Annotated in this window: 52 protein-coding genes and 3 pseudogenes (1 of these 55 running past the window's edge); 26 read left to right on the top strand and 29 right to left on the bottom strand. The window is 71.2% G+C overall.

What is annotated here, in order from left to right:
* A partial coding sequence (locus tag ABZ923_RS14945) for an NAD(P)/FAD-dependent oxidoreductase (protein ID WP_361470988.1) occupies positions 1-1131 on the top strand: 1131 nt, incomplete at its 5' end.
* Positions 1132-1203: 72 nt separating this feature from the next.
* Here ABZ923_RS14945 and ABZ923_RS14950 read toward each other — a convergent pair.
* Positions 1204-1827, bottom strand: a complete 624-nt coding sequence (locus ABZ923_RS14950; protein WP_361470990.1) for a TetR/AcrR family transcriptional regulator — start codon at positions 1825-1827, stop codon at positions 1204-1206.
* A gap of 68 nt (positions 1828-1895) precedes the next feature.
* Here ABZ923_RS14950 and ABZ923_RS14955 point away from each other — a divergent pair, with 68 nt between their 5' ends.
* The 3 genes from ABZ923_RS14955 (at position 1896) to ABZ923_RS14965 (ending at position 3176) form a co-directional block, all read left to right on the top strand.
* Positions 1896-2318, top strand: coding sequence for a hypothetical protein (locus ABZ923_RS14955; RefSeq protein WP_361470991.1), 423 nt, complete (start codon positions 1896-1898; stop codon positions 2316-2318).
* A gap of 145 nt (positions 2319-2463) precedes the next feature.
* A complete protein-coding gene (locus ABZ923_RS14960) occupies positions 2464-2955 on the top strand; it encodes a DUF2975 domain-containing protein (protein WP_127832935.1) in 492 nt (163 codons plus the stop codon).
* Positions 2955-3176, top strand: a complete 222-nt coding sequence (locus tag ABZ923_RS14965) for a helix-turn-helix transcriptional regulator (RefSeq protein WP_361470993.1) — start codon at positions 2955-2957, stop codon at positions 3174-3176. The genes ABZ923_RS14960 and ABZ923_RS14965 overlap by 1 nt, the downstream gene beginning before the upstream one ends.
* A 180-nt stretch (positions 3177-3356) precedes the next feature.
* On the opposite strand, the gene ABZ923_RS14970 is transcribed toward ABZ923_RS14965, so the two are convergent.
* Positions 3357-4214 carry a helix-turn-helix domain-containing protein gene (locus ABZ923_RS14970; protein ID WP_361470995.1) on the bottom strand — a complete coding sequence of 286 codons (858 nt, stop codon included), beginning with the start codon at positions 4212-4214 and terminating at the stop codon, positions 3357-3359.
* Between the two features lie 118 nt (positions 4215-4332).
* Here ABZ923_RS14970 and ABZ923_RS14975 point away from each other — a divergent pair, with 118 nt between their 5' ends.
* Both ABZ923_RS14975 and ABZ923_RS14980 read left to right on the top strand, forming a co-directional pair.
* Positions 4333-5145, top strand: coding sequence for an alpha/beta fold hydrolase (locus ABZ923_RS14975; RefSeq protein WP_361471115.1), 813 nt, complete (start codon positions 4333-4335; stop codon positions 5143-5145).
* Between the two features lie 18 nt (positions 5146-5163).
* Complete coding sequence (locus ABZ923_RS14980; protein WP_361470997.1) at positions 5164-6405, top strand: FAD-dependent monooxygenase; 1242 nt, start codon at positions 5164-5166, stop codon at positions 6403-6405.
* A gap of 629 nt (positions 6406-7034) precedes the next feature.
* Here ABZ923_RS14980 and ABZ923_RS14985 read toward each other — a convergent pair.
* The 3 genes from ABZ923_RS14985 to ABZ923_RS14995 form a co-directional block, all read right to left on the bottom strand.
* Positions 7035-7721: a triacylglycerol lipase gene (locus ABZ923_RS14985; RefSeq protein WP_361470999.1), complete on the bottom strand. Its 687-nt coding sequence runs from the start codon at positions 7719-7721 to the stop codon at positions 7035-7037.
* A gap of 326 nt (positions 7722-8047) precedes the next feature.
* Positions 8048-8794 (bottom strand): response regulator transcription factor, encoded by a 747-nt coding sequence (locus ABZ923_RS14990; RefSeq protein ID WP_361471001.1) that lies wholly within the window; start codon positions 8792-8794, stop codon positions 8048-8050.
* Positions 8791-10095: a histidine kinase gene (locus ABZ923_RS14995; RefSeq protein ID WP_361471003.1), complete on the bottom strand. Its 1305-nt coding sequence runs from the start codon at positions 10093-10095 to the stop codon at positions 8791-8793. Before ABZ923_RS14995 ends, ABZ923_RS14990 begins: the two co-directional genes overlap by 4 nt.
* 215 nt (positions 10096-10310) lie before the next feature.
* On the opposite strand from ABZ923_RS14995, the gene ABZ923_RS15000 reads away from it, so the two are divergent.
* Positions 10311-11030 (top strand): ABC transporter ATP-binding protein, encoded by a 720-nt coding sequence (locus ABZ923_RS15000; RefSeq protein ID WP_361471005.1) that lies wholly within the window; start codon positions 10311-10313, stop codon positions 11028-11030.
* Positions 11027-13375: an FtsX-like permease family protein gene (locus tag ABZ923_RS15005; protein WP_361471006.1), complete on the top strand. Its 2349-nt coding sequence runs from the start codon at positions 11027-11029 to the stop codon at positions 13373-13375. Before ABZ923_RS15000 ends, ABZ923_RS15005 begins: the two co-directional genes overlap by 4 nt.
* A gap of 151 nt (positions 13376-13526) precedes the next feature.
* Here the strand turns inward: ABZ923_RS15005 and ABZ923_RS15010 are convergent, their stop codons facing one another.
* Positions 13527-13835, bottom strand: a complete 309-nt coding sequence (locus ABZ923_RS15010) for a hypothetical protein (RefSeq protein ID WP_361471008.1) — start codon at positions 13833-13835, stop codon at positions 13527-13529.
* Positions 13830-14039: pseudogene (locus ABZ923_RS15015) on the bottom strand (hypothetical protein); the annotation flags it as partial. The gene ABZ923_RS15010 and the pseudogene ABZ923_RS15015, both read right to left, overlap by 6 nt.
* Before the next feature lie 36 nt (positions 14040-14075).
* On the opposite strand from ABZ923_RS15015, the gene ABZ923_RS15020 reads away from it, so the two are divergent.
* Positions 14076-14609, top strand: a complete 534-nt coding sequence (locus ABZ923_RS15020; protein ID WP_361471117.1) for an AAA family ATPase — start codon at positions 14076-14078, stop codon at positions 14607-14609.
* Between the two features lie 143 nt (positions 14610-14752).
* Positions 14753-14926 (top strand): annotated as a pseudogene (locus ABZ923_RS15025) (transposase); the annotation flags it as partial.
* A gap of 16 nt (positions 14927-14942) precedes the next feature.
* Here the strand turns inward: ABZ923_RS15025 and ABZ923_RS15030 are convergent.
* Positions 14943-15470, bottom strand: a complete 528-nt coding sequence (locus ABZ923_RS15030) for a DinB family protein (RefSeq protein ID WP_361471010.1) — start codon at positions 15468-15470, stop codon at positions 14943-14945.
* Positions 15471-15559: 89 nt separating this feature from the next.
* Positions 15560-16285, bottom strand: a complete 726-nt coding sequence (locus ABZ923_RS15035) for a dienelactone hydrolase family protein (RefSeq protein ID WP_361471012.1) — start codon at positions 16283-16285, stop codon at positions 15560-15562.
* A gap of 339 nt (positions 16286-16624) precedes the next feature.
* On the opposite strand from ABZ923_RS15035, the gene ABZ923_RS15040 reads away from it, so the two are divergent.
* A complete protein-coding gene (locus ABZ923_RS15040) occupies positions 16625-17368 on the top strand; it encodes a beta-phosphoglucomutase family hydrolase (protein WP_361471014.1) in 744 nt (247 codons plus the stop codon).
* On the top strand, positions 17365-19761 hold the full coding sequence (locus tag ABZ923_RS15045) for a glycosyl hydrolase family 65 protein (protein ID WP_361471016.1): 2397 nt from the start codon (positions 17365-17367) through the stop codon (positions 19759-19761). The genes ABZ923_RS15040 and ABZ923_RS15045 overlap by 4 nt, the downstream gene beginning before the upstream one ends.
* A 64-nt stretch (positions 19762-19825) precedes the next feature.
* Here ABZ923_RS15045 and ABZ923_RS15050 read toward each other — a convergent pair whose 3' ends face one another.
* On the bottom strand, positions 19826-20842 hold the full coding sequence (locus ABZ923_RS15050) for an AraC family transcriptional regulator (protein ID WP_361471018.1): 1017 nt from the start codon (positions 20840-20842) through the stop codon (positions 19826-19828).
* 128 nt (positions 20843-20970) lie between these two features.
* Here ABZ923_RS15050 and ABZ923_RS15055 point away from each other — a divergent pair, with 128 nt between their 5' ends.
* Together ABZ923_RS15055 and ABZ923_RS15060 are read left to right on the top strand one after the other, a co-directional pair.
* Positions 20971-21222: a DUF4242 domain-containing protein gene (locus ABZ923_RS15055; RefSeq protein ID WP_361471020.1), complete on the top strand. Its 252-nt coding sequence runs from the start codon at positions 20971-20973 to the stop codon at positions 21220-21222.
* A gap of 133 nt (positions 21223-21355) precedes the next feature.
* Entirely contained in the window at positions 21356-21808 is a 453-nt protein-coding gene (locus ABZ923_RS15060) for an HIT family protein (RefSeq protein ID WP_361471022.1), read from the top strand.
* Between the two features lie 105 nt (positions 21809-21913).
* Here ABZ923_RS15060 and ABZ923_RS15065 read toward each other — a convergent pair whose 3' ends face one another.
* A complete protein-coding gene (locus ABZ923_RS15065; protein ID WP_361471023.1) occupies positions 21914-23065 on the bottom strand; it encodes a glutathione-independent formaldehyde dehydrogenase in 1152 nt (383 codons plus the stop codon).
* Positions 23066-23489: 424 nt separating this feature from the next.
* On the opposite strand from ABZ923_RS15065, the gene ABZ923_RS15070 reads away from it, so the two are divergent.
* On the top strand, positions 23490-24026 hold the full coding sequence (locus ABZ923_RS15070) for a GNAT family N-acetyltransferase (protein ID WP_361471025.1): 537 nt from the start codon (positions 23490-23492) through the stop codon (positions 24024-24026).
* 66 nt (positions 24027-24092) lie between these two features.
* On the opposite strand, the pseudogene ABZ923_RS15075 reads toward ABZ923_RS15070, so the two are convergent.
* Both ABZ923_RS15075 and ABZ923_RS15080 read right to left on the bottom strand, forming a co-directional pair.
* A pseudogene (locus tag ABZ923_RS15075) lies at positions 24093-24359 on the bottom strand (M4 family metallopeptidase); the annotation flags it as partial.
* 109 nt (positions 24360-24468) lie between these two features.
* Positions 24469-25422, bottom strand: a complete 954-nt coding sequence (locus ABZ923_RS15080; protein ID WP_361471027.1) for an endonuclease/exonuclease/phosphatase family protein — start codon at positions 25420-25422, stop codon at positions 24469-24471.
* Between the two features lie 647 nt (positions 25423-26069).
* On the opposite strand from ABZ923_RS15080, the gene ABZ923_RS15085 reads away from it, so the two are divergent.
* A complete protein-coding gene (locus tag ABZ923_RS15085; protein ID WP_361471028.1) occupies positions 26070-26300 on the top strand; it encodes a hypothetical protein in 231 nt (76 codons plus the stop codon).
* 46 nt (positions 26301-26346) lie between these two features.
* On the opposite strand, the gene ABZ923_RS15090 is transcribed toward ABZ923_RS15085, so the two are convergent.
* Both ABZ923_RS15090 and ABZ923_RS15095 read right to left on the bottom strand, forming a co-directional pair.
* Complete coding sequence (locus ABZ923_RS15090) at positions 26347-28041, bottom strand: hypothetical protein (RefSeq protein WP_361471119.1); 1695 nt, start codon at positions 28039-28041, stop codon at positions 26347-26349.
* A 272-nt stretch (positions 28042-28313) separates the two neighbouring features.
* On the bottom strand, positions 28314-28793 hold the full coding sequence (locus ABZ923_RS15095) for a carboxymuconolactone decarboxylase family protein (RefSeq protein WP_361471030.1): 480 nt from the start codon (positions 28791-28793) through the stop codon (positions 28314-28316).
* A 194-nt stretch (positions 28794-28987) separates the two neighbouring features.
* Between ABZ923_RS15095 and ABZ923_RS15100 the strand changes: the two genes are divergently transcribed.
* The 4 genes from ABZ923_RS15100 (at position 28988) to ABZ923_RS15115 (ending at position 34579) form a co-directional block, all read left to right on the top strand.
* Positions 28988-29932, top strand: coding sequence for an RNA polymerase sigma-70 factor (locus tag ABZ923_RS15100; protein WP_361471032.1), 945 nt, complete (start codon positions 28988-28990; stop codon positions 29930-29932).
* A 535-nt stretch (positions 29933-30467) separates the two neighbouring features.
* A complete protein-coding gene (locus ABZ923_RS15105; RefSeq protein WP_361471034.1) occupies positions 30468-31046 on the top strand; it encodes a hypothetical protein in 579 nt (192 codons plus the stop codon).
* Between the two features lie 5 nt (positions 31047-31051).
* Positions 31052-33478 (top strand): WD40 repeat domain-containing protein, encoded by a 2427-nt coding sequence (locus ABZ923_RS15110; protein ID WP_361471036.1) that lies wholly within the window; start codon positions 31052-31054, stop codon positions 33476-33478.
* A 102-nt stretch (positions 33479-33580) separates the two neighbouring features.
* Positions 33581-34579: a RimK family alpha-L-glutamate ligase gene (locus ABZ923_RS15115; RefSeq protein ID WP_361471037.1), complete on the top strand. Its 999-nt coding sequence runs from the start codon at positions 33581-33583 to the stop codon at positions 34577-34579.
* Positions 34580-34586: 7 nt separating this feature from the next.
* Here ABZ923_RS15115 and ABZ923_RS15120 read toward each other — a convergent pair whose 3' ends face one another.
* The 6 genes from ABZ923_RS15120 to ABZ923_RS15145 all read right to left on the bottom strand — a co-directional run bounded on the left by ABZ923_RS15120 (position 34587) and on the right by ABZ923_RS15145 (position 41690).
* Positions 34587-35942: a beta-1,3-glucanase family protein gene (locus ABZ923_RS15120; protein ID WP_361471039.1), complete on the bottom strand. Its 1356-nt coding sequence runs from the start codon at positions 35940-35942 to the stop codon at positions 34587-34589.
* A 271-nt stretch (positions 35943-36213) separates the two neighbouring features.
* Positions 36214-37254 carry a LacI family DNA-binding transcriptional regulator gene (locus tag ABZ923_RS15125; RefSeq protein ID WP_361471041.1) on the bottom strand — a complete coding sequence of 347 codons (1041 nt, stop codon included), beginning with the start codon at positions 37252-37254 and terminating at the stop codon, positions 36214-36216.
* A gap of 63 nt (positions 37255-37317) precedes the next feature.
* Entirely contained in the window at positions 37318-39072 is a 1755-nt protein-coding gene (locus ABZ923_RS15130) for a discoidin domain-containing protein (RefSeq protein WP_361471043.1), read from the bottom strand.
* A gap of 12 nt (positions 39073-39084) precedes the next feature.
* The gene (locus ABZ923_RS15135) at positions 39085-40179 is read right to left on the bottom strand and encodes a DUF1996 domain-containing protein (RefSeq protein ID WP_361471045.1); all 1095 of its coding nucleotides are present in this window, start codon (positions 40177-40179) and stop codon (positions 39085-39087) included.
* A gap of 471 nt (positions 40180-40650) precedes the next feature.
* The gene (locus tag ABZ923_RS15140; protein WP_361471047.1) at positions 40651-41067 is read right to left on the bottom strand and encodes a nitroreductase/quinone reductase family protein; all 417 of its coding nucleotides are present in this window, start codon (positions 41065-41067) and stop codon (positions 40651-40653) included.
* Positions 41067-41690, bottom strand: a complete 624-nt coding sequence (locus ABZ923_RS15145; protein WP_361471049.1) for an NAD(P)H-binding protein — start codon at positions 41688-41690, stop codon at positions 41067-41069. The genes ABZ923_RS15140 and ABZ923_RS15145 overlap by 1 nt, the downstream gene beginning before the upstream one ends.
* 103 nt (positions 41691-41793) lie before the next feature.
* Between ABZ923_RS15145 and ABZ923_RS15150 the strand changes: the two genes are divergently transcribed.
* Complete coding sequence (locus ABZ923_RS15150; RefSeq protein ID WP_361471051.1) at positions 41794-42180, top strand: helix-turn-helix domain-containing protein; 387 nt, start codon at positions 41794-41796, stop codon at positions 42178-42180.
* A gap of 135 nt (positions 42181-42315) precedes the next feature.
* Here ABZ923_RS15150 and ABZ923_RS15155 read toward each other — a convergent pair whose 3' ends face one another.
* On the bottom strand, positions 42316-43116 hold the full coding sequence (locus ABZ923_RS15155) for a hypothetical protein (RefSeq protein ID WP_361471053.1): 801 nt from the start codon (positions 43114-43116) through the stop codon (positions 42316-42318).
* 278 nt (positions 43117-43394) lie between these two features.
* Here ABZ923_RS15155 and ABZ923_RS15160 point away from each other — a divergent pair, with 278 nt between their 5' ends.
* Positions 43395-44405 (top strand): aldo/keto reductase, encoded by a 1011-nt coding sequence (locus tag ABZ923_RS15160; protein ID WP_361471054.1) that lies wholly within the window; start codon positions 43395-43397, stop codon positions 44403-44405.
* 47 nt (positions 44406-44452) lie between these two features.
* A complete protein-coding gene (locus ABZ923_RS15165) occupies positions 44453-44872 on the top strand; it encodes an SRPBCC family protein (protein ID WP_361471056.1) in 420 nt (139 codons plus the stop codon).
* A gap of 180 nt (positions 44873-45052) precedes the next feature.
* Here ABZ923_RS15165 and ABZ923_RS15170 read toward each other — a convergent pair whose 3' ends face one another.
* Entirely contained in the window at positions 45053-45625 is a 573-nt protein-coding gene (locus ABZ923_RS15170; RefSeq protein WP_361471058.1) for a hypothetical protein, read from the bottom strand.
* A gap of 329 nt (positions 45626-45954) precedes the next feature.
* On the opposite strand from ABZ923_RS15170, the gene ABZ923_RS15175 reads away from it, so the two are divergent.
* Positions 45955-46200 carry a DUF5133 domain-containing protein gene (locus tag ABZ923_RS15175; RefSeq protein ID WP_361471059.1) on the top strand — a complete coding sequence of 82 codons (246 nt, stop codon included), beginning with the start codon at positions 45955-45957 and terminating at the stop codon, positions 46198-46200.
* A gap of 120 nt (positions 46201-46320) precedes the next feature.
* Here ABZ923_RS15175 and ABZ923_RS15180 read toward each other — a convergent pair whose 3' ends face one another.
* From ABZ923_RS15180 to ABZ923_RS15190, 3 genes are all read right to left on the bottom strand, one after another.
* Complete coding sequence (locus tag ABZ923_RS15180) at positions 46321-46608, bottom strand: DUF4190 domain-containing protein (RefSeq protein WP_361471121.1); 288 nt, start codon at positions 46606-46608, stop codon at positions 46321-46323.
* 654 nt (positions 46609-47262) lie between these two features.
* Positions 47263-48084 carry a MerR family transcriptional regulator gene (locus tag ABZ923_RS15185; RefSeq protein ID WP_361471061.1) on the bottom strand — a complete coding sequence of 274 codons (822 nt, stop codon included), beginning with the start codon at positions 48082-48084 and terminating at the stop codon, positions 47263-47265.
* 100 nt (positions 48085-48184) lie between these two features.
* Positions 48185-49081 carry a LysR family transcriptional regulator gene (locus tag ABZ923_RS15190; RefSeq protein ID WP_361471063.1) on the bottom strand — a complete coding sequence of 299 codons (897 nt, stop codon included), beginning with the start codon at positions 49079-49081 and terminating at the stop codon, positions 48185-48187.
* A gap of 187 nt (positions 49082-49268) precedes the next feature.
* On the opposite strand from ABZ923_RS15190, the gene ABZ923_RS15195 reads away from it, so the two are divergent.
* Positions 49269-50570 carry an MFS transporter gene (locus ABZ923_RS15195; RefSeq protein WP_361471065.1) on the top strand — a complete coding sequence of 434 codons (1302 nt, stop codon included), beginning with the start codon at positions 49269-49271 and terminating at the stop codon, positions 50568-50570.
* Between the two features lie 642 nt (positions 50571-51212).
* On the opposite strand, the gene ABZ923_RS15200 is transcribed toward ABZ923_RS15195, so the two are convergent.
* The 3 genes from ABZ923_RS15200 to ABZ923_RS15210 all read right to left on the bottom strand — a co-directional run bounded on the left by ABZ923_RS15200 (position 51213) and on the right by ABZ923_RS15210 (position 54000).
* Complete coding sequence (locus ABZ923_RS15200; RefSeq protein ID WP_361471067.1) at positions 51213-52961, bottom strand: CATRA conflict system CASPASE/TPR repeat-associated protein; 1749 nt, start codon at positions 52959-52961, stop codon at positions 51213-51215.
* Positions 52933-53304 carry a CATRA system-associated protein gene (locus ABZ923_RS15205; RefSeq protein WP_361471069.1) on the bottom strand — a complete coding sequence of 124 codons (372 nt, stop codon included), beginning with the start codon at positions 53302-53304 and terminating at the stop codon, positions 52933-52935. Before ABZ923_RS15205 ends, ABZ923_RS15200 begins: the two co-directional genes overlap by 29 nt.
* Positions 53305-53436: 132 nt before the next feature.
* On the bottom strand, positions 53437-54000 hold the full coding sequence (locus ABZ923_RS15210; RefSeq protein WP_361471071.1) for a Pycsar system effector family protein: 564 nt from the start codon (positions 53998-54000) through the stop codon (positions 53437-53439).
* 171 nt (positions 54001-54171) lie between these two features.
* On the opposite strand from ABZ923_RS15210, the gene ABZ923_RS15215 reads away from it, so the two are divergent.
* Positions 54172-56282, top strand: the 5' portion of a protein-coding gene (locus ABZ923_RS15215) for a CHAT domain-containing protein (protein WP_361471073.1). 1093 nt of this gene lie beyond the right edge of the window; 2111 of the gene's 3204 nt are visible here — the first part of the coding sequence; it begins with the start codon at positions 54172-54174; the stop codon falls past the right edge of the window.

Genomic DNA, 56282 nt, shown 5'->3' on the forward strand with positions numbered 1-56282 from the left:
CTCGTGCGCTCCCTGGAGCGGACCGTGCAGGGCCTGGGCGTCGACGGCCCGGCCTGGGAGCGGCTGTTCGCCCCGCTGGCCGACGACTTCGACGCGCTCACCGAGGACGTGCTGCGCCCCGTGCCCCGCCTGCCCGCCCACCCGGTGACGCTGGCCCGCTTCGGACTCCGGGCGCTGCGGCCGGCCACGGCGGTGGCCCGGCGCTGGCGCACCGAGGAAGCCAGGGCGCTGTTCGCCGGGGCGGCGGCACATCTGATGTATTCGCTGACCGGGCCGGCCAGTTCCGCGGTCGGGCTGATGCTCGTCGGCGCCGCCCACCGCTTCGGCTGGCCGGTCGCCCGTGGCGGGTCGCGGACCATCACCGATGCGCTGGCCGCTCTGCTCGCCGAGCTGGGCGGGACCATCGAGACGGGGGTGCGGGTGGAGACCCTCGCCGAACTCGCCCCTGCCAGGATCGTCATGCTGGACACCACGCCCGGCGCCGCGGCGCGCATCTGCGGCGACCGGCTGCCCGGCCGGGTACGCCGGGCCTACCGCGGCTGGCGGCACGGCCCGGCGGCGTTCAAGGTGGACCTCGCCGTCCAGGGCGGCATCCCGTGGACCCATGAGGCGTGCCGCCGGGCGGGCACCGTGCACCTGGGCGGCACCCTGGAGGAGATCGTCCGCACGGAGGCGCAGACCGCCGCCGGGCGGCTGCCCGAGCGCCCGTTCGTCCTGGTCGGCCAGCAGTACCTCGCCGACCCCGGCCGCTCCCGCGGCGACATCCACCCCATCTGGGCCTACGCACACGTCCCGCACGGCCACCCGGGTGACGCAACCGAAGCGGTACTGCGCCAGATCGAGCGGTTCGCACCCGGCGTCCGGGAGCGGATCAGGGCGATCTCGGTGCGCTCGACCGCCGAACTCGCCCGCTACGACGCGAACTTCGTCGGCGGTGACATCGTCGGTGGTGCCAACTCCGCCCGGCAGGTCGTACTGCGCCCCCGGGCGGCTCCGGATCCCTACGGCACCGGCATCCCCGGCGTGTACCTGTGCTCGGCGGCCACCCCGCCTGGTGCGGGGGTGCACGGCATGTGCGGGGCGAACGCCGCCCGCTCCGCACTGCGGTACCTGGGCCGACCGATGTGTTGACCTCGCTGTGCAGCCGGCTGCCGGCCGTCGGCAACTCGACCTGGACGCCTGTCGCCTCGCCTTCACCGGCGGTCAGGAAGCTTCCGCGTCGTGATCGACGAGGGTCATGTCGGATACCAGCGCGCGGGCCGTGTCGGCGAAGAACTGCTCGTCCGCGCCCTGGGCGAGGCCGAGGGTGACGCCCTGGCTGAGACCGACGAACAGTGCCCTGAGCGCGGTGGTCAGACGCTGCGCCTGATGTTCCGTCACGACGCCCCCGCGGTGCGCCCTTCCGGTGAACAGCGCGACGAGGTGGCTCTCCTGCGCTCGGACCGACGCGGCGAGCCGAGCCCCCAGGTCCGGGTCGTGCAGGGCCATGTCCAGCAAGGTGATCTGGAGTGACAGGCCGGACCGCGCGTCGGGGGCGTCGCAACTACGCCGGTAGTACCGGGCGAAGGCGTCCACCGCTTCGAGCAGATCCAGTTCAGCCGGAACCGCCTGCTCGAACTCTTCGTAGTACGGCCGCAGGTAGTCGGCGACGAGGGCGACCACCAGCCCGTTCTTGCTCCCGAACAGTGAGTAGATGGCGCCGGTGGTCAGCTCGGCGCGTTCGGCGATCTCCTCGAGCCTGGCCCGGTACCCGTCCCGGGAAACGACCTGGAACGCGGCGTCCAGCAGGGCGCGGCGGTTGCGTTCCTTGGCTTCCGCTCTCGTCATTCTCATAGTTTGATTATTGCCGTAATCTCATTACGGAACCAGCCGGAGAGCTTCAAGGGGGAGTACTCATGGCCCAGATCGCGACACCGCGGGTGACCCGCCGAACGGTGGGCGCCATCGCCGACGGCGCCTTCAAGGTGCTGCTCGCCGCCGTCTACGTCGCCGGCGCCGCCCCGCTCGGCCGGTTGCTCGGCGTGCCCGTCTGGCTGATGGTCGTCTCGGGCGTGGCCCTGCTGATCGGCGGTGCCATCGAACTCGGGTACACCCGCAGCCGGTCGATGCGCACGTACACGCAGCTCATGGTCGGCTACGACAGCGGCTGGGTGCTGGCGGCCCTCGTCGGCCTCCTGATGGCGTGGCGGGGCAGCAGCGCCGGGGGTGAACTGTGGATCGGCTACCAGGCGGCCGCCCCCGTCATGTTCGCCGCGCTGCTGACAGCCGCCACTCCGACGCAGCCGGCATCGGACACCACAGAGGCCCCCGCCCACTGACGGCTCCTCCGATGGACCGAAGCAGTCCCGCCCCTGGACTTGTCCCACGCGGCGGGTTCACCGGCAAGCTCCATCTGAACGCGGCCCTTGCTTCACCTATCGAGATTCGATAGATTCCCATCGTAACTCGATGTAAGGATGGGCCATGGGAAAGCTGACAGTGGGTGCGCTGCGCGCCGTGCTCGTGGTGATGCTCGCCGGCACCGTGTTCGTACAGGCCGGGATGGTGTGGGCGTTGGTCACCGGGAGCGATCCGGAGGACGGGTCGCTTCCGCTGACCCCGCTGCGCGTGATCACGATCCTGGGCATGGTCTCGGTCCAGGTCGCCGTGGTCTGCGTATGGCGGCTGGTGTCGATGGTGCGACGCGGAACCGTGTTCTCCCACGCCGCCTTCCGGTACGTGGACATCGTGATCGGCGCGATCGTCGCGGCTGCCCTCGTGTGGTTCGCGGTCACGGCACTCAATGCGCCGGGCCAGCGGGACGACCCGGGCGTCACCCTCATCATGGGCGGGGTCGGCGTGGCCATCCTGGGGGTCGCGCTCATCGTGCTCGTGCTGCGGATGCTGCTCGCCCAGGCCGTCGCGCGCGACGTCGAAGCGGCGCAGATGCAGGCCGAGTTGGACGAGGTGATCTGATGCCGATCGTCGTCGACATCGACGTGATGCTGGCCAGGCGGAAGATGTCCGTGGGCGACCTCGCGAACCGCGTAGGGATCACGCCCGCCAACCTGGCGGTACTCAAGAACGGCCGCGCCAAGGCGGTGCGCTTCACCACGCTCGCCGCCCTCTGCGAGGTGCTCAACTGCCAGCCAGGCGACCTGCTGCGCTGGGAGACCGAGGACACCGCGGACGAATGAACGCCTCGCGTCCGCGCGGCGTACGGCACGCTCTGGTGGCGGCGCTTGCGTTGACCGCGTGCGCGGTTCTGGCCGGAGCGACCTCCCTGCTGGCGGTGGGTGAGTGGATCACCGATGCCCCGCCGTCCGTACCGGTCGCATGATCGGCCGGACAAGTCCTGGATGGCGACCGAGCTGGAACTATCTGGAGCGGTGAGGCATGTCGGTCGTTCCGAGGCTGGGCCATGCGATGTCGTCGACGACGAGAAACGGCTCGCCGGCCACCGTCGCGGGGGTCACCCCGGTGAACGCCATGACGTCCCGGTGCAGGTGGGACTGGTCGGCGTAGCCGGTGTCGGCCGCGACTCGGGCCGCGTGCTCACCCGCGACCAGGCGGTGGGCGGCATGGTCGAAGCGGACCAGCTTCACGGCGCGCTTGGGCGGCAGCCCGAGCTGCGACCGGAACCGGGACCACAGGCGCTTACGGCTCCACCCGACCTCGGCCGCGAGCCCGTCGACCCGGATCAGCCCACGGCTGACGACGATCCGGTGCCACGCCCAGGCCACCTCCGGGTCCACCGGCGGCCCCGCCTCGTGCCGGCGGGCGAGCAGCGCGTCCGTCAACGCGAAGCGGTCCTGCCAGGACGAGACCTCGCCGAGTCGCTCGCGGATCCGTGACGCCTCCCGGCCCCACAGGTCGCCCAGCGACACGACGGCACCGTCGAGGTCGGCGGGGGAGGCGCCCAGAACCGCGCGTGCGATCACCGGGGACAGGCGCACCTGTACGCACTCGACGTTCACTCCCCGAGCCCGGACCGCGCCACCGGACCCGAGCCCGGGCCCCGCGACGAGGCTGCCCCGCTGCTGCCGCCCGGCACAGTCGAGGACGGGCGAACCGGCGCCGAACTCGAGGACCAGCGTCACGGCCGGGTGCGGGACCATGCGGAGCGCGTCCAGCTCACGGACACGGAACCCGGCCATGCCGAGACCGGGCACCCGGCTGGGCCGCTGAGGGCATGCGACGTCCCACTCAGCCGCACCGTGCAGGAACGTGTGCACCCTCCCATGCTACGTGAGCCGGCTGACGGGAACATTCGTCCAATCCACCGGCGGTACCGGCGGTCACAGTGGGCCCATGACTGTTTCTGACGGCGATTCGTCCGTGAACGACGTTGCGATGACCGGGAGTTCGACCATGTCGCTGGACGACGGCGACATCCACGTGTGCCAGGACGGCCCCCGCGACGCCCCCGCACTCCTGCTCGTCCACGGGTCCGCGTCCTCGACCCGCTCGTGGGACCCGCTGGTTCCGCTGCTGACGGGGTCTCACCACGTCATCCGGATCGACCTGCTCGGGCACGGCCGGTCGGCCAAACCGGCCGACCGCAGCTACGCGCTCCCGTGCCAGGCACGTCGAGCCGGAGCGGTACTGGACCGCCTCGGCGTCGAACACGCCGTGGCCGTCGGTCATTCCAGCGGCGGCGCGGTCGCCACCGCCCTGGCCGAAGAGCGGCCGGAACTGGTGACCGCGCTCGTGTTCATCAACACCGGACCCAGCCTGGGCGCCCTCATCGCACCGGAGTCCGCCGCGATCGCCCCCGCGCAGTGGCCGCCGTCCGACGAACAGATCCGGCGGTTCGCGCGTACGGGTTTCAGCCGCGCGGGCTACCGGATCCCAGCGGAACTCCTGGACGACGTGCGCGGTATGACCCACCACTCGCTCACCGCGTCGATGGGGGCCACGCGTTCCTACCTGGAGCAGCGGGCGCTGCCGGATCGGCTGGCGGTCCTGGGCAAGCCGCTCCTGGTGGTCTTCGGCGAGGACGACCGCAGATGGCGATCCTCATCCGCCTTCGACTACCGCGCCGTTCCGGGCGTGGAGATCGAGTTGCTGCCCGGTCTCGGGCACTCGCCCCTGCTCGAGGACCCGCCGCGGACCGCCACCCCCCTGCTGGCCTTCACCGCGAGCCACGCCGTACGGAGGGACTGAATGGAAGGGAGGGGCGCCATGCGGATTCTCGTCTCCGGTGCCGGCATCGCCGGTCCGGTGCTGGCCTACTGGCTGACCAGGCACGGCTTCTCGGTCACCGTCGTCGAGCGCGCGCCGGCTCTGCGCAGGACCGGCGGCCACGCGGTCGACCTGTTCCGGCCCGCGGTGAACATCTCCGAGAAGATGGGCGTGCTCCCGCGTGTCGAGGAGCGGGCCACCGGCACGAACCGGATGACCGTCTACCGGGAGGGCGCCCGGCGGCCCGTCCGGGCGGACCTGTCCAAGATCTTCGGCGCCACCTCCGACCGGCACGTCGAGATCATGCGCGACGACCTGAGCGAGATCTACCACGACGCCACACGCGACGACGTCGAGTACGTCTTCGGTGACTCGATCACCGCGATCCCACCCGACGGCGAGGTGCGGTTCGAGAACGCCGCACCGCGCCGTTTCGACCTCGTCGTCGGCGCGGACGGCCTGCACTCCAACGTGCGCCGCCTCGTCTTCGACGCGGAGCCCCGCTGCAAAGCCTTCATCGGTGCCTACCTCGGGGTGCTGACCCTGCCGAACGTCTCCGACCTCGACGGCGAACTCCTCATGCACGTCGGCGTCGGCCGCACCGCCGGCATGTACGGCGCGCGGCACCTCGACGCCGCGCGAGCGCTGTTCCTGTTCCGCAGCGAGCGCGAACTCGACTACCACCACCGTGACGTGCACCGGCAGAAGGGCTTGCTGCGCGGTGCGTTCGCCGGCATGCACGCCCGCGTCGACCGCTGGCTGGACGAGCTCGACCGCACCCCGGCGTTCTACTTCGACTCGATCACCCAACTCCACATGGACACCTGGTCGCAGGGGAGGGTGACGCTCGTCGGCGACGCCGGCTACTGCCCTGGGCCGGCCGTCGGCGGCAGCACCACCCTGGCCGTCGTCGGCGCGTACGTCCTCGCCGGAGAGCTGGCCCGGGCGGGCGGTGATCACGTGCGGGCTTTCCCCGCCTACGAGCGCGTGATGGCGCCATACGTGCACGGCAGCCGCGCGGTCGCGCTGAGCGCGGCGAAGACCCTGATCCCCACCTCACCCCTCGGCGTGTGGGGACTGGCCCAGGGCGCCCGCCTCATCTCCGCCCTGCCCGCGGGTCCCAGCCGCGCCCTCGTCCGCCTCACCACCAAAAGCGCACGCCTCTACGACTCCGTGACCGTCGACGACTACCCGCCGTCGCACACCGCCTCTGGAGGCCAGGGTGGTCTCGCGGTGGAGTGAGCACGCGGGTACTGGGCGGCTGCAACGGATCCGCAGACGCGCAACGAACCTGCCCGCGGAAGGAGCGAGATAGGGTTACCCGCATGGAGAACGCACGTTCGGCAGGGCCGACAGGCTTCAGGTAGCCCGCCAGGAGATACCTGGCGGTTGCTGCGAACGGAGCCCCGTGACCCGCACCGCCCACCACCTTTCCCCTTCGCACAGTCGGAGCGCACACGAGCCCTCATCGGGGAGCCCCTGGCATTCTGTGGTTCTCCACGACCTCAGGTACAGCGCACGCAGCTTCACCGAGGCCGCACGGGAGGCCAGAAGGCCCCAGCCTCGCCTGGTCCGCCGCAGGGTGGACGTCTACTCGTTCGCCCGACACTCGCGGGACCGCTCCGTCGCCCAGTGGTCCGCAACGGAGGAACGCCGGGCGCGACAGCGGCTGCGTGCCCAAGTGGGCACGCTCCTGAAGCTGGTGAATTCCACCGCCGACGCACTCGCACTCGATGCCGCGGACACGGTGGACGTACCGCCCGCATGGCATCGGCGTGGTTCGCTCTGGCTCGCGTAGCGCCGGCCCGGCTCGGCCCGGGCCGGCCGTCGATCCCACCGGGACACAGGCCCTGCCCCCTGCCAACGACGGCTTATCGGTTGACCATGTCCCGGGTCTGGGCGTAGACCGTCGCGTCGATGAGCAGGTCCGTGTGACCGAGGCAGGTGGTCCGGGTGTTGGTCGCGCCGGACAGGGAGACGGAACTGTCGGGGTTGATCACGGTGTCGCAGGGCGACCACCAGGTCGCGTAACGGGGCGAGCCCGGCGTCTCGTCGCCGGAGTCGAGCGCGGTGAGGAAGCTCGAACCGGTGCGCATCTCGGTGCAGGACGTGTCGAAGCAGCTGTTGGCGCTGTCGGTCCCGTGGTTCGGCCCTCCCAGCGACACCCAGGCGTCGACCTTGGAGGTCCCCCCGAGGTTCTTCAGGTAGTAGCGCGAGGAGAGCCCGCCCATGGAGTGGCTGATGATGTCCACCTGTGGGGCGCCGGTAGCCGCGAGGAGACGGTCGACCTCGGAGGAAAGCTGCTGGGCGGTCGTGGCGTTCGACTGATGCCAATCGTAGGTCCACTGCGCCAGGTAGGAGGACGGCCAGCCGTCGGCCATGAAGCGGTTGGCCATGGTGTTCCAGTTGCTGCCGGTACCGCTGTAGCCGTGCACGAAGAGGATGGGATGGCTGGTGGAGCGGAAAGAGGAGGTGCTGGAAGCTCGGGCGGGACCTGTCGCCTGGACGGCGAGAAGGGCAGCGGCGGCGACGGCCGCGGACACGAGGGGTCTCTTCACGGAGGGTCCTCACGGAGTGCGGTTCGGAATGACGCTCGACGGTGCGTCTGAGGGGCACTGCGCGCGGCGTTTCCCGGAGTGCGGGATCCGTATCTGCGCGCGTGCGGGGGCGGGCCGACGGGCCGGTACGCCGTCAGCCACCGGGGGAGGTCTGGGGGATCGTTGCGGGGTGGCGTGAGCGTACTGACCGGTAGGTATCAGCCGTCAAGGGGCGTGCACCCTGTTTTTGACGGGGTGGTGTACCGGGGAAGGGCCGGAACTCCTCAGCACGTCGGCCGAGTTACTGCCGCCGCGGGGAATGGGGGCTCCCAGGTCTCGGCTCCGGTCTACGCCTGCTCGGCGAACCCCTCGGCGGCCTCGCCTGTGCCGGCGCTGACCAACCCCGTCTCGTAGGCGACGATGACGGCCTGGACACGGTCACGGAGTCCGAGCTTGGCGAGGATGCGGGCGACGTGCGTCTTGACGGTCGTCTCGGCCAGGTGCAGGCGGGCGGCGAGTTCGGCGTTGCTCAGCCCTCGGGCCAGCAGGCCGAGGACTTCCAGCTCGCGCGGGGTGAGCGGGGCGAGATCGCGGTGGAGTGAGGCGGTGTCACTGCCGCGCTGGGTGCCGTGCGGATGTCCGCCCGCGGCGCCGTACCGATGTTCGTCTCTCGCGAAACGCTGGACGAGCCGACGGGTGATGGCGGGCGCGAGGAGAGCGTCGCCGGTGCGGACCGTACGGACGGCCGCGGTCAGTTGCTCGGGGGTGACGTCCTTGAGGAGGAAGCCACTGGCGCCGGCGGACAGGGCCGCGTAGACGTATCGGTCGAGGTCGAAGGTGGTCAGAATGATGACGCGGGGTTCGCCGGGGGCACCGGTGAGGATCCGGCGGGTGGCCTCCAGGCCGTCCATCTCGGGCATCCGGACGTCCATCAGAACCACGTCCGGACGTGTACGGTCCACCGCTTCGACCGCCTCGGTTCCGTTGGTCGCCTCGGCGACGACGTCGATGCCGTCGGCGCCGAGGATCAACCGGAAACCGGTGCGGACGAGGGTCTGGTCGTCGGCGAGGAGCACCCGCAGTGGCTCGGTCACGGTGTCTCCAAGGGGATCAGGGCCTCCACACGGTAGCCGCCGGTCAGGCGCCGGCCGGTGTTCAGGACGCCGTCGTACACGGCGAGGCGCTCGCGCAGGCCGAGCAGGCCCCGGCCGCTTCCGGTGGCCGTGCCCGGATGTCCACCGGTGTCCGTGACTTCCACCCGGAGCCGTTCCGGGCCGTATTCGACGGTCACGGCGGCGGTGGCGCCACACGCGTGCTTGACGGTGTTGGTCAGGGCTTCCTGGACCACGCGGTAGGCGGCCAGTTCAAGGCCGGGCGGGAGGGGACGGGGCGGGCCGGTCACGGTCAGGTCGACCCGCAGTCCGGTGTCCCTGACCCGTCCGACCAGCGTTTCCAGCTGGTCCAGGCCGGGCTGTGGGGCCAGCTCCGCCGCCGGGTCGGCCGGGTCCGCGCCCCCGCCCGCCCCCTCGCCCTCGTCGGCCATGGTGAGCAGTCCCATGACGTGGCGCAGCTCGGTCATGGCCGCCCGCCCGCTCGCCTCGACGGCGAGCAGCGCCTCGCCGGCCTGCTCGGGGGAGGCCTTCATGATCTTGCGGGCGGCCCCCGCCTGGATGATCATCACGCTGACGCTGTGCGTGACGACGTCGTGCAGTTCGCGGGCGATCCTGGCCCGCTCGTGCTCCACGGCCCGCCGCAGCGCCTCGGCCTGTTCGCGTTCCAGGGCGGTGAGCCGGGCGCGGCCCTCGTCGGTTCGGAGCTTCCAGGTACGCAGCCCGATGGCGGCCACGGCCATCGGGACCAGGATCAGCAGGGCGATGTACTCGTTGGGGACGATCGGTGTCACCGAGTTCCCCGAGGTTCCGACCAGGACGACCGACGCCGGCAACGCCGCCAGGGTCGCCACCCGGTACGGGCTGTACACGGCGGCGCTGTACACGGCGATGACGAACGCGTAGAAGGTCAGCCGCATCACACTCTGCGGCGTCGCCAGCGTCGCGGCCGTCACGATGCACAGCACGGCGAGCGGGTAGCGGCGGCGCAGGGCCAGGGCGCCCGAGGCGACGACCGCAAGGGTCACCATGAGGGCCAGACCGCCGGGGCCGGAGGGACGCGGCACCGCGCGCTCCACGCCGGGCGCGATCTCACGCACCACGACGTTGTCGACGTTGTCGATGCCGTAGTAGACGGTGACGATGCCGAGTGCCAGCGCCATCAGCACGTCGAACCGCCAGGCGCGCCGGCTGGGCCGCAGCGTCGGGCCGCTCGGAAGCCCGGCGTCGCGGACCGTCCGGCGGGCGGCATCCCGCAGCGACTCCAGCGTCGTACGTACGTCCATCACCGGTTCATTGTCGCCGCCGCGCGCGGCCCTCGGACTCCGTCCCCGCGGTCGTTCCCACCGCACCGGATACATCACCCGCCTACATCGCAGGGATGACGCGCCCGGGGCTCGTCCCGGCGCGGTACGGCAATGGGTTCGGACGGCCGACGCGCGCGAGCCGGGTCCGCTCCTAGCGTTCACCCAGCCAACCGCCCGTACGCGAGGAGCCTTTCATGACCATGCCGCTGATCGAACTGCGCGGGGTGAGCCGCCGGTACGACGACGGCCCGCCCGCTCTGCACGAGGCGTCGCTGACCGTGCAGCCCGGCGAGGCCGTCGCGATCCTCGGTCCTTCCGGCAGCGGCAAGTCCACGCTGCTCAACCTGATCGCCGGCCTGGACCGGCCCGACACGGGGACGGTCACCGTGGACGGGGTGCGGGTGGACCAGTTGGGCGAAACCGGATCGGCGCTCTACCGGCGGTCGAAGATCGGCATGGTCTTCCAGTTCTTCAACCTCCTCGACGATCTGACCGTCGCCGACAACGTCGTCCTGCCGGCGCGCCTCGCGGGTATGGCACATGGCGAGGCAGACCGTCGTGCGGGGGAGGTCCTGGAACTGCTGGGTATCGACCGGCACGCCCGCGCCTACCCGGGGCGGCTGTCCGGCGGCGAGCGGCAGCGCGTCGCGGTGGCCCGGGCCTTGATGAACCGGCCGGCCCTGCTCCTGGCCGACGAGCCGACCGGGGCCCTGGACACGGCTGCCGGACAGGACGTCAGCAACCTGCTCACCGGCCTCAACGCCGAGGGACAGACCATCGTCGTGGTCACCCACGACCTGGCTCTGGCCCGGTCCTGCACGAACCGAACAGTCCGGATCGCCGACGGCCGGATCACCGATGACACCCGGTCGCACGTCGGGTCGCGGGTCGTCGCCTCGGAGACCGTCCGATGACCGCGCTCGGCAAAGTGGTGCGCTCCGGGGTGGGACGCCGCCGGGTGCAGACGCTGGTGATCGGGCTCGCCACGATGATGGCGGTGGCCGCCTCCGCCCTCGGCGGATCGCTGCTCGTGGTGTCCGACGCGCCCTTCGACGACGCCTTCGCCAAGCAGCACGGCGCACATCTGTCCGTGCAGTTCGACGCGGGCAAGGCGAGTGCCGGGCAGCTGTCGAGGTCCAAGGATGCCGAAGGGGTGAGCAGTGCGGCCGGGCCGTTCCGTACGGCGACGGTCACCCCGCGGTCGGACGGGGCGGGCCCCAACTGGCCGATGACCGTGGTCGGCCGGGGTGATCCCGGCCGAGACGTGGACGAGGTGGCACTGCTCGAAGGGCGGTGGCCCGCGCACCCGGGTGAGATCGTGCTCTCCGCCGACTCCTCGCTCGTACCGGCCCTGGGCATGAAGGTCGCCTTCCCCGGTCCGTCCGGCGGTCCGACACTGCAGGTGGTCGGCGTGGCCCGCTCGGTCACGCGGACCGCCGACGCCTGGGTGGTTCCGTCCCAGATGCCGGCGCTCATCGCGTCCGGCAGCGGCGGCTACCAGATGCTCTACCGCTTCACCGCAGCAGACACCGCCGCACAGATCACCGCGGGCGCCCGAGCCGTGACAAAATCCCTGCCACCGGGAACCGCCGTCGGCCGGCAGTCCTGGCTCACCGTCAAGAAGTCCGCCGAGCGCGACACCGCCCCCTACGTACCCTTCCTCATCGCGTTCGGGGCCCTGGGCCTCGTCATGTCGGTGCTCATCGTCGCCAACGTCGTCGCGTCCGCCGTCGGCACGGGAACGCGCCGCATCGGCATCCTCAAGGCCGTCGGCTTCACCCCGGCCCAGGTCGTGCGGGCCTACGTGGGCCAGGCGCTGGTCCCGGCGGCCGCCGGCACGGCCCTCGGTGTCCTCGCCGGCCACCTGCTCGCCGTCCCCGTACTGGCCGAGACCCAGGAGGCCTACGGCACCTCGTCCCTGGCCATCGCCCCCTGGGTCGATCTGGCGGTGATCGCCGGGGTACTCGCCCTGGTGGCGGTGACCGCGTGGGCGAGTGCCTGGCGGGCCGGGCGGCTGCGTACGGTCGATGCGCTCGCCGTCGGCCGTACCACGTCGGCGGGACGCGGCCGGTGGGCGGCCCGCCTGGCCGGACGGCTGCCGCTGCCGCAGCCGGTCGCCCTGGGCCTGGCCCGGCCGTTCGCACGGCCCGCCCGTACGCTGGCCATGGGCACGGCGATCCTGTTCGGCGCCATCGCTGTCACGTTCACCGTCGGGATGGGCGACTCGCTCGGCCAGGTGATGAAGGCCAAGGCCCACGATGCCGCCGATGTCGTCGTGCCCGCACCCCTGCCGGACATCGGACCCCGAGGCTCCGGCCCCGAGAAGCGACCCGAGCCCGATCCCGGCGCCGTCGCCCGGACCATCGAGGCCGCCGCCGGAACCGGGAAGTACTACAGCGCCTCGACGGTTCGGGCGACCGTGTCCGGCCTGACCGGCACCATCGACGTGATCGCCTTCACCGGCGACGCCTCCTGGGGCGGCTACACGATGGTCTCGGGCCGCTGGATCGACAAGCCCTCCGAGGCCGTGGTCCCGACGCCCTTCCTCGTGGCCACCGGCACCCGCATCGGCGACACCGTCACCCTGAACGGCCTGGCCGAGCCGGTCGCGGTCCGGATCGTCGGCGAGGTCCTCGACCCCCGCAACGACGGCATGCAGGTCTTCACCGACGTCTCGACCCTCACGGCCGCACGTCCCGACCTGACGGAGACGAGCCATCACATCGACGTCGCGTCGGGCACCGACGTGACCGGCTACGTCGATGCGCTGAACCGGGATCTGGCACCGCTGGGGGTCACCGCCCGGGCCGGCGGACTCGACGCCGGCGGTGACATGGTCGTCACGCTCAACGCGCTCTCCGCGATCCTCACGCTGATGCTCGTCGCCGTCGCCGCGCTCGGCGTGCTCAAAGGCGTGCTGCTCGACACCCGCGAGCGCGTCCGGGAGATCGGGGTCCACAAGGCGCTCGGCATGACCCCCCGGCAGACCGTCGCGATGGTCCTCACCTCGGTCGTCCTGACCGGGCTCGTCGCGGGCGCTGTGGGCGTGCCGCTCGGTGTGGCCCTGCACGGCTGGGTCATCCCCGCGATGGGCGACAGCGTGGGACTCCGCCTCCCCGGTTCCGTCCTCGCCGTCTACCACGTGGCCGAACTGCTCCCCCTGGCACTCGGCGGCCTGCTCATCGCCATCCTGGGTGCGCTCCTGCCCGCCGGCTGGGCGGCCAGGGCCCGTACCGCCACGGCCCTGCGCACCGAGTAAGAGGTCGGTCGGTGCCCTGCGACCGACGCGGGGCGCGCACCCCGTCCCGGGCGACGGAAAGGCCGGGCAGGAGAGTCCTGCCCGGCCGCGGTGGCCGCTTTCCGGACCGCCGTACCGTGAGCCACCGGCTCCGAGGTCCGGCGACGACCGCTTACACGAACCGGCAGGTGGCCGTCGACGGCGCCGAAGCGGTCACATCACTGACCACCACGCGGTGGTCCTCGTTGCGGGTGTTATGCGGGTAGCAGGCCCGCGAGTTGATGCCCTGGTGCAGCAGGTAGTCGAACTTCTTGCCCGTGCCCTCCTGGGTTCCGTTGCACCACCGGTGGTGGCTCTTGCCGCAGTACGGATCGACGTCCCGGTAGGCCGGACGCTCTGCCCACACCGGGCCGATGGCGGTGTCCCAGGGCTGGGTGTCGAAGTCACCGCCCAGCAGGGTGCGCCGGTAAGGGCCCGCCACCGCGTTCAGGGCGGCCCAGCGGTGGGCCAGGGCCGGCGCACAGATCGCGGCCGCGAAGAAGACGACCGAGCCCAGGTGGCCGAGGCCGGCGGTGGCGGTGAGATCGCCTGCGGCGGTGCCGAGGGCGAACTCGGCCAGGACGGCCGCCCAGTGGAACCCCTCGCGGCGACGGGTGCGGGCGCCATGGATGGACAGCGTCCGCTCGACCTGTCGCCGGCGGTCGATAGCGTGACCCCCGTGATGGTGGGAACCGAGGAAACCCGGCTGGTCGTGCTGCGCGGGAACAGCGCCTCAGGCAAGTCGTCCGTCGCGGTCGGCCTCCGTGAGAGGTTCGGCCGCGGACTGGCCCTGGTCGGCCAGGACAACATCCGCCGCACCGTGCTGCGCGAGCGCGACCGGCCCGGAGCGGCGAACATCGGCCTGATCGACCTGACGGCCCGCTACGCCCTGGACGCCGGCTATCACGTCGTGGTGGAAGGCATCCTGTACGCCGACCGCTACGGCGACATGCTCGCCCAACTGCGCGCCGACCACCGCGGACCGACCCACGCCTACTACCTGGACGTCCCGTTCGACGAAACCCTCGCCCGGCACGCCACCAAGCCGATCGCCGACGACGTCGACGAGACGCAGCTACGAGACTGGTACCGGCCGCTCGATCTACTGCCCGGCGGCATCGAGACCATCATCGGCGCCGACAGCGCCCTGCACGCGACCATCGACCGCATCATGCTCGACACCGGCCTGGCCCGGCTGCCCGCACTGGACCGCTGACCGGGGCACCCCTGCGACAGCACCTGGCCGGCATCGCCGAGACGGACGCCCGAAGCCCTCTCCAGCCACCGGCCACAGGACGCCGGCCACGTCGTACCGCCCCGGCAGCAGACTGTGCGGAAGGACCAGGCCTCCCGTGATCACCGCTGGCCGCCGACCTCCGGCGCCCCTGGGAGAGGCCGGCGGAACCGAACAGGCAGACACCTGCCCGCGTCCGCAGGGGGTTCAGGAAACTGCGCGCGAAGACCGGCTCCCCAGCCAGTGCACCGAAACCCATCCGGCCCGGCCCTGGCAGACCATCCGGCTCGAAGAACCGCAGTTGGAAACGCCAGCTCAGTCGCCAGTTTTTCCGTCCGTGCGCTCTCGCAGGAAGTCGGCGTGTCCGTTGTGGCGGGCGTACTCCTGGATCATCTGCACGTAAAGCCAGCGCAAACTGAGGGCGGTGCCGTTCGAGGAGGTGAACGTCTCGTCGAGATCATGTCCGGCTGCTGCCGCCTCGCACCAGGCAACCTCGGCCCGGAACCGCTCGAAGTCCCGTTCCGCGTTCACCGCGTTGACTCCCGCAATGCCCTCATCGCCGTCTCCGGGGTCAGTGAAGACATTCCCGATGGCCTCACCTGCGAAGCGCCGCCGGAACCACGACCTCTCTACCTCCGCCATGTGACGGACCAGGCCCAGCAGGGTGAGGTTCGACGGTTCCACGGTGGTTCGCGCCAGTTGAGTCGGCTCCAGCCCTGCGCATTTGGCCAGCAAGGTCTCGCGGTGCCAATTGAGCCAGCCTTCCAGCATCTGACGCTCAGGAACCGTGACCAGATCACCGATCCGTGTAGTGCGCTCAATCTGCGGCGCTATCCATGTCATGGGCCTACCCTGGCCGACCAGCTCAGCGCAGCGGCGTCCGGCACGCGACCGGCTTGGTCTGCGGTCCGGGATCGTGGTTGCCGACCAGGTCACTCCGTTATGGGCAGGCACTCGGCGAGCAGGTCGACGACGTCCCGCCAAGCTCGCTGCGCGTGCTGAGGGTGAAAACCGACCCCAGGACGCACGATGTGGTCGACCGGTGGGTGATGGAAGGCGTGCAAGGCGCCGCCGTAGACCACGAGGCGCCAGTCGACGCCCGCAGCCTGCATCTCGGCAGTGAATGCGTCCCGTTGCGCGGGCGGCATGATCGGGTCTTCCGACCCGACCCCGGCCCACACCGGGCAGTGAATGCGCGCCGTCTCGCCTGGTCGGCCCGTGATCAGTCCGTTCACTGTCGCGATCGCGCGCAGGTCGACGCCGTCGCGCCCGAGTTCGAGCGCGATTGCGCCCCCGGTGCCGTAGCCGACGGCGGCGATCCGGTCCGGGTCGGTCCGCGGCTCGGCGCGAAGCACGTCGAGCGCCGCGTGGCCGATGCCTCGCATCCGGTCGGGGTCGGCGAGCAGCGGCATGCAACGGGCCAACATCTCCTCAGGGTCGTCCAGATAGCGCCCGCCGTGGAGGTCGAAGGCCAGGGCCACGTATCCCAGCTCGGCGAGCACATCGGCCCGGCGGCGCTCGACATCGCTGAGCCCCATCCCCTCGGGCCCGACCAAGACCGCGGGCCGGCGGTCGGCACCGGCCGGGAGCGCGAGATGCCCGATCATCGTCAGGCCGTCGGCCGCGTATTCGATCGTGCGCGTGGTAACCGTCGTCATGAGCCTGGACTGTAGTGATCGTCGAGCCCGGTCGGGCCGGTGTTCTGCCGCCGGCAGAAGGCAGCACGAAATCCGGCGCTAAGCCCTTCGCGGGCCTGAGAGCGCTTTGATCCGGGGCTCTACGGGAGCGGAGCCTTCGGCAGTCGTGGTGACACACCGAGCCGCGCCGATCAACGGCGCTCACCATCATCCGGCATTACACCAAGCGGGCCGGGGCGCACCCGGCGAGCGACCCCTCCGTCGGCGGGACCTCTCGCCCTTCGACCGTGCGGGTGTCTTCCGGTGTGCCGGGCGACGGCCTGACAGGAGCGGTTGCGGGCGCGATCTAGCCTCGGCGGCATGCTGGGGCTTCCTGTTCATGTCCGTGCGTGTCTGTTCGACCTCGACGGGGTCCTCACCCAGACCGCGAAGGTGCACGCGGCCGCCTGGAAGGAGATGTTCGACGGCTATCTCCGCGAGCGCGCGGCACGCGAGGGGACCGAGTTCCGCCCCTTCGACGCGGTGGACGACTACGACGAGTACGTCGACGGGCGGCCCCGCGAGGACGGCGTACGCACCTTCCTCGCCGCACGCGGGGTGCACCTGCCCGAGGGAACACCGGACGACCCGCCGGAGGCGGAGACGGTGAACGGGCTCGGCAACCGCAAGAACGCCCTGGTGCTCCGGCGGATCCGCGAGGAAGGGGTGGAACCCTACGAGGGCTCGGTCCGCTTCCTGCACGCGGCGCGGGAGGCAGGCCTGCGCCGCGCGGTGGTGTCGTCCAGCGCGAACTGCCGGGACGTCCTGGCCGCGGCCGGCATCGAGGACCTGCTGGAGGAACGGATCGACGGAGTCGTGGCGCACGAACGCCGTCTGCGCGGCAAGCCCGCCCCGGACACCTACCTCGAGGGGGCCCGCAGCCTGGGCGTCGAACCGGGCGAGGCCGCCGTGTTCGAAGACGCCCTCGCCGGTGTCGAGGCCGGGCGGGCGGGCCGGTTCGGTGTGGTCGTGGGTGTCGACCGGGTGGGACAGGCGGACCAGCTGCGCGCGCACGGAGCGGACATCGTCGTACGGGACCTGGCCGAGCTTCTGGAGCCGCGGTGATCACCCATCCCAGCTACACGGTCGAGCCGTGGTGCCTGCGCGAGACCGAGCTGAACCTGGACGTGCTCGCCCAGAGCGAATCGGTGTTCGCGCTGTCCAACGGACACATCGGCTGGCGCGGCAACCTGGACGAGGGCGAGCCGCACGGCCTCCCCGGCGCCTACCTCAACGGCGTCTACGAGCGCCACCCGCTGCCCTATGCGGAAGCGGGCTACGGGTATCCCGAGTCCGGCCAGACGATGATCAACGTCACGGACGGCAAGGTCATCCGTCTGCTCGTGGACGACCACCCGTGCGACCTGAGGTACGGCCGGCTGAACGCGCACGAACGCGTTCTGGACTTCCGCACCGGCGTCCTCAGCCGCACGGCCCAGTGGACGACGCCCGGCGGCCGCACCGTCCGGATCACGTCACAGCGGCTCGTGTCCTTCACCCAGCGCGCGGTGGCCGCGATCGTCTACGAGGTCGAGCCGACCGACGGACCGGCCACGGTGGCCGTACAGTCCGAGCTGGTCGCCAACGCGCAACTGCCCCGTCTGCACGGGGACCCGCGGGTGGCCGCGGCGATCGAATCCCCGCTGGTCGCCGAGGAGTACTTCGCCCAGGACACCCGCCTGCGGCTCGTGCACTGCACCGCCAACAGCGCACTGCGGGTGGCGGCAGCGGCCGACCATCTCGTCGAGGGCCCCGAGAGCACACGCTGGACGGCACAGAGCGAGCCCGACGTCAGCCGTCTGACGGTGACCGCGGACCTGGTCCCCGGGCAGCCGCTGCGCCTGGTCAAGTTCGTGGCCTACGGCTGGTCGGGGCAGCGTTCGCTCCCCGCCGTGCACGACCAGGTGGACGGAGCGGTGGCAGCCGCGGTCAGCACGGGGTGGGACGGGCTGCTCGCCGCGCAACGGGCGTACCTGGACCGCTTCTGGGCCGGCGCGGACGTCGAGGTCGAGGGGGACGCGCAGATCCAGCAAGCGGTGCGGTTCGCTCTCTTCCACGTGCTCCAGGCGGCGGTCCGCAACGAGAACCGGGCCATCCCCGCGAAGGGCCTGACCGGGACCGGGTACGACGGGCACTCCTTCTGGGACACCGAGTCGTACGTGCTGCCCGTCCTGACGTTCACCGCGCCCGAAGCCGTCGCGTCGGCACTCAGATGGCGGCACCGGATGCTGCCGGCGGCCCGGGAACGCGCGAGCCAGCTGGGCCTGTCCGGAGCGGCGTTCCCCTGGCGGACGATCGACGGCGCCGAGAGCTCCGCCTACTGGCCCGCCGGCACGGCCGCCTTCCACATCAACGCCGACATCGCCATGGCCGTCGTCCGGTACGTCATGGTGACCGGCGACGAGGACTTCGAGCGCCGTGAGGGTCTCGATCTCCTCGTGGACACCGCACGGCTGTGGCGTTCCCTCGGACACCACGACGCGGAAGGCGTCTTCCACATCGACGGGGTGACCGGACCCGACGAGTACAGCGCCATCGGCCGCGACAACCTGTACACCAACCTGCTGGCCCGGCAGAACCTACTGGCCGCCGCGGACGCGGCCGCGCGCTATCCGGACCGGGCCGCGGAACTCGGTGTCGACGACGAGGAGACCGCGGTGTGGCGGGACGCCGCGACCCGCATGGCGGTGCCGTACAACGAGTCCCTCGGTGTACACGAACAGTCCGCCGGGTTCACGACCCTCCAGCGCTGGGACTTCGAGGCGACCCCACCCGAGAACTATCCGCTGCTGCTCCACTACCCCTACTTCGACCTCTACCGGAAACAGGTGGTGAAGCAGGCCGATCTGGTGCTGGCGATGATGGAGTGCCCGCACCTCTTCTCCGAGGACCAGAAAGCGCGCAACTTCGCCTACTACGAAGCGCTCACCGTCCGCGACTCCTCCCTGTCCGCGTGCTGCCAGGCAGTGCTCGCCGCCGAGACCGGCCACCTCCGTCTGGCCTACGCCTACCTCGGCGAGGCCGCGCTGATGGACCTCGACGACCTGGAGCACAACACCCGCGACGGGCTGCACATCGCCTCCCTCGCCGGCACCTGGATCGCCCTGGTCGCGGGTTTCGGCGGCCTGCGCCGGTACGTCGGCGAAGACGGCAGACCCGACCTGCTCGCGTTCGCACCGCGCCTGCCGGAAGCACTGTCCAGGGTCGCGTTCACCGTGCTGGTCCGCGGCCGCAGGCTGAAGGTGGACATCGGCCCGTCCCGAACGCGTTACCGGCTGGTGGAAGGCGAACCACTCGTCGTACGGCACCACGGGGAACCGGTGACCCTGACCACCGACGCCCCACTGGACCGGCCGATGCACCCCCCGACCGCACGCCCCGAGCCGCAGCAGCCACCGGGCCGCCACCCGGCGGGCCTGCTCACCGGGGAGGATCAGCAGGCGGGGACACAGGACTAGGGGCCACGGGGCCGGCGGCAGGCGGAATCCGGCGGCAGGTGGAATCACCGCACGTGACGAAGCACTACGGGGCGGTGCCGTACCGCTTCACGTCCCGCCGCCCCCCGCCCGTCGTCGCCGATCGCCAGACGCCGGGAGCGACGGCGTGGACGCGTTTGAACGCCCGGCTGAACGCCTCCTCCGAGTCGTACCCGACACGATGAGCGACGGCGGCTACCGAATGCCCGGTCGTCGCGAGCAGGTTCTCGGCCAGGTGCATCCGCCAGTCGGTCAGGTAGCGCATCGGTGCCCGCCCGAGCACCTGGCGGAACCGCTCGTCCAGCACGGAACGGGACACCGCCACCGTCTCGGCGAGCTGTCGAACGGTCCAGCGGTGCTCCGGTGCGGCGTGCAGGCGCGCCAGCACCGGAGCGAGGACCGGATCCGCGAGCGCCGCCAGCCACCCGGTGTCGATCGCCGGCGCGGTGGCCAGGTGCAGTCGCAGGGTTTCCAGCAACACCAGTTCCGGAAGCCGCGTCGCCGTCCGCTCGGGGCCCGGTGCCGCCGAACCGGCCGCCAGAGCGAAATCGATGCTGGAGCGGATCCACGCCGCCGTGGGTCCCTCGGGCGGCCGTACGACGAAGATCCGTGGCAGCGCCTGGAGGGCGGGGTTGAACAGCGGATGGTCGCAGTGCAGATAGCCGCACACGATGTCCGTCCGTGCCCCGCCGGCACCGTGACGAAGCACCGGCAGGGTCCGCCACGGAGGCGGATCGAGCAGCTCCAGGATGGGAACCTCCCGCGCCGCCTCGGCTCCGCCCATCGCGTGCTGCTCGCCGTAGGGCACGACGACGACGTCGCCCTCCCGGGCCCACACGCGCTCACCGTCAGGTAGCCGGACCCAGCAGGTTCCACCGGCGACGATGTGGAAAACGATCAGGCGTTTCGCGGCCGGTCGGAGGATCCGTACCAGCTGCTCGGTCGTCGGGGACCGGTAGGCCCATCCCTCCGTGAACTCGGCCCGGAAGAAGATCGCTCCGTCGAGCCGCAGCCCCTGGAGAGCCGCGTCCAGTCGGTCCCGCGCCGCTGCCGATCCCGTCACCGCCCGACCGGAACCATCCGCGGGGTCGCGGCTAGGAGCCCCGGTCCTGCGGTCATGGCTCATCCCGCCTGGCCTCACGAGTATCGATTCTGGCACCGCCAAGGGTGCCCGTCACGAAGGGAAGGACCATGGCGCTGTTCCTCGACGTCCACACGATCAGCGGGGGCGTCACCGCGGAAGACGCGGCCAAGGCTCACCAGGCGGACCTGCAGACGCAGGGCAGGTTCGGGGTCCGCTACCTGCGGTACTGGGTGAACGAACCGCAGGGAAAGGTCTTCTGCCTCATCGAGGCTCCCTCCGCGCAGGCCGCCACCGCCGTGCACCAGGAGGCGCACGGCCTGCTCGCCGACGACATCTTCCCCGTCGAGGAGGGCGCCTGAACGACACGTCGGACCACGGTCCGCGGGACCGTGTGGTGAGACCCGGCCCCGGGGCGCTCGGACGACCGGTCACGGGCGGGGCGGTCGGCCGGCGGCTGGGGCGGAAGACGAGCAGATGCCTCATGCTGGCGCTATGGGATGGTTCGCCACGGACCCGACCTGCACCTTCTGCGGCATCGTCTCCGGCCGTGTGCGCGCCAGCCGTGTGTACGAGGACCCGCAGGTCTTGGCCTTCATGGACATCCACCCGGCCGCGCCCGGCGACCTCCTGGTCATTCCCACGGCGCACGCGGCAGGCCTTGAGGACATCGACGAGACCTTGGCGGCCCACCTGTTCCGGGTCGTCCACCTTCTGGTGCGGGGGCTGCGGCGCTCGGGGCTGCCGTGTGAGGGAGTGAACGTGTTCCTCGCCGATGGCGAGGCAGCCGACCAGACGGTCTTCCACCTTCATTTCCACGTCTTTCCCCGCACCGCGGACGACCGGTTCCGTCTGGAGGTCAGGTGGCAGGAAAGGTCCCGAGCGGACCTGGACGACGATGCCGCACGGATCAGGACAGGCTTGGCGCGCAGCGGATACCGCCCCTGACAGCCAGGGCGCGACCCCGGGCGCGACCGCCCGGCAGAGGCTGCGGTCAAGGGGGCGGGTGCCGTGGGTACGATCCCCGCCCCCTGCTACCTGGTCTACCTGGTCTTACGCGGCAAGGGCATGGCCGGGGTGGAGTACGACCTTGGTGTAGCCCTCGATGCGCTTGTCGAACTTCTCATACGCCTGGGGTGCCTCCTCCAGCGGCAGTTCGTGGGAGACCACGAAACTGGGCTTGGCGCGCCCGGAGATGATCATATCGCGCAGCTGACGGTTGTACCGCTTGACGTTGCACTGGCCGGTGCCCATCTGCTGGCCCTTCTCGAACATCCTGCCGATGGAGACGAGAAGTTGGCCGTGCTTGGCGTGTTCGTCGGGGCCGCCGGGGTCGGCGGGGACGTAGAGGCCGGGGACGCCGAGCTTGCCGGTGGGCCGTACGGTTTCGACGAGGGTGTTGAGGACGACGGCGGGCTCTTCGTGGCTGGCATCGTGTGCTTGCGCCTGGTAGCCGACGGCGTCGACGCCCTTGTCGGTTCCTTCGCCGTTGGTCTGTTCCTTGATCTGCTGGGCTGGGTCGCCCTGGGTGAAGTCGATGGGGATGGCTCCGATTTCCTCTGCTTTGGCGAGTCGTTCGGGGACTCGGTCGACGGAGAAGACCTTCGCCGCGCCGCGCAGGAGTGCGGAGTAGGCGGCCATGAGGCCGACGGGGCCGGCACCGAAGACGGCGACGCTTTCACCGGGGGAGACCCCGGCGAGTTCGCATCCGTGGTAGCCGGTGGGGAAGATGTCGGCGAGGAGGACGAAGTCGGTTTCGAACTCTTCGCCGGGTGGGAGTTTCAGGCAGTTGAAGTCGGCGTAGGGAACGCGTAGGCGTTCGGCCTGGCCGCCGGTGAAGGGGCCCATGGCGACGTAGCCGTAGGCGCCGCCGGCGAAGCCGGGGTTCACCGTCAGGCAGAAGCCTGTGTTCCCGGCGAGGCAGTTCTTGCAGAATCCGCAGGCGACGTTGAAGGGCATGACGACGCGGTCGCCCTTGGACAGGGAGGTCACGCCGCTGCCGACTTCCTCGACGATGCCGAGGTTCTCGTGGCCGAAGACGATGCCGGCCTCGGCTGCGGTGCGTCCTTCGTACATGTGCAGGTCGGAGCCACAGATCGCAGTGGACGTCACCCGTACGAGCACGTCGTTGGGGTGCTGGATCTGCGGGTCGTCGACGTCCTTCACCGTGACGCTGAAGGGCCTTTCGTAGACAACGGCTTTCACCTGTGTCACCTCCGCGTCGAGTGCTGGGGGGCGGCTGCGAGGGCCGACCGCTGCGGGGGTCCGGGGTGGGGTCCCGAGGGACCGTGCCGTGGCCTGTGCGCTCGCTTCACCGCCGGTACTTCCAGCAAACGCCCGCAGGTCACAGGCTGCAACCCGCCGCGGCGAGCACTCGGCGAGGACCGGTGCGAGGGGCTGCCCGGCCGGGAGCCGTGGTGCCTGCCAGGCTGGCACGGGTACCCTTCGCGGTCGCCTGTGCACGGTCGGTCGCCGACTGGGCGTGCCGGGCTGAGATCGATCGGTCAGCCCGGCTGGGTGCGTCTCCAAGCGTCGCCCCGCCGGTTTCTACTGGCGTCAGCCCCTGCCACGCCCCGTGCGCCCGCACCCGGGCAGCTCGTGCTCGGAGCGGACAGATCATCATGGGGGAATGTCTGAGAACCAATCCTCTCCGGCACCAACTGTGGTGCGGCTGGCCCAGTACACGAAGGCGGACCAGGAGGAGATCCTGGGCAGCGGTGACGATCCCTTCGGTGTCGCCTGGGCCGGTCTGACCTGGCTGCCGAAGGAAGAGCACTTCGGCATCAAGCACGACGGCCGGCTCGTGGCACACGCCGGTCTGCTGCGACTACCCATCGCTGTCGGTGACACCGAGACAGAGGTGGTGGGCGTCGGCGGGGTGGCCGTAGCACCCGGCATGCAAGGCCAGGGGCTGGCACGGCTTGTCGTCACCACCGCGCTGGAGCACGCCCGAACGCTGGGTCCTCACCACGCACTCCTGTTCTGCCGTCCTCCCCTCGTGCCGCTCTACCAGCGCCTGGGATGGCACCCGCTCGACGATGACGTACTCGTCGAACAGCCCGAGGACCGCCTGGTGATCATGCCGCTGCGGACCATGGTGACGCCCCTGCGCGATGACGCCCGCTGGCCCTCGGGGCCGGTACGACTCTTCTCGCTCCCTATGTGACGGGTCCCATCGAGCAGGAGTGCAGGCTCCCGGACACGCGGCGGGCCTGCCCCGCCCGCGGCTCGTACTGTTGATGTGGACTCCGCCGTAGTCACCTCGTTCGGTGTTGGGCAGGTTGACGTACTTGCTCATGTGGCCGGGTTGGGGATCCTTGCCGAACTCGGCGTTGTCGTAGGCTTCCCCGGGGGCTTTGAGGGAGCGCAGGGCGTCGGCGTCGATGCCGGGGGTGAAGACCTCGGCTCCGATCAGCCAGTCCGCGGACTCGGCGCTCTGGTGGGCCGACCATTGTTTGACCAGCGTTCCGAAGACGTCCGAGATGGATTCGTTGAGCGCGGGACACCTCCCGGGTGAGGGGAACGGCCGCGAAGGGCTGGTCGCTCGGGTGCGGGTGCGGGTGCGGGTGCGGGTGCGGGTGCGGGTCGGTGTGCTGTCATGCGGTCGACTACGGCAGGTTGAGGTCGAAGACGACGGGGCAGTGGTCCGATGCCTTGGGCTTGTTCGGTCCCACGCCGGGGAAGCGGGGGCCGGTGTACTTGACGGCGCGCAGTGGCATCCCCTTGCGGAAGACCTCCGGCAGTGTGTCGGGCGCCGCGCGGGCCAGTGACGCGGAGGGCAGGAGATAGTCCAGCTGCCGGTATTCGTCACCGCCGTCCCAGTAGTGGGTCCACCGCTCGTCCTGGGGCAGGCGGGCGATCACGTTCTCGACCTGGTCCCAGGTGACGAGCTGGACGATGCCCGAGCCGCCGTCGCCGTCGGGTTCCAGATAGTCGTTCAGATCGCCCAGGACCACGAACGGGTGGTCTCCCGGCGCCTGGTGCCCGAAGCGGTCGGTGACGATGTCCAGCACCTTCTGGGCCTGCCGCTCGCGTTTGCCCCGGGTCTGGGAGCGTCCGCCGCGCATGGACTTGAAGTGATTGACGAAGAGCGTGACGGACGTCGTCCCGCCCGGCCCCGTTTCCTGGCCGACTTCGATGTCCACTTCCAGGCAGTCACGGGAGAACAGCGGCTCGGTCGGGCTCGCCGGGTCCATGAGGTGCTGGTGGGAGCGGATCCGTGTGATCGGCAGCTTGGAGAGCACGGCGACGTCGATCAGCCGCGGGTCGTTGCCGTCCACTCCGGCGACGTAGGGATACTCGGACCGTCCGCCCAACGCCTGGGCACGGAAATGCTTGAGGGTGTCGACGTTCTCCACTTCCTCGAGGCACAGTACGTCGGCTGCGATCTCGCGTACCGCGGCTCCGGTGATGGCCTTGTCGTCCATACCGAGTTCCTCGAAGCAGGTCTGGTCGACGATCCAGCCGCGTGAGTTGGCGGTCGCAGGGTCCAGGCCTTCCTTGAACCGCCAGCGGGCGAAGAGGTTCTCGACGTTGAACGTGGCCAGGCGCAACGTTGTCACGGGCCCTCCCGAAAAGACCGGGACGTCAGGTACGGCCCCGTCGCAGCAGGGGAGTGCACGGGGTGCACGGGTGGCGGCGGCAGCCGGGAGAAGCGTCGGTCCTTGCCGGCCCCGTTTTCCGGTGGCAGGACCACGCTGACATCAACAGTCTCCTGCCGCCCACCCCGCCTGGCAAACGCAGGGCACCCCGTGCCCGGACACCTCGCGGTGCCCTGCGTCCAGGGAGGGCCGGCGCCGCGCGGTCGGCACGGCAGGGGAGGGCGTACCGGTGCACGGCGGACTGGCGCACGGCCGGCGCCCCGTGGCGGGCGCAGGTGGGTGGCCGCTGCCGGTGCAGTGCTCCAGCCGGTGGCCGCGGACGGCCGACGGACCCTTGGCTCGCTGTTCGTACATGGCGTCCCTGACCCCGCAGTTGGCCGGGCGGCCTGGACCCTCTGGTCTCGCCCGCGGGCGGATCCGGAGGCGGGAAGCGGGGCGACCACTGCCGCTGCCACCGGTGTCCACAAGGCCGGTGACGTCGGGTCAGGCACCGCTCCAGGAACTGTCCCGGTGCTGCCGCCCGGGCAGAGTGTCACGCTGCGCCTGCTGACGGCCGACGGGCAGCCGCGGGGCTGAGCGCCGAGCAGCGTCTAGCGCAGGAGCTCGACGTGAGCGACAAGCGGGCCACCAGCGTCGGCACCTGGGTTTTCGAGCAGATCACCGCCGAGCTCACCGCCGCTGGGCAGAGCCCTCCGGCGAGCGTGGAGGAGGCGACGAACTTCGACATCGTCCTCGCGCCCTGCGAGGCCGCGGCTCTGGTGAACCCGGTCCCGACCAGCGAAGCACAGCGTGCGCAGAACCGGCGTGTCCAGTTCGTGATCTCCACCTTCACGCCCTGACCGGGCCGGCACGATCATTACGTCCCCGCCGGGTCGACGACCACCGTCAGTGCTCCCCGGCGCAGCACCCACCCGCCGGCCCCGAGTGCCCGGCGGTCTGCAGCCGGCAGAAGCACGACGCCTCCACCTCCACGTCCGTCACCGCCGCGGCGAACTTCAACTGATGGGCCACGAGCCGGGCCTCCATCTCCTTGCCGAGCCGCAGGAGGCATTCGTGCAGGCCGTGCAACGCCCAGACGTTGCCCGGGTGCTGCAGCGGCCGCGGCAGCGTGTCGTCCAGACCGAGGTCGGCGCGGTAGATCGCCTCGGCCTGCTCCACCAGACCCTGTTCGAGGAGCAGTGCACCGTACGCGTGCCGGGTGGGCTGCATCCACCCCCACGGCTCGTCGTAGGGAAGGGTGTCGTCCAGCTCGATCGAACGCCGCAGCGCCGCGAACGCCGCATCGTACCTGCCCCTGCGGTACTCCAGCTCCCCGTCCAGCATCTGCCCGGCGATCGCCAGGATGTCCCGACAGGTGTTGTTGAAGAGCATCCGGGTCTGCGGCACCCGGGCGGCGGCCTCCTCGAACAGGACGCGTTCGGCCTCGGCCTCGCCGACCCGGCCCGTGGCCGCCAGCGCGATCCCCCGCGCGTAGTGCAGCATCGCCGTGCTCACGCAGTACAGCTGTGCATCGGCGGGCAGTGCGAGGCGCAGGACGTCCTCCCAGCGGCCGAAGCGGATCAGCACGTGCACCCGCATCGCCAGGAAGCCCTCCAGCCAGTCCGCCATGGGCGGGCTGGGCAGCCGCAGCAGATCCTCGGGCACCGCCTCCTCCAGCTGCCGGGCCGCCTCGATCGCGTCCTGGAAACGGCCCAGGAACATCGCACCGTAGATCTTGAAGTGGTAGTTGTGGCACCGGTAGAGGGTGTAGAAGTTCATCGCCCCGCCCCGGGCACGGACCTTCTCGTCCGCCGCGATCGCCGCGCTGTTGTCGCTGACCACCCGCCGGTAGTCACCGCACAGCACCTCCAGGTGCGAGGGCATGTGCTGCAGGTGTCCCGCATCCGGCACCAGTCCGCGCAGCCGGTCACCGGCCCACAGCGCGGCTTCCGGGGTGGGGGACATCTCCATCAGGTGGATGTACAGGTGCAGCAGACCCGGGTGCCGCCCGCCCGCCGCGGTGGCCAGCGCCTGTTCCAGCACCGCTCGGGCCTCCACCGTACGGGCCCCCGCAGCCGGGCTGCCGGTGCGGATGTCCCACAGCTGCCAGGGGGTGAGGTTCATCAGTGCGTCGGCGTACAGGGCCACGACGTCCAGGTCGTCACCGGCCAGCTGCCGCACGGCCCGCATGCTGTCGGCGTAGGCCGCGTTCCACACCGGGCAGTCGTCGGCCTCCGGGGCCTCGGCCCGTGGATAGCGGGCCGCCAGCGCGCCGATGAGGGCCTGTTCCACGGCAGTGGCGCCGGCCGCCTTCGCCTGCGCGCGCTGTACGGCGGCATGCGCCCGCTCCGCCGTCCGCCCCAGCTCCTGCTCGTCGAAGAACTCCCAGGGCTTGTTGTAGTTCGGGCCCAGTGCATAGGCGATGCCCCACTCGGCCATCGCACAGGCGGGATCCGCCACCGCGGCCGCCTCGAAACAGCGGACGGCCTCCTCGTGGTGGAAGCCGTACGTCCAGTTCAGCCCGCGGTCGAACCACGTCTGTGCCTCCGACGACGTCGTCGTCACCGGTCGGCCGTGGCTGCCGAGGTCGTAGTAGCGCACCCGGAACTCCTCACCGCTGCCCACCACCCGCCCCGGTGACCTGCCAGGGCACGGGGGCGGCGGCCTGGTACTACGACCCTAGCGAAGACACCACGGATACCGCCCACTCAGGAAGGAAACCCCCCGGGGGAGTGGCGGCCGGACAGATGCCGCCTCGCGGCCCCCGCTCCCCCTACCGCCGCGGCCCGCCCCACTGTCTCCCGTCCGCGCCGGACACGCGTGGGCCCGACCCGGAACGAACGAGTCCGGGCCGGGCCGCACGCGTCTGCCGATCAGCTCGACAGACCGGCGAACATGCCGGGCTCGTACGAACCCCCCGGGTTGTGCACGATCACGTTCATCCGGGTGGCCGCGTTGATCAGGGCGACCAGGCAGACGAGCGCACCGACCTGGTCGTCGTCGAAGTGCTTGCGCACCTCGGCCCAGGTCTGGTCGGACACGCCCTGCTCGCCGAGCCGGGTGCCCTCTTCGGCGAGCGCCAGCGCGGCCCGCTCGGCCTCGGTGAACACGGTGGAATGGCGCCAGGCGGCGACCAGGTTGAGCCGGAGCGCGGTTTCACCGGCGGCCGCGGCCTCCTTGGTGTGGATGTCGACACAGAAACCACAGCCGTTGATCTGGCCGACCCGCAGCTCCACCAGCTCCCTCAGGGTCTTCGGCAGCGTCGACTGTTCCAGGGGCAACGAGGCGTTGTAGAACCGCTTGGCGATCACCGCGGCGGTCGGGCTGTCGAACAGGTTGAAACGGGGTTCCATGATCTCGTCCTCACTCGCGGAGTTGCGGGCCGCGCGGATCGTTCGCGGCGTCCTGACGAACACGGGATGCCGGCCGCCGGTGCCTTGTGACAGCGCGGGGATGTGACGTGGGCCACCGATCGTGGGTGTCACAAGGCGGTCGGGGGCGGCGTCCTGTGCGTGACACGATCGAGAGCGAACGGTGGGAGCCGGCCATGAGCGAGCGCAGCAGGCGGTCAGGGAACACAGGGGAGCCGCCCGCTCGTGACGACCACGTGGACTCCGCTACCGAGGTGTTCGTCGCCCATCGCAACCTGCTGTTCACCGTCGCCTACGAGATGCTCGGCTCGGCCGCCGACGCCGAGGACGTCCTCCAGGAGACATGGCTGCGCTGGGCGGGCGTCGATCTCCGCACCGTGCGGGACCATCGTGCCTACCTGGTCCGGATCACCACCCGGCAGGCCCTCAGCCGACTGCGCACGCTGCGTCGGCGCAAGGAGTCCTACGTCGGCCCCTGGCTGCCCGAGCCGCTGCTGACCGCGCCCGACGTCGCCGAGGACGTCGAACTGGCCGACAGCGTCTCGATGGCGATGCTGCTGGTGCTGGAGACGCTCACCCCGACCGAGCGGGCGGTGTTCGTGCTGCGTGAGGTGTTCGATCTGGAATACGACGAGATCGCGGAAGCCGTCGGCAAGAGCCCCGCCGCGGTCCGCCAGATCGCGCACCGGGCACGCGCACATGTCGCCGCGCGCCGGCCGCGCGAGGTCGTCTCTCCCGCCGAGACCCGCGGGGTGCTGGAGGCGTTCCAACGGGCGGTCGAGACGGGCGATCTGCAGCGCCTGCTCGACATGATCGCGCCAGACGTCGTCCTGCTGACGGACGGTGGCGGAACCGTGCGGGCCGCGCTGGCGCCCGTCGTGGGCGCCGACCGGGTGGCCCTCGTGCTGGGCAGGATCGACGCCGCCGTGTCGCTGCAGACGACACAGGTCAATGGCTACCCGGCGCTCATTCTCCGGCTGGACGGCAGGATCGACACCGTCCTGGCGGTGCGCATCGACGGCGGCCTCATCACGGGCCTCTACGCCGTACGCAATCCCGAGAAGCTGTCCCGCATCGACCGCGAGACCACCGTGAGCCGCGGAGTACGAACGCCGGGTTGAGCGATACCGCCGAGCCGGGAGCCCGCGGCGATTCCGACCTGGGACGCGGACGTGGCCGGGGCCCGCGCGCAGTGGACTCGGCCGTCCGCGGACCACAGCGGCAGGGCCGCGCCGTCGGCGCATCACCCGCCGCCTGAGGACCGGCTTGACCCTGGCATGAGCCGGATCACCCGGCACGACGCCCTGCCGTCACCGGCCGGCGTGGCTGCCGAGGTCGCAGTCGCACCCGGTCTTCCCCCTGGTTGCCCCATCACCCGTCCGAGTGATCTGTCAGGACCCGGGGGGCGGCCATCCGTACGCGCTCGCCCCGCCGCAGCCTCGGCACGTTCCCGGCCTCTCCACGCACACATCCACGCCCAGGCCCCCTACACGCACGTACGACACACAGGCAGATGATCCGGCCCGCGCCCTGCCGAGGACTGTGCCCACCCCCGGGCAAGTGATCCGTGCTTGTCCGGACTTCTCCGTCCCGGAAGGAGTGTTGGCGCGGATAATGTCAGCCTGGCTCACACGTCGCGCCAGCCCCGGAGGGTATGTGAAGGTCACCGTCTCCTCGAGCGATGCCCACGGCGGTGGGGTAGCGGCCACGAGTGATCTGCACCAGTGGCTGAAGCGTGACCCACGGCTGCGGGACCGCCTGGTGCGGCAACCGGCGGCCCCGCCGCCGCCCGGCACCATGGGCGGGGCGGCGGAGTTGCTGACCTTGCTGCTGGCCCCGGGCGGGCTGACCGCCGCGCTGGCGGCGGCCGTCGTGGCCTGGCTGCAGAACCGGCGCGGCGACCAGACCGTCACGATCACGCTGCCCGACCAGACGCAGATCACGGTCGCCTCCACCAAGGTCCGCGGCCTGACCGCGCAGGCCACCGGCGATCTGGCGCAGCGCATCGCGGCGGCGATCGAGGAATCCGGCCGCACCCCGGACGACACCCCCCAGCCGGCCACCCCGGCCAGCCCTCACCAGCCCGCCCCGGGCAGTCAGGCCCAGCCCACCACCCCTCACCAGCCCGCCACCCCCGCCAGCCAGACCCAGCCCGCCACCCCGAACAGCCCCCACCACACCAGCTCACCCCACCCGGCCCCACCCCCGGCGGACACTCCCGGCGAAAGACTCTGACCCGCATGGCGGACGCACACGGAGCGGACCCCCGAGACCTCGCGGGCAGCGCCTGCCGGGCGCTCGTCGTCGGCACGGGCCACCACACCCGGGGCGCACACCTGGCCGACCTGCCCAGCGCGCTGCACACGGCCGGCGCACTGGCCGACGCCCTCACCTCGGCCTGCGGCATGCCCGCCGAGCACGTCCGACTGGTCACCGATCCCCCTTCGGCCGCCGACATCCTCGGCCCGCTGGAGGAGGCCATCGCCCAGTCCCACGGCGGAGCCCTGGTGTTCTGCTTCGTAGGCCACGGACTGCTCGGCCCGGCGGGCAAGCTGTATCTGGCCACGGCCGCCACCGTCCCCCGCAAGGCCGCCGCCCTCCAGCCCGGCTCCGCCGCCGCCATCGCCTTCCGGCCCCGCACCCGCCTGCTCGCCGCCCAGACTCCGGGCCGTCTGCTGGTGTGGGACACCACCGACCCCGACCACCCCCGCACCGTCGCCGAACACACCACGGGTGACCAGACGGCGTACTCCCTCGCCTTCAGCCCGGACGGCACCGCGCTCGCCGCCGGCACCGAGCACGGCCGGCTGCGCCTGTGGGACATGACCGATCCCCACCGGCCCCGACCCGCTTACGACGCCGCCGTCACCGCCCGCGACACTGCCGTGGCCTCGGTCGCCTTCACCCGCGACGGGCGCCACCTGCTGACCGGCAACGGCAACACGGAGAACCACACCTCCGGACACGCCGAGATCAGGCTGTTCGACGTCACCGACCCCGCCCGCCCCCGCTTGCGCGACACCGCCACCACCGACACCGTCATGGCCGTCGCCGCCCACCCCCGCAGAGACCTCGCCGTGGCCACCGGAACCGCCGGAACCATCACCTGGTGGAGGATCGAGGACGGCCGGCGGCTGCGCCCTATCCAACCGGAACAGAAAAGCTCCTACCCGTCCATCTGGGGCGTGGTCGGCTTCGACGCCGGCATTCCCTCCCTGGCGTTCCGTCCCGACGGCGCCGTGCTCGCCGGCGCCGACAGCGGCGACACCAGCCCCAGGATGCTCCTGCGCAAGGTCGGGCAGAAGGAATCCGCCCTCTACGACAGCCTGTCCGAACTCGGCGACAGACCCGCCGGCGAACCGGTCCAGGCCGTCGCCTACAGCCCCGACGGCACCACCATCGCGGCCGGTGACATGGGCGGATCGGTACGGCTGTGGCCCGAGCGTCCGCTCGCCCCGGCGGTACCCGGCGCGATCTCCGACACCGACCCCGGGACCAAGGCCGTCAGCCCCGACGGCCGCTACCTCCTGACCGAGGCCACCACCGACGAGGACACCCCACTCCACCGGGTGTGGGACCTCACCGACCCCGCCAGTCCCCGCCTGGCCTTCACCCTGCCCCAGGAGTGGGAGGCCCGCTACTTCCTGCCCGACCGGAAAACGCCCGTGCTGGTGTCCCACTGGTGGAAGAACGGGTCCAGCGAACATCTTTTCCGTTTCTGGGAGTTCACGGCCGGCCGACCCCGGCACGGGCGCGACATCCCCTTCACCGCCACCGACGCGGTCACCGCCGTCGCCGCCGACGGCCGCCTCTTCGCCGTCGGTGCCGCGGGCAGCCGCCGTCTGGAGCTGTGGGACGTCGAAGACGTGCACCACCCCGTCAGGCGCTCCGTGATCGACGCCTTCACCGACCTGCAGCACCACCAGCCCTGGTTCCTCGACGACCACACCCTTTTCACCACCGAGAGCCACGCCGACCGCCGGGACCTGCGCCTGTGGGACCTCACCGACCCCCGCCACCCCCGCAAGGCCGGCTCCATCCCCTGGGGGGCCGACGGTGGGGGAGCGGGCTACCTGGGCCCCCAGCACGTCCTCATCGTGGACAGTCCCGGGGAGACCCTCCAGCTGTGGAACGTCCGCGACCGCGACGATCCGGTCAAGGGCCGGCGGCTGCACGCCACTTCAATGGGCTACTACCCCGTCGCCCGGGGCCGCTTGGCCACCGTACTACGCGACGGCACGATCCTGTTCTGGGACATCAGCGACGTCGACCACCCCAGGCGCTCCGAAACCCTGCGCCTCGACCACGCCGTCCGGTCGATGACGGTGACCCCGGACGGACGGCACGTCGTGACGGGCATGTCCGTCGACGGCCAACTGTTTTCCGCCACCGAGGAGTTCCGGATCTGGGCCACCGAACCGGACGGGCGATGGCGCACCCCCGCCGAGACCAGCCTGACCGGCGTCTCCGACATGCAGGTCCTGCCCGGCGACAACTCCCGCATGGCCGTCGTCGGCAGAGTCGACGACGACAGATGGACGTTCCTCCTCGGCCTCGACAGCGACCGCATCTACCACGACCTGTGCCGCGCCCACCCGGTCAGCGTCCCCGCAACCCAGTGGAAGACCCTCTTCCCCCACCTGGCGTACCGCCCCTCCTGCGACTGACCCGGCCCGCACGACATCTTCCGACGACCGCAAGACACCACCCCCGACAACTGCGACACCGAGTCGGCAGCCGACGGGCGACACATCAGGTGAGGAGCCACCGTGACCGACCAGCACCCCGCGCCACCTCCCGCCGACGTGTGGATGCTGGTGCGCCACCGCCCCGCCGTCCTGCGCCGCTCCACCCAGGAACTCGCCACGGCACTGGCCGCGGCTCACGGCCCCCGCTTCGCCCTGTGGCACACCGACGAACTCCTCATCGGCATCCGCGACGGCCGGCTGACTCTCCACACCCTGGGTGGCGCCGCCCTGACGCCGCCCGAAGTCGTGTGCGTGCGCCAGGTCGCCGGTCCCATGGACAACGACCGTGAGATCACCCTGCTCCGCCACCTCGAACGCATGGGCGCCACCCTCGTCAACTCTTTGGACGCCCAGCTCAAGGCCCGCAACAAGATCTGGCAGCTGCAGGAACTCGCCCTGGCGGGCCTGCCCGTACCCGACACCCTCTCCTACGCCACCGCCCCGCTCGAAGGCGTGGTCCGCAGCCCCGACCTGACCACCCCGTGCGTGGTGAAATCCGTCAACGGGGCCAAAGGCGCACAGGTGTTCCTCGCGCCCGGCCCCCAGCTGCTGCACGACGTGGCCGGCAGCCTCACCCGGGAGACACCCTTCCTCTTCCAGCAGCACATCGCCCACTCGCACGGCCGCACCCTGCGCGTCATCGTCGTCGACGGCGAACCCGTGGGCGCCGTGGTGCACACCTCCCGCCACACCGCGCTGGCCGCGAACATCGCCAACGGCGGCACCGCCACCGCGTGCACCGGCCGGCACCCCGAGGCGGAACACCTGGCGGTGCGCGCCGCCCGCGCTCTCGGCCTGCACATCGCCGGTGTGGACCTGCTGTTCACCTCGCCCGACACCTACACCATCTGCGAGGTCAACGCCGTCCCCGGCTGGCGCCCGGACATGACACAGGTGGCCCCCGCCATCACCGCCTGCATCACCCGGCAGCTGGCCACCCACGCACGGGCGACCGGCCGCGCGCCCGCTCCGGCAGGGGCCCCGGCCACCCCTGGGCGACGCCCCGCTGGGCCGAACTGACCATCGGCTACCAGCCGACGGCGACCAGGAGCCATTGCGGGTCGGCGTGGGAGATGAAGGAGGACCGGCCCGCCACGTCGTCGTAGGGGAAGCCGTAGGCGAGGCCGTTGATGGCGTTGCCGTGCCAGAACTTGGCGTAGTAGTTCCCCGGCGCCGCCTTGTAGAACTGGGCCGGGTCGGACTGCTGGGCGGCCGGCAGCGTGGCGACGTGGCGGTTGAGGGCGGCACACATGTCGGGGTTGCCCGCCAGGGAGGCGGCGCAGCCGAAGATGTCGGAGGTGGCGGCATTCACGCCCACGGACTGGGCGTAGGCCGTGTAGTAGTTCGCGTTGACGCCGCCCGCGCGGAAGCTCGGGTCGCTGCCGGGCGCGATGATCCGGTAGGGGGCCTGGGTCCGGGCCAGCACCTTGAACTGGTCGGGGACGGCGTCGGTGAAGCGCTGGAAGGTGGTGGCGCGGTCCTCGGCGAAGGTCTGCCGGTTCTCGCCGACCTCGACGTCGTAACCGTCCCTGGTGTGCAGGCGCATGGCCAGCTTGAGGCCGAAGGCGTCGACCCGGGTGGTGTTGCCGTTGAAGACGTTGCCGCCGACGGTGAACTCGATGAAGTCGTAGTACGGGCTGTCGGGCGAACCGAGGTGGAAGTACATGCGCCCCGCGGAGTTGGCCGGCATGTCGAGGTAGGGCTGCTCGGCGATGGAGTGCACCTGCCCGTTGAAGCTCCAGTACACCTGGCTGTCGGGGTACTTGCCGTTGGTGCGGTTGAGGACCTTCACCTCGACGGCGTTGCTCGCCGGCGGGATGTCGCTGGTGCTGCCCCAGAAGTCGTCCGGCGGGGTGGTGCCGCCGGGGCCGTAGACCCGGAACTCCCACAGCGAGTAGCCGTACGGGGTGCCCCGCGCGGTGCCGTAGAGGCGGACGTAGCGTCCGCTGCCGGTGAGGGCGATGTTCTGGGTTCCGCCGGTGGCGGTGGTGGTGGAGTGGATGGTGGTCCAGGTGGTGGCGTCGGTGGAGGTCTGGATCTGGAAGGCGGTGGCGTAGGCCGCCTCCCAGTCGAGGGTGACGCGGCTGAGCTGCTGGACGGACCCGAGGTCGACCCGCAGCCATTGCGGGTCGGCGAAGGCGGAGGACCAGCGGGTGCCTGCGTTGCCGTCGACCGCCGCGCTCGCGGGGAGGGAGTCGTTCTCGGTCGAGGAGGCGGTGGTGGGCCTGCCCTGGGACAGCAACTGGTCGGCGGCATGCGCGGGTGACGGTGCCAGGACTGCGAGGCAGGCGGCGATCAGGGCGACGACCAGGCCGAGAGCCGCGCGCGAGCGGGCGACGCCGAGTGGTGGTCTGCGGGTGGATGCGCCGGCGGGGCTCTGCATGCGGGTCTCCTCAAGCCGGTCGGCATGGGTGGGGATGGAGCAACAGCAGATGTGAGAGCGCTCTCTCGGGTTGTAGTCCTACCGGTGTCCGCCGTCAACAACTGAAGCCGAAATCAGTGGGATCTGCGGTCTGCAGACGACACGGCCCTGATCCCGGCACCGGTGGCGCACGCGGCGCGTCCGGCGCATTCGGCTTCCGAGTGCCGGAGCGGCTCGATGCCGGCCTGTTCGTCCATCCCTTGACGCATCCCGGAGGGGCCCGACCGTGCCGCTACGCCGACTCGCGGACCACCAGCTCGGGTTCGAAGACGACCGACGTCGCCTCGGAGCGGGCGCCGTGGATGTGCTCGTCGAGCAGGCGGGCCATCTCCGCCGCCATCTCCTCGACCGGCTGGCGGACGGTGGTCAGTCGGGGGCGGCAGGTGAGGGCGATGCCGGAGTCGTCGAAGCCGACGACCGCGATGTCTTCGGGCACCCGCCGGCCGCGCTCGCGCAGCACCTGGCAGACGCCTTGGGCCATGAGGTCGTTGGCCGCGAACACGCCGTCCGTGTCGGGGTGGCGGTCGAGCAGATCCGACATGGCCGCGATGCCGCTGTCGAGGGTGAAGCCGCCCTCGGCGAGGGGGACGCAGGGGTGGCCGTGACGGGCGAGGGTGTCGCGGAACCCGGCCAGGCGTTCCTGGCCGGCCACCACGTTCAGGGGGCCGCTGATCGTGGCGAGTCGGCGGCAGCCGCGCGCGAGCAGGTGCTCGGCGGCGAGGCGCGCTCCGTCCCGGTGCGCCAGGTCGACGTAACTGAGCGGAACCGGTCGCGGGGGACGGGCGAAGAGCACGGCGGGCAGCCGGGCGTCGGCGAGGAGGGCGGGCAAGGGGTCGTCGGCGTGGGTGGAGACCACGAGGGCGCCGTCGGCGCGCCCCTGCCGCAGATAGGTCAGCACCTCCTCCCGGGCCTCGGCGGACTCGGCGAACATCAGCACCGGATGCATGGAGCGGGGGCGCAGGAAGCCGACGACACCGCCGACCACGCGTCCGAAGAAGGGGTCCGTGAACACCCGTGCCGCGAACGCGTTCTGACCGGCGTCCGAGGTGTCCCCCGCCCCGGACACCACCAGGGCGACGGTCTCGGCCCGCCGGGTCACCAGGGAACGGGCGGCCCGGTTGGGCGCGTAACCCGTCCGCTCGACGGCCCGGCGGACCACTTCCCGTATCTCCGGATCGACGTTGCGGATGCCGTTGACGACCCGGGACACGGTGGCCCGGGAGACACCGGCCTCCCGGGCGACGTCCTCCAGCGTCGGGGCCCGTCTGCGCATGCAGGCACATTAACGGACCTGGCGGGTCACGGAACAGAGCGCTCTCCGACGGCCGGCCGGCCGTCAGGAGTAGACGCCGAACTCGTACAGCGAGTATCCCCAACCCGTCCCCCGGGCCGTGCCGTTGATCCGCACGTACCGACCTGAAGCGGTGACGTCGAAGTCGTCGACACCGCCGTTCCCGTCGGAGACGGTGTGCACGGTCTGCCAGGTCCGGCCGTCGTCGGAGGTCTGGATGGCGTACGCCTTCGCGTACGAGGCCTCCCAGTACAGCTGGACGTGCCGGAACGTGGTGCGGGTACCGAGGTCGACCTGGAGCCACTGGGGATCGCTCCAGTCGCTGGCCCAGCGGCTGGCGGGGTTGCCGTCCACCGCGTTGGCGGCGGTGCAGGGGCAGTCGCCGTAACTCGCCTGATAGGACGAGGCGGTGGCGGGTCTGCCCCGTGCCAGGTCGGTGCCGGACGGCACGGGCGGGACGACTCTGACCGAGCGGGTCTCGACGCCGACGTTGCCCCGGCCGTCGGTCGCCTTGACGTAGATCTTCCAGGTGCCCGGGCGGTCGGGTGCGGTGACCCTCAGCCGTCCGCCGCCGAGGTCGGTGGCGGGCAGCGACGTCAGGTTCTTGCTCTGGTCGAGGTACATGCTGTTGTCGAGGACCTCGTAGGAGATCCGGTCGCCGTCGGGGTCGGTGGCCTTCACCGAGAGGACGAGATCACGTCCGGCCTGCACCTTGCCCGGGTCGCCTTCCACCGTCAGGTCGGAGATGACGGGCGGGGTGTTGTCGTGCGTGGTGTCGCCGCCGTTGGCCTTCTTCACGGCGTAGTACGACAGGCGCCTCTGGCCCGCGGGCAGCAGGTTGAACCAGATTCCGCCGAAGTCGTACTCGGTGCCGTAGTGGAACATGGTGGCGCCGAGTGCCACCCCCTGGTGGCCGGTGACGCAGCCCCAGGCGCGTGTGTAGCCGTCGGCCTTGGCCCGGTCGGAGGGTTCGAGCGGTACGCCGTTGGCATCGTCGGCGACCTCCCACTCACCGGCCGGTCCGGTCTCGGTGACGATGTAGGGCTTGCTGTAACCCCCGTGCTCCCAGGCCGACTTGAGGTCACAGACCGCGTTGTACGAGTTCACCGCGTACAGGTCCAGGTCGGGTGCGTTCTTCTTGTAGTACGGCCACGCCCCGACCCACGCGTCGGTGGACGTGACGGGGTGGTTGGGGTCGACGGCGTGGATCTTCTTGGCGATGTCGTCGACGAGAGTGGTGTAGGCGTCGCGCTGTCTCTCCAGCGCGTCGCCGCTGTAGCAGTTCTGCAGGCCGAGGACCGACTCGTTGCCGACGTCCCACATGAGCACGCCGGGGTTGTCCTTGTAGGTCTGGACCCACTTGGGGAACTCGTCGAGCATGCGGCTCTTGTAGGCGGTGTCGGTCAGGTAGTCGACGCAGCCGCCGCTGCCGGGACCGCCGCCGGGCTGCAGCCAGAAACCGGCGACGACCTTGATGCCGTGGGCGGCCGCGGAGTCGAACAGCGGCTTGCTGGTGGCGTCGGTGCCCCAGGTGCGGATCGTGTTGACGCCCATGGACTGCAGGTCAGGCATGTACCTCTCGGCGTCCGCGACACTCGGGCCCCAGGTCAGGCCCTTGACCTGGTACGGCCGCCCGTCCACCGTCAGCTGCCAGGAGCCCTGGCTGCCGGTGACCTTGACGACGCTGCCGGCGGCCTGGGCCTGAGCGGCAGGCAGGGCCGTGAGGACACCGGCGGCCAGGATGCCGGCGGCGAGGGGTGCCGCGGCGCGGCGCGTGGGGGTGCGGGGTCGTGGGGTCATCGCAGTTGCTCCTCAGGGGAGTTCATAGTGCTCGTCGAGTGCGGCGCCCGCCTGCGGGTGGGTCTCGTCGTAGCCGCGCGCGTTGCACTGGAGCCCGCCGACGACGCAGTGGTCGACCAGCGCCCTGAGCGTGGGGGCGTCCCAGGCGTTGAAGAAGTCGTAGTGGAAGCTGTGGCCCGGTCCGCTGGCGAGCCGCACCTTCGACATGTCTCCGTTGACGGGGAAGGCCATCTTGAACTCGATCATCGGCACCGCGACCGGGTGATCGGCCGGGCAGACGTTGTCGTTCGTGCCGGGCTTGACCACGGGGTAGGCCATGTGACTCTTGTGGTCGGGCGTGTCCAGGTACCTGCCGTCCCAGCAACTGGGCGCCTGGAAGCGGATGTTGAGCTGGACGTCGGCGCGGCCTGGGCAGGTTGCCGGGAACTCGGTGTTGAAGTAGCTGTCGCCGCACTCCCAGCCCTCGACGAAGCCGGGGTGGTGGCGGAACTCGTCGGCGCTCTGCATCGGACTGCCGACGACGAACCGCAGGCCCTTGGGGAAGGGCCGGACGCTGGTGTAGTCGGTGACGCCGGCCTTGTAGTAGATGACCTGCGGGCCGACCGGGAGGACCTGCCGGTCGCCGTTGTAGAGGGTGGGCATCCAGTAGCCGGACCGGTCACCGGGAGCCTTGCAGGTGGTGCCGCCGGCCTCCAGCGAGGCCGTCGTGCTGGAGGCGTCGGTCGTCGTGTTGCCCATGAACGTGTGGTCGTGGGACGTGCCGGGCTGCTGCGGGTAGACGATGGGGTCGTCCGGTCTGGTGTGGGTGACCGAGCAGTTGGCCTGGAACTCGTGGAAGTAGCGGTGGGGCGGGTTCTGCGTGGACGGTGTCACGCCGGTGACCGGCGGGTCCGCCGGGATGTAACCGTCGCCGTCCGGGTCCTCCGGGGAGGTGGCGGTGGACGCGGCCATCGCGTGACCGGAGTGGGCGGCCGCGAACGACTGCGCCGCGGCGCTGTGTGGTGCGGGCGGGCCGGCGCTGGTGGCGACGCCACCGAGACCGACCGAGGCCGGCAGGAGTGCGCTGGCGATCAGCGTGGCCGACAGGTATTTCGATCTCCGCGACATGGAGACCTCCTCCTGAACGGTGGGAGTGTGAGAGGCCGCGTCCCGAGGCGACATGGCGTCAGGTGAGCCCACGCCACGGGCGGCTGGGCGGTGCATGGGAGAGCGCTCTCCCGTCGAGGAGTGTTGAGGGCGCGCCGTCAAGGTGTCAAGGGATGCGGCACGGGCCGGCCCGGAAAGATTTCAACTGCAGGCAGCTTGCCCCGACTTGGACTTCACCAGTTAAATCAAGAGATGAACTAAGCGCCGCAGCAGCACTCTTGGCATATCGCCCTGGCCTGCCGTCGACGTCCCCTCGCGCTCCTCCCATGTCATCCGCAGGAAGCTCCCATGAGATGCAGATGCCGGCCGCCATGGCAGCGCCGTCCGCCCTGCCCGTTTCCCGACCGGCCGCCGCGGCGTGCGAGGCGCGGTGGCTCACCCTCCCGGGACGCCCCACGTCCGCGCCCGACGCCGTCAGCGGTTCCGCCGGTGTCAGACGCGTGCCAGCGGGACCACGGGAATCTCCTGGGCGGTCTGATCCTGGTAGACCCCGTACTCCGGCATGGCCGACACCAGTGAGCGCCACAGGCGTGGACGTTCCGCCGCAGTGGCGGGGTGAGCGCGTGCGGCGAAGGTCTGCGAGCCCACCTGCACGGTGACGGCCGGGTCGGCAAGCAAGTTGAGGTACCAGGCCGGGTGGCGGTCCGCTCCGCGGTCGGAGGTCGCCACGACGTAGTGCTCGCCGTCGCGTTCGTAGACGAGCGCGGTGCGGCGCAGGGTGCCGGTTCTCCGCCCGCGGGTCGTCAGCAGCAGGTCGTTCATCCCCGGTCGCGGCCGACCGCCGGTCTCCTCGAACCGGCGGATGTGCTCGGCGACCCAGGCGTGCGGGCTGTCGCGGACCTCGGCCATCACGCCTCCCGGACGCTGACGGCCGCGCTGTGGTGCCGGGGCGCCTCGGTCTCGTCGAGCAACGCGATCGCGAAGTCCGCGTACGTCATCCGGCTGGCCGGGTCGCCGTGTTCGGCGAGCCGGTACCGACCGGTGGGCGTGCCGTCGTGGTCGAAATCGCCCGCGGGGGCCACGTACACCCAGTCGAGATCGCTGGTCCGAAGCTCGGCAAGGCCCGCCGCGTGGCCGAGAGAGAAGGGACGGTATTCGTTCGGGTACCCGGGCTCGTCCATCAGCGGCCCACCAGACGCTCCGGGCATGATCGATGCGAGGCCGACCACGACCAGGCGGCGCACGCCCGCCTTCGCCAGACCGGTCGTCAACGCGCGGGACGACGCGGTGAAGAAGTCGCGCGCCGGCACGGACAGGTCCACGGCGGCACTGATGGCGGCGTCATGCCCGGTCGCCGCGTACTCGACGCTTCCCGCGTCCGTGACGTCTCCCGCCACCACTCGCACGTCGTTCAGGTCGCCGTGGCCGGCGGGGTCGCGCACCACGGCGGTGACCTGGTGTCCGCGCCGGCGTGCCTCGGCGACAGCGTGCCGCCCGGCCCGGCCACCCGCACCGAAGACCACGATGTTCATGACGAACCACCCCTCAGGAGGACCGGAGCCCGTGCGCCCCGGCCGGTTCCGCGAAGCTATCGGAGGCTGCGGTTACCACTGGGATACCGGCTAGGGTGAGGCCATGAGGGAACCCCTGCCCGCCGACATGTTCGACGAGCTGTGCCCATCCGCGCTCAATCCGATCCGCTTCGGCGACAAGTGGGCGGGGCTCATCATCCGCTGCCTCGAGCAGGGTCCGCGCCGGTTCTCCGAGCTGCGCGTGCCGCTCAGCCGCGTCACCCCCAAGGTCCTCACGCAGTCGTTGCGGTCCCTGGAACGGGACGGTCTGGTCAAGCGCACCATCTATTCCCAGGCCACCCCGCGCGTCGAGTACGAGCTGACTCCGCTGGGCCGCAGCATGCTCGGACCGATGGCGGTCGTGTGCGCCTGGGTGGAGGAGCACTGGGACGAACTGCTCGACGCCCGCGAGTCGTACGACAAGAGCACCCGTCTCGACCGCGCTGGATGACGTGACAGGTCTCGCCCGGGCGTCCGCACCCCACGGCGCTCCGAGCACGTCGACGAGGCCCTGGTCCTGAGTGCGTCCAAGAGGCACGCTCCAAGCGGACGGTGCGGCAGGCTCACGTCCGCGTGACCCCGCAACCTAGGCCGTTGGGTCCCAGACCCCGTGGAAGAGCGCGAGTTCCAACAGGTCCGGGCTCGGCGAGCGGGGCCAGCGGACACCAGCCGAGGCGAGCTGTCCGGAGGCGGCTGCCATCCACCGCAGGTACACGTCGTACCGGTGCGGTGTCCAGCCACCGTCCGACCACGTCCAGGCCGCAACTGCTTCCGCAGAGGGAAGACCCATGGCGGCCCCGACCCGCCCTGCATGACTGCGCACGACACGCGCGACCCTCTGATCGAGGATCAGCGCCCGAGGGGTCCCGGAAGCGGTCACCGCCAGGGCGAGGAAGTACAGGAGCTTGGTGAAGAACGCCGGGCCCAAACCCCTGACCGCTCCGTTCAGAGCCCTGTAGCCCGCGACCGCGTCCGCTTCGCGCAGGGCCAAGGCCGCCTGCTCGACCGCCGTGTCGACTGCACCGCCCGCCAGAATCTCCTTGAGGCGGTGGGGGCCGTATCCGGTCCTGCCCTGACCCCACACATACGAGGCCACGAGCGCCTCGGACCACTCCTGCCGGGCACCTGCCGCCCGTACCGCGGCGACCACCTGGGCACGGCTGACCATCGCCACAGTCCCCTGACCTCGGTCCGGGAACGCGCCGGGCCACGGTTCGAGACCCGCCCAGTGCGCAGGCACGTACTCGACGGCGTGATCACCAACACCAACCGCGTATCGCGCTCCGCCTCCGGCCAGCCAGCCCCCGATGGCGTCGACCGCAGACGCCGGCAACAGCCGTTCCATCAGTTCCGCGTCCAGCGCGTCCGCGAGATCTTGTCTTCTCATCTTCGCCCCCTCGATGCCCCGAGGCCGCAATCCTGACAGGCCCGGCCGACGGTCCGACGAGGTCGGCGAGGAGTTATCCCCGCCGGGTGCCGGGTGCCGGGTGCCGGGTGCCGGGTGCCGGGTGCCGGGTGCGGATCGCGGCCGAGCGCCGTGCCCACGAGGTGGCCCGTTTGCTTTACCCAGCGTGTGCAATTATCGTCGTGCACAACAAACCGCGTCTGCAAATATCTCGCGCCGGAAACGCCTCGGCGCGGGGGACCGACAGAAAAGGCACCACCATGTCTCTCAAGAGCATCCTTCCCGGCCGGCTCGGCTTCGGCACCGCCCCGCTGGGCAACATGTTCCGGGCCATTCCCGACGAGGAGGCCCGCGCCACCGTCGAAGCCGCCTGGGAGCAGGGCATCCGCTACTACGACACCGCTCCCTTCTACGGCGCGGGCCTGGCCGAGGAGCGCCTGGGCCAGGTCATCTCCGCCGAGCCGCGTGACGCCTACGTGCTGTCGACCAAGGTCGGCCGGGTCGTCCTGGACGAGCCGGAGACCGATGTCCCCGACTTCGGCGAGAAGGGCGGTCTGTTCGAGCACGGCAACCCCAACAAGATCGTGCACGAGTGGACCGCCGAGGCCACCGAGCGCTCCATCGAGGGCAGCCTCAAGCGCCTGGGTGTCGACCGGCTCGACATCGTCTGGGTCCACGACATCGCCCAGGACTTCCACGGCGACGCCTGGCTGCAGAAGTTCGAGGAGGCCCGCACCGGAGCCTTCCGTGTCCTGTCCCGCCTGCGTGACGAGGGTGTCATCAAGGCCTGGGGCCTGGGCGTCAACAAGACCGAGCCCATCGAGCTGACCCTCGCGTTGGACGAGCCCCGTCCCGACGGCTTCCTCCTCGCCGGCCGCTACACCCTCCTCGACCACGAACACGCGTTGCAGCGGCTGCTGCCCATGGCCCAGGAGCAGAACGTCGACATGGTCGTCGGCGGTCCCTACAGTTCCGGCATCCTCGCCGGCGGCAGCCACTTCGAGTACCAGCAGGCCCCGCCGGAGATCATCGAGCGCGTCGGCAGGCTGAAGGCCCTCGCCGGCGAGCACGGCATCAGCATCAAGGCCGCCGCCCTGCAGTTCTCCCTCGCCCACCCCGTGGCCGCCGGCGTCATCCCCGGCGCCACCCGGCCCAGCCGCATCGCCGAGGACATCGCCGCCCTGAACGAGGAGATCCCGGCCGCGTTCTGGCGCGACCTGCGCGCGAGCGGTCTGGTCAGCCCGGCCGCCCCGCTGCCCGAGGGCGCCTGACCCCGCCTCCCGCACCTTTCCCCACACCAGGATCCAGGAGAACGACCATGGCCTCCACTTCCGTCAGCCGCATCGTGCCCGCCTCGCCCGACGAGGTCTGGAGCCTGATCGGCGGCTTCGACGCCCTGCCCGACTGGCTCCCCTACATCTCCGAGAGCACCGCACTCGAAGGCGGCCGGGTGCGCCGGCTGAAGAGCCCTGAGGGCGAGGTCATCATCGAGCGCCTCGTCGACTTCAACGAGGCCGAGCGTCACTACAGCTACGCCATCCTCCAGGGCCCGTTCCCCGTCAACGGCTACGTGTCCACCCTCCGGGTCCATGCGATCCCCGGTGAGGAGAGCGCCGCCGAGGTCCAGTGGTCCGGACGCTTCAACCCGGACGGCGCCGCCGAGCACGAGGTCGTCGACCTGTTCACCGGCATCTACCGCGACGGCCTCGACGCCCTCCACAAGACCCTCGCCGCCTGACACCGCGGCCGAGCGGCCATTCATGAGGCGACCTGCGGGCAGACCGTGCCGGACGAGGATGCGGTGGAAGCGGTGGGTGGTGGAAGCGGTGATGCGGCCCCGGGCGGGCGGACGCACCTCGAAGGCCGGTGGCCGGCCGCCGGACCGGCCACGGCGCTTGCGTCGAGCGACTTGGTCGGTCTAACTCGTCCAGCTGTGGGCCACGTCGACCACGACCCTGCCGTCCAACTGGGTCACGCGGAACGGCAGTCGGGCACGCACACCGAGACCGACCTGCGTCTGCCCCTCGAAGGTGCCGCCGAACCGGGTGTCCCGGAAGGTTTTGTACCCGCTGATGTTCACGCCGGGCAGAGCCTTGCCCACCTTCCCCGGATAGGTCGGCACGCCACGCTCCAGGTCGTAGCTCCACGCGCCGACGCGGATGTCGAGGATCGCCCCGCCGGCGACCGGTATGTACTCACCCGAGGGGTCCGCGTAGAACCGGTCCACGTACTGGACGTGGTAACCGATCTTGCCGCCGCCGGGCACGTCGAACACGATGCGGTCGTAGCACTCGTGCTGTCCTGTCCTGATGTCCTCCAGGTGATCGGCTCCCGTGGCGGCACCGCCCTTGGCGCCGCTGCCCCAGCCCGTCGGGCAGGCCGCTGCCACGCGCGGTGCCTCCGCCGGGGCCGCGCCCGCGGTGCTCGCCGCCGTACCCAGCGTGGCGCCCGCGAGTACGAGCACCGTCACTGCCGCTCTGACACGTCGCATCCTGTCCCCCTTGGTCGCGCTTGCTCGCGTAACTCTGATGTCAGGTGAGACGGCCGACCGTACCGGAAGGTTGTACGGCAGACGGGGGCAAATAGGGAATCACGAAGGAACGACGTCCAAGAGGTGGCCCCGGACGCCCGAGGGTCTCCGCCTTGGCGGGGTGTCCCGCAGTCTGCGACAGGAAAAGTGCATACGGTGATCAGCTCGGGGCACACGAGCCCCTGGAGTGCGCATCCACCGCTCCCCGGCCGTCCAGCCACCCGGCGGGGGTGCGCTCACAGACGTCGCGGGCCCTGCGGAGCGGCCCGCCTTTCGAGAAGGTTGTCGCTGTGTTGCTGCCTGCGGAGAAGGAACTACGTGCGGTACTGGCCCGCTTCGCCGACGCCCGCTTTCGCCATGACGTACAGCCCACCGGTCACTCCAGCCGGGAACTGGAGGACGCCTCCTACACGCTGTGCGTCATGACCGGTACGCAGTCGTTGGACGAGGCCCTCATGGCCGCCGACGCCCTTTTGGACCGGCTGCGAGCGGACCGCACGGTGGCCGCCAGAGCCACGCAGACCCTGGCTGCCTGACGGCAAGCCCCCGGGCGGTACGGCGCGGGGGAGTGGTGTATCGCCTGGGGAATCGTCGTACGCACAGGTGTGCGGCCCGCCGGTGCAGCGGGCCGCACAGGGAGGGGCGCCTCGGGTCGGTCAGCCGCCCACGTGCCAGGTGAAGCCGCCGTTGTTGGCGGCGACGGCGAGGAGCACGAGCCACAGGACGACGTCGACCACGCCGAGGACGATGCCTGCCTTCGCCATGCCCGCCCCACCCTTGGCGGCCGACTGCCGCAGTCCGACGGCGCCGAACACGACAGCCAGCGGGCCCAGAATGATGTTCAGTAGGAAGAGTCCGACGATTCCGCAGCACAGACCGGCGACTGCCAGACCGTTGGTGCGAGAACGAGAGGATGCGGTGGAAGACCCGCCGTAACTTGTCATGGTTGCTCCCGCGCTGATGACGATCGGGCTCAAACGACCTCTAGCCCTCTTTGGTTGTCTCTTGACCCCCCGGGTGCCCGGCGCGATTCGTTCCATGTCATGCCCAGGGAAACTCAAGGGCCGGCGAGCGTTCAACAGGACTGCGGCCGGCCTCTCTTGTGGAAATTCGACCGCATGCGGATCGCATGGAACGAAGAGCTTTTCCACCGAGAGGCAGCGTGGTTGCGGGACGTCGCGTCGCGGACCCGCCGGTATGCCCAGGCGTTCCCCGATCTCGGTGCCGGAGAGCGCCGCAGGCTGCGACACCCCCGGCGCACGCCCCCAATGGCGACGGCGGCCCCCCGCCCGGCGGCCGGCCGGCACAGGCTCGCGAGCCCGGCGTAGAACGCGCCCCAGGCGGTGAGCGCGGTGGCGGCGCCGAAGCCGCGGCGGGCGGCACGACGGTCCGGCGAGTCCCGTCGTCCACGATGAGGCACAGCCAGGGCCAGGCGCCGGCGGTACGGCCCGCAGCCGCCTCAGTGCTCGCTCGTCTCGCTGGGCAGCCCGGACCGGTCCGGGCTGCCCGACCCTGCGGGCTGTTCGTGGGGGAGCCGCCGCCGCGCCGACCTGAACGAGCGAGCAGTTCGCCGCGGTGGCCGGGCGGGGTAAGGAGACTCAGGCCCGAGCCACCGGTGCCTGCAGTTCCGTCACCCAGTCGTCGCGGTCGGCGGGGCATTCCAGGTTGATCTCGCGGGGGTATCCGGTCGAGTGGTACCCGTGGTCGTCGATCCAGCGGGCCAGGGTCTGGGCCGTGGGGAGCACACCGTCCATCGAGCCGCGGTGCACGATCGTCGCCGCCTGGTCGAGGGACGGCAGGTCCAGGATGCGGACGGTGCCCTCCTGGAGCGGGGCGGAGACCTGGACGGCGGCGTGGACGGTGATCCTGCCGCCGCCTTCCGGGGCGTCCTCGTAGTAGGCGACACCGGGCCCGGTGGGGGTGATCCCGGCCGCACGCAGGCGCCGGAACAGCTCGTCGTAGAGCGGACCGATGACCGGACCGATGTCCTCCGGCTCGAAACTCTCCGCGACAGCGGTCAGCTCCGCGACCCGCAGGGTGGGGACGGTCTTGATGACGACGTCGTTGGCGGGCATGTGCCCCTCGCTCTCGATCGCTCGGAGTCTCGCCTCGACCTGCACCAGGCGTGCTTCCGCGGCGGCCATGGCGGATTCCAGTTCGGCCCGCCGCAGCCGCAGCATGCCGCGCAGTTCCTCGACGCCGACCTTCTCCTCGACGATGTCCCTGACCTGCTGGAGGGTGAATCCGAGGTCCTTGAGCGCGATGATCCGGTTCAGGCGGGCGAGCTGGGCGGCGGTGTAGTAGCGGTAGCCGCTGGCAGGGTCGACGTGGGCCGGGTGCAGCAGGCCGGTCGCGTCGTAGTGACGCAGCATCCGGACCGAGACGCGGCCGTGCCGGGCGAAGTCTCCGATGGTGAACATGATGTCTCCGAGCAGACCGCCTGACACGGTGTGAGAGTCAAGAGGCTACCCGGCTGCCGAGGAACCAGCCGCTGACTATGTAACTCCTCGGTCGCGCTGTTCAGGGGCGGGCGGCCGCGTAGAGGACGTCGCGCAGTTCGGGCAGGTTCTCGCGGTCCTTGCGCCACACGAGGCGGAGGCTGAGGTCGGGTACGGGGAGCGCCAGCTGGACGAGCGTGCCGGCACGGAGGCTGTCGGTGACGGCGAAGCGGGGCAACAGGGTGACGCCGAGACCGTGTTCGGCCCAGGCGCGCATCACGGGGACGCCGCCGGCCCGGACGCGTTGGGGAGCGGTGCCGAGGAGGTGCTGCCCGGCCAGCCAGAAGGAGCATTCCGGGACGTTGACCAGGAGCCGTTCGTCCGCGAGGTCGGCAGGGGTCAACGCGGGGCGGGTCGCCAGGGAATGGGCCGGGGTCGCGACGAGGGCCAGGGGCACGGGGTCGAGGTCGAGGAAGGCGAGAGGTTCGGCGGGGGCGGGGAAGCCGAGCCCGCCGAGCGCGTCCCCGACGTCGAGGAGGAGAGCCGCGTCGAGGCGCCCGTCGGCCACGTCGGTGAGAAGCTCTCGGCGGGTGCGGTCGGAGTGGACGTCGACCGTGATGTCGGGGCGGCGTTCGGCCAGTCGGGCGAGGACGAGGGGAACGTGGGAGCCCGCCAGGGTCTCCAGGGCGCCGAGCCGTAGCCGCCGGCGCTCGCCGCGGACATCGTGGACGGCTTGTTCGGCGGTGTCGAGCAGCGTCCGTGCCCAACCGCGCAGGCGCTCCCCGGCGGGCGTCAGCTCCATGCCTTTGGGGCCGCGGGTGAACAAGGCGACGGCAAGGCCGCTTTCGAGGGTGCGGATCTGCTGCGAGACGGACGAGGGAGCGAGCCCGAGGGCGACGGCGGCGTCCGTGACCGTCCGATGCCGGATCACGGCCTCGAAGGTGACGAGTTGGCGTAGTTCCACGTACGCGCCCAACACCGCGGAAGCGTACGGAAATTCCGAACGCAGCATGCGGCCGCGCCGGTGGAACGCCCCGCCCGCTCGGACCGATGGTGGGCGGCATGACTGATCTGGCTGCTCACCGGAGGCTTGCTCTCCCATGACTGTTGTGAACCCTGTCGTGCCTACGGTGCCCTCCTCGTCCCGGGCGAGGCGCGCGGGCGCGTTGACCGGCGTATCGCTGGGCTACTTCATGGTGCTGCTCGACACCACCGTGCTGTCCGTCGCCGAACCCGACCTGGCCGCGTCGCTGCACACGTCGATGGCCGGCCTGCAGTGGACCACCACCGGGTACACCGTGGTGTTCGCGGCGCTGCTGCTCTCGGCGGGGGCGGCGGCCGACCGGTTCGGCGCCGACCGGGTCTTCCGGACCGGCACGGCCGTGTTCGCGCTCGCGTCCCTGCTCAGCTCCCTGGTCCCCGACCTGGGTGCGCTGCTGGGCCTGCGGGCGGTGTCCGGGGCGGCGGCGGCCGCGTGCGTGCCGGCGTCGATGGCACTGATCGCCCGTCTCTACCCGCAGCCTGCGGCGCGGGCCCGCGCGATCTCGGTGTGGGCCGCGGTCAGCGGGGCGGCCGTCGCGGCCGGCCCGATCGCCGGCGGCGCCCTGGTGGAGGCGGCCGGATGGCGGGCCGTGTTCCTGGTCAACGTGCCCCTCGGGCTGCTGGTACTGGCCCTGACCTGGGGACGGGCGGTGCGCTGCCCGCGCGGCGCCCACCGCGTCGACTGGCCGGCCCAGGCCGCGGCTGTCGTGGTGCTGGCACTGCTCACCGACGTCCTGATCGCGGCCGGCGCGGGCGCATGGATCCACACCGCGTGGTCGGCGGGCGGGCTCGGCGTCGCGGTGACGGTGTTCACCCTGCTCGAACGACGCAGCCAGGCCCCGGTCCTGAACCCGACGCTGCTGCGGTCGGCACCGGTACGGGCCGGGCTGCTGGCGGGCGCGGTGACCAACTTCGCCCTGTCCGGGGCCCTGTTCGTGCTGCCCTTGCTGCTGCAGCGCGAACGTCACCTGAGCGCCCTGGAAACGGGCCTGGCGTTCCTGCCGCTGACCGTCCCCTTTGCCGTGAATCCGCCGCTGACCGGCAGGATCGTCGCCCGCACCGGCCCGCGGCCCCCGATCGTCGCCGGCCTGGCACTCCTGACCGCCGGAGGCACGATCCTGGCCGGCACGGTCTTCGCCGACGGAGCCTACGTCTGGCTCTCGGTGGGCCTGCTCCTCACCGGCATCGGCATCTCCTTCGTCCTGCCCGCCCTCGCCGCGGCCGTCATCGGCGTCGCCCCGCCCGGCACGGCCGGCTCCGTCGGCGGCCTGCTCAACGCCATCCGCCAGATCGGCGCCACCCTCGGTGTCGCCCTCATGGGCGCCGCCGCGACCGCCGGTACGGGATGGTCACTGCTGCTGTCGGGCGGCCTCTGCGCCCTCGCCTGGCTGGCCTTCTCGCTTACGCCCGGGGGTGCACCCCGGTAGCAGCCCCCCTGTGGCGGACCAGTGGGCGCCTCCCTCCCCGAGGGCGACCGGGTCCGACTACCGTGACGCACACGAGAGTTGCTGGGCGGCGGCGCCGTGCCCCGGGTCCGATGTAAGCGTCCGCAGGGCCGAGGCAGTGGGTCGGCAAGGGCGGCGGAAAGGACCGGCGAGGCCGCCGCCGACGGCGAAGGCAGCAGCGCGGTTGCCGGCATCGACTACAGCCGACCGCTCGACCCGGTGAGAGCGCAGACACAGCGGGGCGGTCAGGCGGGCAGGCAAGAGCCGACACGGCCGCGTGGACGCCTCTGCCGCGGAGGTCGAGGTGACCCACTCCGGGAACGCTTCGGCAGCGTCCGGGCCAGGGCGGTGACCGGCTACCGCGGACGGGCGCAGGGAACCGACGGTCGCCCCCCGGTGGCGTACGGGTGTCCGCGACTGGGGACGTGATCGCGTTCGATGGCGGGGTCGCCAACGCCGGCTACATCCACCAGGTGAGCGTCGAGCAACTGACCATGGTGCAGCAGCGCGTACCGCAGTAGCCGGCCCCCCTGGCCGCACCACGTCGGTCTCATCCCGCCCCGGACGCAGTCCTTCCTGCACCGGCACCTCACCCGACGCAGCCGGCCGGCCTGGCTCTCGTGGTCACCCCGTCGGTTCCGGGAGCCACAGCCAGGCTTGCCCGCGGTATTCCTTGTCCTCGACCAGCAGCCGTTCGAACCGATGGGCGGCCAGCCCCGGATAGCCTTCGCCGACGACGTACTCGTACAGCTGGTCGGAGACCAGAACGGCGAAGTCGGCTTCGGGGTGGTCCGTCAGGGCGTCGCGCAGCACCGAGCTGTTCAGCAGCCGACTGATCTCCACGATGGTGGACCCCGAGAAGCCGAGCGCGGCCTTCCCGGTCGGCCCCACGACCGTGGCCATGCGCAGCCGCATCCGGTCGCTGAACCGGTCGTTGTCGGCGGCGAGGTGTTCCTGCCACGAGCGGACCAACCGCGGGAGGGCCCGGTGCAGCTCCGCGCCGGCCGGCAGGAACACGTTCATCCCGTCGCCGGTCGACTGGTGGCTGGTTTCCTCAAGGCGGTATCCCAGGTCGTCGAGCACCTCCCGGACCAGAACGGCCAGTCGCTCTTGCACGCTCTCCTTCGCGGGAGAGGTACGGCTGCTGTACCGCTCCACGTCGACCGCGAAGCCCATGCGCAGGCTGATCCGCTGCTCCGGTGCGCGGTGGCGCGTGGCGGGCGGCAGCCCGGTCACGCCCAGCAGCTCCGCGCCGGGCGACAGTTCGGATCCGGGCCGTGTGCGCCCACCCTCCACGAGTCCCAGTCGGGCCAAGCGGCCGATCTCCTGCGCCTTCTCGCGTGCGGCGGCCAAGTACTCGGCGTCGTCCGCCAGTTGATGGACCAGCGCCTCGGCGAGCCGCCGGTCGGCGGGAAACGGCTCGGAGAGCGAGGCCGTCATGTTGGCCACGGCGATGTCCACGGTACGCCGCATGCTGCGCACGTCGGTCGCGGCGAGCGTCAGATCGGCCTCGGCGAGCCGCAGCCGGGAAAGGGCGGGGAAGCCGTCCGCCGGTCGCTCCAGCACACCACGCGTCTGCGCCGCGAGGTCGTCCACGCGGTCGACAAGGCGGCTCAGTTGCTCGCCGTCGCTGCGTACCCGGGCCTGGTAGCGCAGTTTCGCGGCGTGCATCAGGTAGCGGGCCAGCGGCGGCATGTCGGGGTCGCCCTGGCTCCAGGCCCAGGCACTGAGCTGGGCGTCCTGCCCGGCGGCCGCGAGGACGACGACGCGCCGGCCGGCCCCTTCGTCGTCCGGTGAAACCTCCCACACCGCGAACCCGTTGTCGGTCGTCCAGCCCCGCAGCCACCAGTACGGTGCGTGGTCGGCGCCGGGCAGCACCGCCCGTACCGCGTGCGCGGTCATGTCGAGCGGCGAGGCCGGATGGCCGGCGGACTTCGCCAGGCAGATGCGTACGACCCCGAGCAGCGCGTCGGTGCCGCCCGCGGCCAACGCGTCCCACCACCGGTCGTACTCGATCCACCCGGGCGGGGCCAGGGACCCGGTGCGGGACCGGGACGGCGTACCGACCGGGGCGGAGAACGCCATCGACAGGTTCACCACGTCGTGCTCGCGCCGAACGATGGCCTGGTAGCCCCCCGTGCGGTCCTCGATCGCCGCCGCGGGCCGGCCCGGGGACAGCATGCCCGCCTCGGGCGGCAGGTGGGCCGGCAGGCCGGTCTCCGGGATCCGGTGGACCATGTCCAGCCTGTCCCGGCAGCCGTCCCAGATGCCGAGGATCTGCGCGTAGGCCCGTTTGGCGTACGGTCCGTCGGTCGGGGCGTAGACGTGGACGACGAGTTCCTGGTCAGCGGGTGCCGGTGCGGACCGTGTCACCGTCGCCTCCCACGTCGGCCGTGGTGCCGTCGGGCCGGGGCTCCCGCGGCCGGCCGCCGAGGGTGTGCACCAGGCGGTTGGCCCGGTCACGCGTCTTCTCCGGCACCGGGATCAGCGCCTTGGAACCGATCCTGGTGATGCGGACGGGGCCTGCCAGTTCCAGTTCGGCCGTGGCGGCGCGCAGCGCGTCGCCGTCCCCCTCGACGAGGGCCTGGTCGAGCGAACGGACGAGCGCCTCCACGCGCTCCCAGCGCTCCGCGGTCAGCTGCCACTGGAGCAGGTCATCGAGGACGTCGACGGCGTCGTCACGTGTTTCGCCGTCGATCGGAGCGACACCCGACATGCAATCCCCCTCAGCCACGTGCGCGTACGCTCACTGTAGCCTCAACGACATCCCTCGGTTCATGTCCAGCGGACCCTCTCGGTGGAAGCGGGCTCACGGCGTGCCCGGGCCGCTCCGGGAGTCGCCGGCGGCTCACATGTGAGTCGCCCTCAGCACCGCGGCGACGGCGATGGCCGCCAGGGCGATCAGCAGAAGCGCGACACTCCGGCTCACCCAGCTGTACTTGCGGCGCGCCACGAGCGCGTTGGCCCAGATCTGGTCGGCGATCGCGGTGACGAGCGCCTCCTCGTCCTGGAGCAGACCCGTCAGCCTGGCGCGGTAGGCGGCACTGGCTCCTGCGTACCGCCGCGCTATGTGGTCGTAGTACAGCGGGCTGTCGGGTACGCCGGAGCCGCGCAGGCGCGACCGGGGCCACAGGGCCATCCCCGCGGTCAGCCCGGCCGCCAGGGTGCACAGCGCACACAGCGACGCAGCGGCGGCGAACCATGCGGAGCGATCACCGGCGCCGGTCACCAGGGTGTAGAGGACACCACCGAGAGCAGCGGCTGCCGCCAGCGTCGTCGCCGCCTTGGCCTCGGCGTGTTTGCTCCACTCCCGGACGTTCTCGAGGATCCGCCATACGTGGTCCGTACCCGGCTGCCGGCGCCGCGAGGGCGTCACCCTCGTACCCGCAACCGTCGTCCGTGCTCGTGTCATCGTTCCCCCTCCGCCCCCGGATGCGGGCGCGCGCCTCGCCTATCGTTTCCAGCACATGCCTGGTTCATGCCCATGTGACCAGTGACAAAGCGGACGCTCCGGTCATACAGTGGCTCATGCTTGCGAGCTTCCAGGGGGGAAGCGGCGCTGAGGCCGACTCAGGAGACCGCGTTGCGCGATCGTCTGCTGCACTCTCTCGGTGACCGGCTGCGGAAGGCCGACCAGGGTGACGTGATGTGCGTCCTGGAGCGGGAGGCGCTGGTCGACGCCGTCCAGCTCCTGGCCATGGCCGTCGACGAGACGGGTACCGCCGCGGACTACTGCTGCGACATCGAAACCGCCCATACCCTCGGACGGCTGCACTGGTACCGCTGCCGCCTGCTGCCGGCCGCGTTCCGGCGCACCGATCAGGAGCGGGCCTTCGCGCTCTTCGCCGGGCTCCAACGCATCGCACCCACACTCGTACCGGCCGCATTGCGCGACGAGATCGCCACCTACGCGGGGCCGGTCGTGCCGGTCGTGGCGGACCATGTTCATCTGGAGTGCCGGGCCGTCAGGATCCATGACACGGGAGGTGATCTCGCCGAGGCCGCCGACCTGCTGCGGGCGGCCGCGGCGGCAGCCCCGGCGGGCAGCCGGGACCAGGGGCTCGTCCTGTCCAACCTGTGCGGGGTGCTGCGGGAGCTCTTCGGCCACAACGCGTCGCTGCCGGACCTGGAGTCCGCCGTCGCCGCGGGGCGCCAGGCCCTCGGCGTGCTTCCTGCCGATGAAGCGACGTGGATGATCCGCTCCAACCTGGCCATGGCTCTCCTGGACCGTTTCCACACCACGAAGGACCCGGCCGACCTGAGCGAAGCGGTCGGCCTGCTCCGGCAGAGCCTGTCCGCCGCCCCGGGAGCCGACTCCCGGTTCGCCCCGATGCTGGGGCTGCTGTGCTCCAGCCTGTTCCGTCACTACGCCGTCTGCGGGGACCCGGCCGTGCTGGGGGAGTCGATCGACGTCGGCCTCAGGTCACTGGCCCTGACGGGCAAGCGTGACGAGCACCGCGCGCTACTGCTGGACGACCTGATCAACGCCTCCCAGGAGAGGTACGCCAGGCTGGGTGACCTGGCCGACATCAACGCCGCGTTCGAGCTGGCCCGCGAGGCGCTCGGCCTGGCAGAGCACGGGAGTCGCCGCCATGCCCGGCTCTGGGCGCGGGTGGCCGTCCTGGCGCGGATCCGGTTCGTGGGATTCGGCCAGACCAACGACCTCGAGACGTCGGTCACCATGCTGCGGTGCGGCGACAGCCCGTCGGAGAGCGAGGACGAGCGCGCCGACCGCCTTTCCGAACTCAGCGCCTCACTGCAGGTGATGCACAGACACCTCCGCGGGGACGCAACCGACGTTCTCGACGAGGCCGTCGACACCGGGCGCGAGGCTGTCAAGGCCGCGACAGAGGCCAACCCCATGCGGTGGGACCACATCGCCAACCTGGCCGCCGCCCTGGCCCTGCGCGGCGAGATCGGCCGTGACAGCGCACTGCTGGACGAGGCGGCGGAGCTGCTGACCCTCGCCCTAAAACTGTGCCAGGACACCCCACAACGTTGTCGGCTGCAGATCAACCTGGCCGCTGCGCTGGAGCGCCGATGGGACCTGCGCGGCGACGAAACCGACCGGACCTCCGCGATCGCGGCGCTCCGGAAGGCGGCCACGGCCGTGGACGCCCCGCCCGACGAGCGCATCGAGGCCGCGGAGAGGTGGGGAAGGCTCGCCACCGATGCCGGGCGGATCGAGTCCGGTCAGGAGGGCTACGCGACGGCGCTGGATCTGCTGCCCCTGCTGTCCTGGCCGGGACTGGACCAGGTCAGCCAGGAACAGCGGCTGATGCGAGTTCAGGGACTGGCGTCCGCAGCGGCCGCCGCCGCCCTCGTCGCCGGAGATTCGGAACGCGCGGTCACCATCCTCGAACACGGCCGGAGCATGCTCTGGACGAGGCTGACGCAGATCAGGGCGGACCTGGCCGCGCTGGAGGAGAACCATCCCGAGGCGCGGGCGCGGCTGGCGGCGCTGGGCGCCGGCCTCGACCCGTCGACGGATCGGGAGATCCGCGCGACGGGCGAAAGCTTCCGGTCGGTGGCCGACCGCGAGCGCATTTTCGCGACACGCCGACAACAGCGCACGGGAAAGCGCATGGCCACGGCGCGGGCGTGGGAGGCCACGCTGGACTCCTTACGCACGACACCGGGCTGGGAGCACTTCCTGCGCCCTTCGGACACGGCACGGCTCCGGGCGAGTCTGCG

The sequence above is a fragment of the Streptomyces sp. NPDC046881 genome (assembly GCF_040645015.1).
In the GTDB taxonomy this organism is placed as follows: Bacteria; Actinomycetota; Actinomycetes; order Streptomycetales; family Streptomycetaceae; genus Streptomyces.

What these genes read in the sequence shown, in the direction of transcription:
- ABZ923_RS14950 (WP_361470990.1), bottom strand. Translation starts at nt 1,827, where the DNA reads ATGACGAGAGCGGAAGCCAAGGAACGCAACCGCCGCGCCCTGCTGGAC.
- ABZ923_RS14955 (WP_361470991.1), top strand. Translation starts at nt 1,896, where the DNA reads ATGGCCCAGATCGCGACACCGCGGGTGACCCGCCGAACGGTGGGCGCC.
- ABZ923_RS14960 (WP_127832935.1), top strand. Translation starts at nt 2,464, where the DNA reads ATGGGAAAGCTGACAGTGGGTGCGCTGCGCGCCGTGCTCGTGGTGATG.
- ABZ923_RS14965 (WP_361470993.1), top strand. Translation starts at nt 2,955, where the DNA reads ATGCCGATCGTCGTCGACATCGACGTGATGCTGGCCAGGCGGAAGATG.
- ABZ923_RS14975 (WP_361471115.1), top strand. Translation starts at nt 4,333, where the DNA reads ATGACCGGGAGTTCGACCATGTCGCTGGACGACGGCGACATCCACGTG.
- ABZ923_RS14980 (WP_361470997.1), top strand. Translation starts at nt 5,164, where the DNA reads ATGCGGATTCTCGTCTCCGGTGCCGGCATCGCCGGTCCGGTGCTGGCC.
- ABZ923_RS14995 (WP_361471003.1), bottom strand. Translation starts at nt 10,095, where the DNA reads ATGGACGTACGTACGACGCTGGAGTCGCTGCGGGATGCCGCCCGCCGG.
- ABZ923_RS15000 (WP_361471005.1), top strand. Translation starts at nt 10,311, where the DNA reads ATGACCATGCCGCTGATCGAACTGCGCGGGGTGAGCCGCCGGTACGAC.
- ABZ923_RS15005 (WP_361471006.1), top strand. Translation starts at nt 11,027, where the DNA reads ATGACCGCGCTCGGCAAAGTGGTGCGCTCCGGGGTGGGACGCCGCCGG.
- ABZ923_RS15020 (WP_361471117.1), top strand. Translation starts at nt 14,076, where the DNA reads ATGGTGGGAACCGAGGAAACCCGGCTGGTCGTGCTGCGCGGGAACAGC.
- ABZ923_RS15030 (WP_361471010.1), bottom strand. Translation starts at nt 15,470, where the DNA reads ATGACATGGATAGCGCCGCAGATTGAGCGCACTACACGGATCGGTGAT.
- ABZ923_RS15035 (WP_361471012.1), bottom strand. Translation starts at nt 16,285, where the DNA reads ATGACGACGGTTACCACGCGCACGATCGAATACGCGGCCGACGGCCTG.
- ABZ923_RS15040 (WP_361471014.1), top strand. Translation starts at nt 16,625, where the DNA reads ATGCTGGGGCTTCCTGTTCATGTCCGTGCGTGTCTGTTCGACCTCGAC.
- ABZ923_RS15055 (WP_361471020.1), top strand. Translation starts at nt 20,971, where the DNA reads ATGGCGCTGTTCCTCGACGTCCACACGATCAGCGGGGGCGTCACCGCG.
- ABZ923_RS15060 (WP_361471022.1), top strand. Translation starts at nt 21,356, where the DNA reads ATGGGATGGTTCGCCACGGACCCGACCTGCACCTTCTGCGGCATCGTC.
- ABZ923_RS15070 (WP_361471025.1), top strand. Translation starts at nt 23,490, where the DNA reads ATGTCTGAGAACCAATCCTCTCCGGCACCAACTGTGGTGCGGCTGGCC.
- ABZ923_RS15095 (WP_361471030.1), bottom strand. Translation starts at nt 28,793, where the DNA reads ATGGAACCCCGTTTCAACCTGTTCGACAGCCCGACCGCCGCGGTGATC.
- ABZ923_RS15100 (WP_361471032.1), top strand. Translation starts at nt 28,988, where the DNA reads ATGAGCGAGCGCAGCAGGCGGTCAGGGAACACAGGGGAGCCGCCCGCT.
- ABZ923_RS15110 (WP_361471036.1), top strand. Translation starts at nt 31,052, where the DNA reads ATGGCGGACGCACACGGAGCGGACCCCCGAGACCTCGCGGGCAGCGCC.
- ABZ923_RS15120 (WP_361471039.1), bottom strand. Translation starts at nt 35,942, where the DNA reads ATGCAGAGCCCCGCCGGCGCATCCACCCGCAGACCACCACTCGGCGTC.
- ABZ923_RS15125 (WP_361471041.1), bottom strand. Translation starts at nt 37,254, where the DNA reads ATGCGCAGACGGGCCCCGACGCTGGAGGACGTCGCCCGGGAGGCCGGT.
- ABZ923_RS15130 (WP_361471043.1), bottom strand. Translation starts at nt 39,072, where the DNA reads ATGACCCCACGACCCCGCACCCCCACGCGCCGCGCCGCGGCACCCCTC.
- ABZ923_RS15135 (WP_361471045.1), bottom strand. Translation starts at nt 40,179, where the DNA reads ATGTCGCGGAGATCGAAATACCTGTCGGCCACGCTGATCGCCAGCGCA.
- ABZ923_RS15140 (WP_361471047.1), bottom strand. Translation starts at nt 41,067, where the DNA reads ATGGCCGAGGTCCGCGACAGCCCGCACGCCTGGGTCGCCGAGCACATC.
- ABZ923_RS15145 (WP_361471049.1), bottom strand. Translation starts at nt 41,690, where the DNA reads ATGAACATCGTGGTCTTCGGTGCGGGTGGCCGGGCCGGGCGGCACGCT.
- ABZ923_RS15150 (WP_361471051.1), top strand. Translation starts at nt 41,794, where the DNA reads ATGAGGGAACCCCTGCCCGCCGACATGTTCGACGAGCTGTGCCCATCC.
- ABZ923_RS15155 (WP_361471053.1), bottom strand. Translation starts at nt 43,116, where the DNA reads ATGAGAAGACAAGATCTCGCGGACGCGCTGGACGCGGAACTGATGGAA.
- ABZ923_RS15160 (WP_361471054.1), top strand. Translation starts at nt 43,395, where the DNA reads ATGTCTCTCAAGAGCATCCTTCCCGGCCGGCTCGGCTTCGGCACCGCC.
- ABZ923_RS15165 (WP_361471056.1), top strand. Translation starts at nt 44,453, where the DNA reads ATGGCCTCCACTTCCGTCAGCCGCATCGTGCCCGCCTCGCCCGACGAG.
- ABZ923_RS15170 (WP_361471058.1), bottom strand. Translation starts at nt 45,625, where the DNA reads ATGCGACGTGTCAGAGCGGCAGTGACGGTGCTCGTACTCGCGGGCGCC.
- ABZ923_RS15180 (WP_361471121.1), bottom strand. Translation starts at nt 46,608, where the DNA reads ATGACAAGTTACGGCGGGTCTTCCACCGCATCCTCTCGTTCTCGCACC.
- ABZ923_RS15185 (WP_361471061.1), bottom strand. Translation starts at nt 48,084, where the DNA reads ATGTTCACCATCGGAGACTTCGCCCGGCACGGCCGCGTCTCGGTCCGG.
- ABZ923_RS15205 (WP_361471069.1), bottom strand. Translation starts at nt 53,304, where the DNA reads ATGTCGGGTGTCGCTCCGATCGACGGCGAAACACGTGACGACGCCGTC.
- ABZ923_RS15210 (WP_361471071.1), bottom strand. Translation starts at nt 54,000, where the DNA reads ATGACACGAGCACGGACGACGGTTGCGGGTACGAGGGTGACGCCCTCG.